This is a genomic window from Xenorhabdus indica, assembly GCF_014467235.1.
Taxonomy (GTDB): Bacteria; Pseudomonadota; Gammaproteobacteria; order Enterobacterales; family Enterobacteriaceae; genus Xenorhabdus; species Xenorhabdus indica.
This window is the reverse complement of record NZ_NKHP01000012.1, coordinates 32,115-89,785: the sequence shown is the minus strand read 5'-3', so window position 1 is coordinate 89,785 and position 57,671 is coordinate 32,115. Positions and strand designations below refer to the sequence as shown.

51 protein-coding genes and 3 pseudogenes are annotated in these 57,671 nt (G+C 40.4%); 21 read left to right on the top strand and 33 right to left on the bottom strand.

Annotated features, from left to right (window positions below; genetic code table 11):
* Positions 1 to 58: 58 nt before the first annotated feature.
* From Xind_RS25220 to Xind_RS25195, 6 genes and pseudogenes are all read left to right on the top strand, one after another.
* Positions 59 to 301: pseudogene (locus tag Xind_RS25220) on the top strand (glycosyltransferase family 9 protein); the annotation flags it as partial.
* Positions 298 to 1,428, top strand: coding sequence for a glycosyltransferase family 4 protein (locus Xind_RS25215; RefSeq protein ID WP_187650021.1), 1,131 nt, complete (start codon positions 298 to 300; stop codon positions 1,426 to 1,428). The pseudogene Xind_RS25220 and the gene Xind_RS25215, both read left to right, overlap by 4 nt.
* The gene (locus tag Xind_RS25210) at positions 1,425 to 2,528 is read left to right on the top strand and encodes a glycosyltransferase (RefSeq protein WP_187650020.1); all 1,104 of its coding nucleotides are present in this window, start codon (positions 1,425 to 1,427) and stop codon (positions 2,526 to 2,528) included. The genes Xind_RS25215 and Xind_RS25210 overlap by 4 nt, the downstream gene beginning before the upstream one ends.
* Before the next feature lie 31 nt (positions 2,529 to 2,559).
* Positions 2,560 to 3,660, top strand: a complete 1,101-nt coding sequence (locus Xind_RS25205; protein WP_246432508.1) for a glycosyltransferase family 9 protein — start codon at positions 2,560 to 2,562, stop codon at positions 3,658 to 3,660.
* 36 nt (positions 3,661 to 3,696) lie between these two features.
* Positions 3,697 to 4,662 carry a polysaccharide deacetylase family protein gene (locus tag Xind_RS25200; protein WP_187650019.1) on the top strand — a complete coding sequence of 322 codons (966 nt, stop codon included), beginning with the start codon at positions 3,697 to 3,699 and terminating at the stop codon, positions 4,660 to 4,662.
* Between the two features lie 97 nt (positions 4,663 to 4,759).
* Positions 4,760 to 5,650 (top strand): GNAT family N-acetyltransferase, encoded by an 891-nt coding sequence (locus tag Xind_RS25195; RefSeq protein WP_187650018.1) that lies wholly within the window; start codon positions 4,760 to 4,762, stop codon positions 5,648 to 5,650.
* Here Xind_RS25195 and rfaC read toward each other — a convergent pair.
* The 3 genes from rfaC to rfaD are packed head-to-tail and all read right to left on the bottom strand — an operon-like array spanning position 5,630 to position 8,607.
* Positions 5,630 to 6,607 carry a lipopolysaccharide heptosyltransferase RfaC gene (gene rfaC, locus Xind_RS25190; protein ID WP_187650017.1) on the bottom strand — a complete coding sequence of 326 codons (978 nt, stop codon included), beginning with the start codon at positions 6,605 to 6,607 and terminating at the stop codon, positions 5,630 to 5,632. The two genes, Xind_RS25195 and rfaC, sit on opposite strands and share 21 nt — an antisense overlap.
* Positions 6,607 to 7,659: an ADP-heptose--LPS heptosyltransferase RfaF gene (gene rfaF, locus Xind_RS25185; protein ID WP_187650016.1), complete on the bottom strand. Its 1,053-nt coding sequence runs from the start codon at positions 7,657 to 7,659 to the stop codon at positions 6,607 to 6,609. The genes rfaC and rfaF overlap by 1 nt, the downstream gene beginning before the upstream one ends.
* Before the next feature lie 9 nt (positions 7,660 to 7,668).
* On the bottom strand, positions 7,669 to 8,607 hold the full coding sequence (gene rfaD, locus Xind_RS25180) for an ADP-glyceromanno-heptose 6-epimerase (protein ID WP_187650015.1): 939 nt from the start codon (positions 8,605 to 8,607) through the stop codon (positions 7,669 to 7,671).
* Between the two features lie 237 nt (positions 8,608 to 8,844).
* Between rfaD and kbl the strand changes: the two genes are divergently transcribed.
* Both kbl and tdh read left to right on the top strand, forming a co-directional pair.
* Positions 8,845 to 10,041, top strand: a complete 1,197-nt coding sequence (gene kbl / locus Xind_RS25175; RefSeq protein WP_187650014.1) for a glycine C-acetyltransferase — start codon at positions 8,845 to 8,847, stop codon at positions 10,039 to 10,041.
* Positions 10,042 to 10,050: 9 nt separating this feature from the next.
* The gene (gene tdh, locus Xind_RS25170) at positions 10,051 to 11,076 is read left to right on the top strand and encodes an L-threonine 3-dehydrogenase (RefSeq protein ID WP_187650013.1); all 1,026 of its coding nucleotides are present in this window, start codon (positions 10,051 to 10,053) and stop codon (positions 11,074 to 11,076) included.
* 44 nt (positions 11,077 to 11,120) lie between these two features.
* On the opposite strand, the gene Xind_RS25165 is transcribed toward tdh, so the two are convergent.
* Both Xind_RS25165 and envC read right to left on the bottom strand, forming a co-directional pair.
* The gene (locus Xind_RS25165; protein WP_338114347.1) at positions 11,121 to 12,104 is read right to left on the bottom strand and encodes a divergent polysaccharide deacetylase family protein; all 984 of its coding nucleotides are present in this window, start codon (positions 12,102 to 12,104) and stop codon (positions 11,121 to 11,123) included.
* Between the two features lie 117 nt (positions 12,105 to 12,221).
* Positions 12,222 to 13,523 (bottom strand): murein hydrolase activator EnvC, encoded by a 1,302-nt coding sequence (gene envC / locus Xind_RS25160; RefSeq protein WP_187650012.1) that lies wholly within the window; start codon positions 13,521 to 13,523, stop codon positions 12,222 to 12,224.
* 390 nt (positions 13,524 to 13,913) lie between these two features.
* Between envC and Xind_RS25155 the strand changes: the two genes are divergently transcribed.
* The 4 genes from Xind_RS25155 to cysE all read left to right on the top strand — a co-directional run bounded on the left by Xind_RS25155 (position 13,914) and on the right by cysE (position 16,994).
* Entirely contained in the window at positions 13,914 to 14,351 is a 438-nt protein-coding gene (locus Xind_RS25155; RefSeq protein ID WP_047682729.1) for a rhodanese-like domain-containing protein, read from the top strand.
* Between the two features lie 197 nt (positions 14,352 to 14,548).
* A complete protein-coding gene (gene secB / locus Xind_RS25150) occupies positions 14,549 to 15,019 on the top strand; it encodes a protein-export chaperone SecB (RefSeq protein WP_187650011.1) in 471 nt (156 codons plus the stop codon).
* Complete coding sequence (gpsA, locus tag Xind_RS25145; protein ID WP_187650010.1) at positions 15,019 to 16,038, top strand: NAD(P)H-dependent glycerol-3-phosphate dehydrogenase; 1,020 nt, start codon at positions 15,019 to 15,021, stop codon at positions 16,036 to 16,038. The genes secB and gpsA overlap by 1 nt, the downstream gene beginning before the upstream one ends.
* A gap of 134 nt (positions 16,039 to 16,172) precedes the next feature.
* Complete coding sequence (gene cysE / locus Xind_RS25140; protein ID WP_099136550.1) at positions 16,173 to 16,994, top strand: serine O-acetyltransferase; 822 nt, start codon at positions 16,173 to 16,175, stop codon at positions 16,992 to 16,994.
* A gap of 176 nt (positions 16,995 to 17,170) precedes the next feature.
* Here cysE and Xind_RS25135 read toward each other — a convergent pair whose 3' ends face one another.
* The 12 genes and pseudogenes from Xind_RS25135 to Xind_RS25080 form a co-directional block, all read right to left on the bottom strand.
* Positions 17,171 to 18,655, bottom strand: a complete 1,485-nt coding sequence (locus tag Xind_RS25135; protein WP_187650009.1) for a hypothetical protein — start codon at positions 18,653 to 18,655, stop codon at positions 17,171 to 17,173.
* 32 nt (positions 18,656 to 18,687) lie between these two features.
* The gene (locus Xind_RS25130; protein ID WP_187650056.1) at positions 18,688 to 19,602 is read right to left on the bottom strand and encodes a glycosyltransferase family 2 protein; all 915 of its coding nucleotides are present in this window, start codon (positions 19,600 to 19,602) and stop codon (positions 18,688 to 18,690) included.
* Complete coding sequence (locus Xind_RS25125) at positions 19,602 to 19,964, bottom strand: GtrA family protein (protein ID WP_187650008.1); 363 nt, start codon at positions 19,962 to 19,964, stop codon at positions 19,602 to 19,604. Before Xind_RS25125 ends, Xind_RS25130 begins: the two co-directional genes overlap by 1 nt.
* Positions 19,965 to 20,110: 146 nt before the next feature.
* Positions 20,111 to 20,705 (bottom strand): annotated as a pseudogene (locus Xind_RS25120) (IS5 family transposase); the annotation flags it as partial.
* Positions 20,706 to 20,980: 275 nt separating this feature from the next.
* On the bottom strand, positions 20,981 to 22,054 hold the full coding sequence (locus Xind_RS25115; protein ID WP_187650055.1) for an IS110 family RNA-guided transposase: 1,074 nt from the start codon (positions 22,052 to 22,054) through the stop codon (positions 20,981 to 20,983).
* Positions 22,055 to 22,622: 568 nt separating this feature from the next.
* Positions 22,623 to 23,126, bottom strand: coding sequence for a tRNA (uridine(34)/cytosine(34)/5-carboxymethylaminomethyluridine(34)-2'-O)-methyltransferase TrmL (gene trmL, locus Xind_RS25110; protein ID WP_187650007.1), 504 nt, complete (start codon positions 23,124 to 23,126; stop codon positions 22,623 to 22,625).
* Positions 23,127 to 23,235: 109 nt separating this feature from the next.
* Positions 23,236 to 24,708 (bottom strand): undecaprenyl-phosphate galactose phosphotransferase WbaP, encoded by a 1,473-nt coding sequence (wbaP, locus tag Xind_RS25105; protein WP_081989057.1) that lies wholly within the window; start codon positions 24,706 to 24,708, stop codon positions 23,236 to 23,238.
* A gap of 67 nt (positions 24,709 to 24,775) precedes the next feature.
* On the bottom strand, positions 24,776 to 26,209 hold the full coding sequence (locus tag Xind_RS25100; protein WP_187650006.1) for a phosphomannomutase: 1,434 nt from the start codon (positions 26,207 to 26,209) through the stop codon (positions 24,776 to 24,778).
* A complete protein-coding gene (locus tag Xind_RS25095; RefSeq protein WP_187650005.1) occupies positions 26,202 to 27,638 on the bottom strand; it encodes a mannose-1-phosphate guanylyltransferase/mannose-6-phosphate isomerase in 1,437 nt (478 codons plus the stop codon). The genes Xind_RS25100 and Xind_RS25095 overlap by 8 nt, the downstream gene beginning before the upstream one ends.
* A 16-nt stretch (positions 27,639 to 27,654) precedes the next feature.
* A complete protein-coding gene (locus tag Xind_RS25090; protein WP_187650004.1) occupies positions 27,655 to 28,821 on the bottom strand; it encodes a glycosyltransferase family 4 protein in 1,167 nt (388 codons plus the stop codon).
* Positions 28,805 to 29,815: a glycosyltransferase family 4 protein gene (locus Xind_RS25085; RefSeq protein WP_187650003.1), complete on the bottom strand. Its 1,011-nt coding sequence runs from the start codon at positions 29,813 to 29,815 to the stop codon at positions 28,805 to 28,807. The genes Xind_RS25090 and Xind_RS25085 overlap by 17 nt, the downstream gene beginning before the upstream one ends.
* Positions 29,816 to 29,894: 79 nt before the next feature.
* A complete protein-coding gene (locus tag Xind_RS25080) occupies positions 29,895 to 30,932 on the bottom strand; it encodes an IS630 family transposase (RefSeq protein WP_187650002.1) in 1,038 nt (345 codons plus the stop codon).
* 102 nt (positions 30,933 to 31,034) lie between these two features.
* On the opposite strand from Xind_RS25080, the gene Xind_RS25075 reads away from it, so the two are divergent.
* Positions 31,035 to 31,798, top strand: a protein-coding gene (locus Xind_RS25075) for an IS1 family transposase (protein ID WP_476756467.1) whose coding sequence is annotated in 2 segments (ribosomal slippage) — positions 31,035 to 31,278 and positions 31,278 to 31,798 — 765 coding nt in all. Because the reading frame shifts where the segments join, the coding sequence is not laid out codon by codon here.
* Positions 31,799 to 31,992: 194 nt separating this feature from the next.
* On the opposite strand, the gene Xind_RS25070 is transcribed toward Xind_RS25075, so the two are convergent.
* The 11 genes and pseudogenes from Xind_RS25070 to cpxR all read right to left on the bottom strand — a co-directional run bounded on the left by Xind_RS25070 (position 31,993) and on the right by cpxR (position 44,624).
* Positions 31,993 to 33,222: an O-antigen ligase family protein gene (locus Xind_RS25070; RefSeq protein ID WP_187650001.1), complete on the bottom strand. Its 1,230-nt coding sequence runs from the start codon at positions 33,220 to 33,222 to the stop codon at positions 31,993 to 31,995.
* A 525-nt stretch (positions 33,223 to 33,747) separates the two neighbouring features.
* Positions 33,748 to 34,017 (bottom strand): annotated as a pseudogene (locus tag Xind_RS25065) (DUF4277 domain-containing protein); the annotation flags it as partial.
* A gap of 412 nt (positions 34,018 to 34,429) precedes the next feature.
* Positions 34,430 to 35,431, bottom strand: coding sequence for a glycosyltransferase family 2 protein (locus Xind_RS25060; RefSeq protein ID WP_187650000.1), 1,002 nt, complete (start codon positions 35,429 to 35,431; stop codon positions 34,430 to 34,432).
* Positions 35,428 to 36,717, bottom strand: coding sequence for an MATE family efflux transporter (locus Xind_RS25055; protein ID WP_187649999.1), 1,290 nt, complete (start codon positions 36,715 to 36,717; stop codon positions 35,428 to 35,430). Before Xind_RS25055 ends, Xind_RS25060 begins: the two co-directional genes overlap by 4 nt.
* Positions 36,718 to 36,768: 51 nt before the next feature.
* Complete coding sequence (locus tag Xind_RS25050; protein WP_187649998.1) at positions 36,769 to 37,662, bottom strand: SDR family oxidoreductase; 894 nt, start codon at positions 37,660 to 37,662, stop codon at positions 36,769 to 36,771.
* Positions 37,663 to 37,685: 23 nt separating this feature from the next.
* Complete coding sequence (gene rfbH / locus Xind_RS25045; protein WP_187649997.1) at positions 37,686 to 38,999, bottom strand: lipopolysaccharide biosynthesis protein RfbH; 1,314 nt, start codon at positions 38,997 to 38,999, stop codon at positions 37,686 to 37,688.
* 141 nt (positions 39,000 to 39,140) lie between these two features.
* Complete coding sequence (gene rfbG / locus Xind_RS25040) at positions 39,141 to 40,214, bottom strand: CDP-glucose 4,6-dehydratase (RefSeq protein ID WP_187649996.1); 1,074 nt, start codon at positions 40,212 to 40,214, stop codon at positions 39,141 to 39,143.
* Positions 40,215 to 40,219: 5 nt separating this feature from the next.
* Positions 40,220 to 40,993, bottom strand: coding sequence for a glucose-1-phosphate cytidylyltransferase (gene rfbF / locus Xind_RS25035; RefSeq protein WP_187649995.1), 774 nt, complete (start codon positions 40,991 to 40,993; stop codon positions 40,220 to 40,222).
* Between the two features lie 11 nt (positions 40,994 to 41,004).
* The gene (locus Xind_RS25030; protein WP_187649994.1) at positions 41,005 to 41,982 is read right to left on the bottom strand and encodes an FAD-binding oxidoreductase; all 978 of its coding nucleotides are present in this window, start codon (positions 41,980 to 41,982) and stop codon (positions 41,005 to 41,007) included.
* Positions 41,983 to 42,564: 582 nt separating this feature from the next.
* A complete protein-coding gene (cpxA, locus tag Xind_RS25025) occupies positions 42,565 to 43,935 on the bottom strand; it encodes an envelope stress sensor histidine kinase CpxA (RefSeq protein WP_187649993.1) in 1,371 nt (456 codons plus the stop codon).
* Positions 43,932 to 44,624, bottom strand: a complete 693-nt coding sequence (gene cpxR, locus Xind_RS25020; RefSeq protein WP_047682683.1) for an envelope stress response regulator transcription factor CpxR — start codon at positions 44,622 to 44,624, stop codon at positions 43,932 to 43,934. Before cpxR ends, cpxA begins: the two co-directional genes overlap by 4 nt.
* A 153-nt stretch (positions 44,625 to 44,777) precedes the next feature.
* On the opposite strand from cpxR, the gene Xind_RS25015 reads away from it, so the two are divergent.
* The 5 genes from Xind_RS25015 to Xind_RS24995 all read left to right on the top strand — a co-directional run bounded on the left by Xind_RS25015 (position 44,778) and on the right by Xind_RS24995 (position 49,856).
* On the top strand, positions 44,778 to 45,263 hold the full coding sequence (locus tag Xind_RS25015; RefSeq protein ID WP_187649992.1) for a Spy/CpxP family protein refolding chaperone: 486 nt from the start codon (positions 44,778 to 44,780) through the stop codon (positions 45,261 to 45,263).
* A gap of 361 nt (positions 45,264 to 45,624) precedes the next feature.
* Positions 45,625 to 46,266, top strand: a complete 642-nt coding sequence (locus tag Xind_RS25010) for a lysophospholipid acyltransferase family protein (protein ID WP_047682679.1) — start codon at positions 45,625 to 45,627, stop codon at positions 46,264 to 46,266.
* A complete protein-coding gene (locus Xind_RS25005) occupies positions 46,263 to 47,207 on the top strand; it encodes a phosphatidate cytidylyltransferase (protein WP_187649991.1) in 945 nt (314 codons plus the stop codon). The genes Xind_RS25010 and Xind_RS25005 overlap by 4 nt, the downstream gene beginning before the upstream one ends.
* Positions 47,208 to 47,626: 419 nt before the next feature.
* A complete protein-coding gene (gene pfkA, locus Xind_RS25000) occupies positions 47,627 to 48,604 on the top strand; it encodes a 6-phosphofructokinase (RefSeq protein WP_187649990.1) in 978 nt (325 codons plus the stop codon).
* A gap of 268 nt (positions 48,605 to 48,872) precedes the next feature.
* Positions 48,873 to 49,856, top strand: a complete 984-nt coding sequence (locus Xind_RS24995) for a sulfate ABC transporter substrate-binding protein (protein WP_187650054.1) — start codon at positions 48,873 to 48,875, stop codon at positions 49,854 to 49,856.
* Between the two features lie 84 nt (positions 49,857 to 49,940).
* On the opposite strand, the gene tpiA is transcribed toward Xind_RS24995, so the two are convergent.
* On the bottom strand, positions 49,941 to 50,708 hold the full coding sequence (gene tpiA, locus Xind_RS24990) for a triose-phosphate isomerase (RefSeq protein ID WP_047682669.1): 768 nt from the start codon (positions 50,706 to 50,708) through the stop codon (positions 49,941 to 49,943).
* Between the two features lie 132 nt (positions 50,709 to 50,840).
* Positions 50,841 to 51,461, bottom strand: a complete 621-nt coding sequence (locus Xind_RS24985; protein WP_047682667.1) for a DUF1454 family protein — start codon at positions 51,459 to 51,461, stop codon at positions 50,841 to 50,843.
* A 79-nt stretch (positions 51,462 to 51,540) separates the two neighbouring features.
* Here Xind_RS24985 and Xind_RS24980 point away from each other — a divergent pair, with 79 nt between their 5' ends.
* Complete coding sequence (locus Xind_RS24980) at positions 51,541 to 51,987, top strand: DUF805 domain-containing protein (RefSeq protein WP_047682665.1); 447 nt, start codon at positions 51,541 to 51,543, stop codon at positions 51,985 to 51,987.
* A gap of 123 nt (positions 51,988 to 52,110) precedes the next feature.
* Here the strand turns inward: Xind_RS24980 and fpr are convergent, their stop codons facing one another.
* Positions 52,111 to 52,857 carry a ferredoxin--NADP(+) reductase gene (gene fpr, locus Xind_RS24975; protein ID WP_047682662.1) on the bottom strand — a complete coding sequence of 249 codons (747 nt, stop codon included), beginning with the start codon at positions 52,855 to 52,857 and terminating at the stop codon, positions 52,111 to 52,113.
* A gap of 393 nt (positions 52,858 to 53,250) precedes the next feature.
* Between fpr and emrD the strand changes: the two genes are divergently transcribed.
* Complete coding sequence (gene emrD, locus Xind_RS24970; protein WP_187649989.1) at positions 53,251 to 54,438, top strand: multidrug efflux MFS transporter EmrD; 1,188 nt, start codon at positions 53,251 to 53,253, stop codon at positions 54,436 to 54,438.
* 138 nt (positions 54,439 to 54,576) lie between these two features.
* Here the strand turns inward: emrD and glpK are convergent, their stop codons facing one another.
* The gene (glpK, locus tag Xind_RS24965) at positions 54,577 to 56,100 is read right to left on the bottom strand and encodes a glycerol kinase GlpK (protein ID WP_187649988.1); all 1,524 of its coding nucleotides are present in this window, start codon (positions 56,098 to 56,100) and stop codon (positions 54,577 to 54,579) included.
* A 70-nt stretch (positions 56,101 to 56,170) separates the two neighbouring features.
* Positions 56,171 to 56,968 (bottom strand): MIP/aquaporin family protein, encoded by a 798-nt coding sequence (locus Xind_RS24960; RefSeq protein WP_187649987.1) that lies wholly within the window; start codon positions 56,966 to 56,968, stop codon positions 56,171 to 56,173.
* A 323-nt stretch (positions 56,969 to 57,291) separates the two neighbouring features.
* Here Xind_RS24960 and zapB point away from each other — a divergent pair, with 323 nt between their 5' ends.
* The gene (gene zapB / locus Xind_RS24955) at positions 57,292 to 57,534 is read left to right on the top strand and encodes a cell division protein ZapB (RefSeq protein WP_047682650.1); all 243 of its coding nucleotides are present in this window, start codon (positions 57,292 to 57,294) and stop codon (positions 57,532 to 57,534) included.
* Positions 57,535 to 57,671 lie beyond the last annotated feature (137 nt).

Sequence of the window (57,671 nt, the reverse complement as noted above, 5' to 3'; positions counted from 1 at the left end):
TATTTACAGATTCTGTTACAGGTTCTGTACAACTTATAGGATTGGATTCCCTAAAATTATTGGCGTTGATTCTGTTCCTGTGCCTATGGCTGCTGCATTAAAAACACTTTGTATTGCGTTAATGGGGCCATCTAAGATGATCTTTTGGCGCCCATGTCAGGGCAATGGGGAAGTGATCTGGGCAGGAAATTACGGTAAATTACCGGACCCTGATGAAATTGATATTAAAACAGATAATCGCTATTTAAGTTTGATCCCGACAGATGTTGTGATTAAAACGGCTCGGAGATATTTATCATGAAACCTGTTCGTCTTGCCATTGTTCGGCAAAAATATCGCCCTGATGGTGGTGCTGAACGTTTCATTTCCAGAGCTTTAGAAGCATTGGGTAATGAAAATCTACAATTAAATGTTATTACCCGCTCTTGGCAGGGAAGCATAAATCCAAACTGGCATGTGCACTTGGCCAATCCGTTGAAATGGGGACGCATTAGCCGTGAGAAGGGGTTTGCTGATGCATCCAGAACTCTTTGGCAAAAGGAACAATTCGATATCGTCCAAAGTCATGAACGAATAGCGGGATGTGATATTTATCGGGCTGGTGATGGCGTACATCAGCGGTGGTTGCAGCAAAGATCAAGAATCCTGCCAGCTTGGAAAAGTAAACTGCTTTTTGTCAGCCGTTACCATCGTTATGTCATGGATGCGGAGAAGAGAATGTATTTGTCTCCAGAGTTGAAGAAAGTTATCTGTAACTCTGAGATGGTCAAACAGGAAGTTATGGAAGATTTTGAGCTACCAGAAGAGAAAATTTCTGTGATTTATAATGCTATTGACCAGTCACAGTTTTTTCCTGCCGGAGAAGAGGAACGAATTGTGTTGCGACAGCAATATGCCATCCCAGCACGAGCTAAATGTCTGGTATATGTTGGGTCAGGTTTTGAAAGAAAAGGGCTGAAAGCCGCAATTAAAGCAATTAGTAAGACGGAAGCGTATCTATTGGTGATCGGGCAGGACAAGGAAGAAAATAAATATAAACAACTTGCTCATTCTCTTGGTTGCTATACTCGCATTAGGTTTCTAGGTGTACAAAAAAAGACGCTGCCATTTTATCAAATGGCTGATGGTTTATTACTACCGACATTATATGATCCTTTCCCGAATGTCATACTGGAAGCAATGGCATGTCGCTTACCAGTTATAACCAGTAAAACCTGTGGAGGAGCTGAGTTCATTGATTCGGGAGTAAATGGCTTTGTCTGTGATGCTTTGGATATAACGGGATTATCTGAAAGAATTTCCTTAATACCTTCGGATCATTTGACCAGTAAGATCGCTATGTCAGCAAAAGAAAAGATAACGGGTTATACTCCGGCTTATTTATCTCAGCAGCTTACTGAACTGTATAGCAAGGTGCTTTCTTTATGAAAGGGCATATCCTGTTTATCATTGATGGATTGCCGGGTGGTGGTGCTGAAAATGTCGTAGTTCGCCTGTGCCGTGGATTGCAACAGAGGGGCTTTGATATCACATTATTATCATTGTCTGATAAATGCGAATATTCGATTCCTGAACATGTTGATTTGGTTATTGATGCTGATAAGTATGCAGGTCCTTTTAGAAGACAGACTGAAATTTTTCGTAGAGCGAAATCAATGGATAAGGTTTTGGAAAAAATCTTGCGGCAAAAAGGAATTCCTGCGCTGGTAATATCCAATTTACACAAAACCGATCGTATAGTTGCAAGGTCTAAAGTATTAGAAAATTTGAATGTATGGTTTTGTATTCATGGTGTATTTTCTAAATCTTACCTCGAAAATAAAACAGGTCTGGCACGTTGGCTTAAAAAGCATAAAATCCAGCGTGTTTATCAGAATCGTAATTTAATTTGTGTTTCTGATGCAGTTGGCTTGGATTTACAGGAAAATCTATCTGTTGCTGCCAGAAGAATGGTCACTATTTACAACCCATTCAACATAACTGAAATTAAATTGAATTCCTTAGAAAACAATCCATATTCAGGTCAAAATTATATTCTCCATCTTGGACGATTTCACGAGGTGAAACGTCATGATCGCTTGTTAGAAGCATTTGCCATGGCTGCTATTCCTTGCAACTTATTAATTGCTGGTCATGGCGATGAAGAAATGACTGATAAAATTAAACAGAAAATTGTGGAACTTGGTTTACAATCCAGAGTTAAGCTAATTGGGTTTTTAACAAATCCTTTACCCGTAATACGTGAAGCTAAAGCTGTTGTTCTGAGTTCAGATAGTGAAGGATTAGGTAATGTATTAATTGAGGCGTTGATCTGTCAGACTCCAGTTGTCAGCACAGATTGTCCTGGTGGAATCAGTGAAATTATGGTGGGGGAATTAGAACAATATAAATCAGAACTTACTTCAGAATCATTGGCAGAAAAAATGCGTTTGGTTTATCAGAATCCCCCTTTAATTACGGAAAAAATGTATAAGAAATTTGATTTGGATATTGTACTTGATGAGTATTTTTCCTTGATAAAGCAGTAAAATTTTTGATGTTATCCTTTGAGATGTTCTAATGACTGAAAAAAAATTTAAAAAATTACGTGAAATAAATAGAAGAAAAAATTATTTTTTCAAAAAAATAAGGTTTAGTATAGGTAAAATATTTATTGATAAATGGAAAAAAAGAGAATTTTCTCTTATAGGTGTCAAAAAGGTTCTTTTTTTACGAGATGATAATAAAATTGGTGACATGATTGTATCCACACCAGTTTTAAAAGCATTGTCTCAGCAAGGTTATGAATTACATGTATTATCAGGCCGAACTAATTATTGTGTGATAGAAAATAATCCACATATAGATAAGGTATATTTCTATCCTGATAAAAATACAGATATACTTAAGTTAGGATTGAAATTGAAACAGGAAAAGTATGATCTTATTATTGATATGGGTGATCAAATTCCTGTTATCTATCTTTTGTTTATAAGACTAATTAATTCTAATCATGTAATTGGGTTTAATAAAGATAAAATAAATATTTATAACAAAAACATAACTTATTTAGGTTATAATTTACATATTACAGAAAGATATAAATCTTTGATGAATCATATGGAGATTTATAATTATAATATGCAGTATGACATATATGTTCCTGATGGTATCAAGGATAAAGTGCGTGATTTTTACTCTCGTTTGCCAGGAGCGGTAACTGTTGTCATTAATCCCTTTGCTGCTGATGAAAGGAGAAATATTTCTAAAGAACAATTGATTGGAATAACTTCTCATATTGGTTATTCATATCAGTCAGTCAATATTATATTGATTGGTAGTCCTGAAAAAATAAGTATGATTTCATATTTAGATAACTGTATTTTCAACCCATTTTGCGATTTTCTCAGTGCTGTAGAAATAATAAAATATGCTGATTTGATTATTTCGCCAGATACCTCAATTGTACATGTTGCTGCTGCATATGAGAAAAATACAATCGCACTATATGGTAATGATAAGCATGGAAATTATATCAATAATGATGTATGGGGACCGGGAAATAAAAACGCTATCCAATTAGTTCAGAAAAATATTAATAGCAAAATCAGTGAAATGCCTCTAGAGGTTATCTTAGAAAAGATAGATGTCTTTTTGTCCTTGTATACTTTTACTGAGTAATAATATTTCATATTTCTGTAATAAGGTATCTTTCTTATGACCAAACCAGCATTCATCATCACAATTGATACTGAAGGTGATAACCTTTGGCAAAATAGCGATAAAATTTCTACCGAAAATACTCAATATCTGCCCAGGTTCCAAAGCCTTTGTGAACGTTTTGGATTCAAACCCGTCTGGCTAACAAACTATGAAATGGCGATAGATGATAGCTATATCGAATTTGCTAAGGATGTCATTGCCAGAAACACAGGTGAAATCGGTATGCATTTGCATGCCTGGAACAATCCACCTATTATTCCTCTGACTGATGATGATATGTGCTATAAGCCTTATCTGATTGAATATCCTAAAAATCAGATAAAGGCAAAAATTGATTTAATGACAAATCTTCTTGAAGAAAAACTTCAGACTAAGATGCTGAGTCACCGTGCTGGACGCTGGGCATTTAACGAATATTATGCGCAATTATTGGTCGAGTATGGTTATCAGGTAGATTGTTCTGTTACTCCGAAAGTTAACTGGCGTTTTACCAAGGGAGATCCGAATGGAAATGGCGGAACAGATTATAGCCGTTTTCCATCTCATGCTTATTTTATGAATTTGCAGAATATTGCTAAAGAAGGCAACTCTTCTTTATTACAAGTGCCAATGAGTATTCAGCATAAGCATTCTCCGATCATGAATTTTATTAAACAAAAATATGATCATTTGCGAGGCAAGCAACGTTCTCCATCGGTTAATTGGTTACGCCCAAAAGGTGGGAATTTGAAACAAATGAAAGCTGTCGTTCGGCAAACTTTGGCATCTGGTAATGATTATGTTGAATTTATGCTGCATTCATCCGAGTTTATGCCGGGAGGAAGCCCGACTTTTCAGACGGAAGAAAAAATTGAGTTGCTTTATCAAGACTTAGAAGAATTGTTTGAATTCTTGAAACCACGGGTTCATGGTATGACATTGTCGGAATTTTATGACTATAAAAATAATGCATTTTTATAATTAACGGTCATAACTATTATTGGAAATAAAAAATATTTTTTTATAAAGTTGTAAAAAAATTAACTTAATATTAAAAAGCCATTTTATGGAATAGGATATGGAAAAAGTAAAATCATTTTTTTGGGGATGGAAAAAATGTAATTTCGAACAATATAAAGAAGTTCACGCTCTTTTTGGCGGTTGTGTATTAACACATCCCAACATCGTCTCTTTTTTAAATAGGCATATTGAAGGTAACCCGCTCTCCTTCTATTTTAAAGAAAAAGGCACTGCCGTTAAGGGAGCTTGCTTCTTTGTTAAAAACCAAAAATTAGTAGAAAAAATCCAGGGCACCTATCCACTGCCTTATGATGAAGTGATTTTCCCTATCGCAGCCGATGCGAAGTTATTTTTACCTATAAAATCAAAGAGATTATCTCCTATTCATAAAAATAATTTTATAAATGCCAGCTATAAGCCTCCTTTTAGTAAGCGTCAAATCTGCCTGATTAAAGAGAATTTCTCCTACAAAACCCGCCGCAACCGCAAGAATGAGATAAACAAATTCACTCGCGCAGGCGGAGAAATTCGTCTTTCAAGTGAATTCAGCGCTGAAGAATTGGTTGATATTTACATCAATTTATACCAAAAGCGTTGGAATTATCGTCATTCGCCAAAAGAACGTCAGCGTTTGCTTGAGATATACACAGAGCTTCGAGAGCATATATTTGGTTACGTGTTACTTATTAATGGTTCACCTTGTGCGTATGATTTTGTATTACGTGCCGATAGTCCTAAATGGATTTCATTTGATGCTATTAATGGAGGATATGATCCTGAGTATGCACATCTCAGTGTTGGTAGCATTTTGATGTGGGTTAATATCCAGTCAGCAAAAGCATTATGTCAGGCAGCAGATAAGACTATGCGTTATTCGTTGGGTAATCCTACTCTTGAATATAAAAGCCGCTGGTGTGAGACCTTCCCACTAGGCAAGGTTCTTATTTAATATCTTTTGCAAGAACAGCATGACTTCTGCCGGAGTAATACTCTGCATCGTATTATCCACTGATTTTAAGGTATGCTGTTCTTTTCCATACCCGCCAATCAAGCCAGGATCTGTCGGGCCAAACAGCGTAATATTTGGACGATCCAGGGCGGCAGTGAGATGGCTTAATCCTGTATCAACAGATACCACCGCTTTTGTGCCAGCAAGAACTTGTGCGACTTCTGCTAATGTTAATTTTGGTAACACATCAACATGAGGAAAACCATCTGCCAGCCGTAATGCCCGCTGATATTCATATTCAGTTCCCCAGGGGAGCTTGATGCGCATACCCGTTGGTTGAATCTCTGCGATCAGTTGGCGCCAATGGTTTTCTGGCCAATGTTTCTCATCACGAGTGGTGGCATGCAGGAATACCAGATAATCATTTCCATTTTCTGATTGTTGGTTCAGAAAGTGGCGGGCGATAGAATAATCACCTGTTTCTGTAGGCTTTTGATAACCAAGACTCTCTGCAAACAATGCACGAATTCGTTCTACAGCATGTTGCTGTTTGCTCACAGAATGGTGTTGATCGTAGAAAAAGCTGGCGAGTGGCTCACGAATGCTTTTTTTGTCATAGCCATGTTTTGGACCATGGGCTAGGCGTGTCACTAAAAAAGCACTTTTTAACAGCCCTTGAGCATCAATAATTACATCATATTTTCGTTGCTGTAACTGTTCCCTGAAACGTGCGCGTTCTTCACGGATATCTTTCCTGAACCAATTTTTTCTCCAGCGACGAATGGCAACAGGGATAACATTTTCAACTGCACTGTGCCATGTGGGTATTTGGGCGAATCCCTCTTCAACGACCCAATCAAATTGAATAACCGGTATGTACTGCATGGCATCTGTCAGTGCAGGTAGAGTATGTAACACATCGCCCATTGAAGACGTTTTTACCAGTAAAACACGCATTAACTCTGGTTCTCCGTCTGTAAAAGTTTTTCCAATGAGGCTAAAACCTGTTCTGGTTGAATATCAATAAGACTCTGATGATAACCACCTGCGCTGTCACCTTTCCTGATTTTATGAAAACCCGTAATCAGACGGATTACTTCGGCTTTGTCCGATAGTGGAGGAGTGAAGTCAGGGCTACTTGGCCCATATAATGCCACCAGAGGGCGGTTCAGAGCTGCTGCGATATGCATCAAACCTGAGTCATTTGTAACAATGGCATCACACGCTGCGATAATATTGACTGCCTGTTCAAGGGAAGTTTGTCCTGCGAGATTAAGACAGTTTTCCCGTGCATCTTCACTTAGAAGTGCACGGATATCTTCACCAGCTTCATTATCCTTAGCTGAACCAAATAACAATATTTGATAACCCTTTTGAGTAATTAACTGTTCAGCCAATGCGGCGTAATGATAATGTGGCCAACGTTTAGCCGGGCCAAACTCCGCACCGGGGCAAAAACCGATAATCGGGCGATGATCGGCGATGTTAAAGGCTGTTGTTGATTCAGCAATGTCTTCGTCACTGACAGCTAACTGAGGCCATAGCAGGGGTTGGGAAAGATCTTCAGCACTGTGTACAGTTTTCCTGTCATAGGCGAGAGCAACATAGCGCTGAACCATGAGTGGAAAGGCACTTTTATTCAGGACGCGGATATCATTCAGGAAACCATAGCGCATTTCACCACGCCAGCCTGTACGCAGAGGGATATTGGCAAAGAAAGGCACCAAAGCAGATTTGAAGGAGTTGGGGAGTACGTAAGCGTGATCATATTCACTTTCACGCAGTGCCAGTCCTAAACGACGACGTTCACCAAGCGCAAGCGCTCCGTGTCCCAGCGGCATTGCCAGCGCCTGATTAACTTCCGGCATCTTTGCCAGTAACGGGCGGCACCACGCTGGTGCCATCACATCAATTTCTGCATTTGGGTACAAAACCTTCAAGGTGCGGTAGAGGCTTTGCGACATCATCATGTCACCCACCCACGATGGGCCGATCACCAATATCTTCATAGAAGTCGATTAATTATCCTGATTGAGCCATTGCATATATTCAGTAACGCCTTCAGCAACGGTTTTGAATGCGTTGTCATAACCTGCTGCGCGAAGTTTTGTCAGATCAGCCTGAGTAAAGCTCTGATAGCGACCTTTTAGCTTTTCTGGAAATTCAATGTATTCTACAGCAGGAGATTTTTCCTTATGGAATTCAGTAACAGCGTCAGCAACCGCCTGGAAAGATTCAGCTCGGCCTGTACCACAGTTAAAAATGCCGGAAACACTATTTTTCCAGAACCACAGGTTTACTGCTGCAACGTCGCCAACATAAATAAAATCGCGTTGGAAATGTTCGCTGCCTGCAAATAATTTCGGGTTCTGGCCTTGGTGGATCTGGGTGTTTAAATGGTAGGCGACACTGGCCATACTGCCTTTATGTCCTTCACGTGGCCCGTATACATTGAAATAACGGAAGCCGCAAATTTGAGAATCGGCATGTGGCAAAATATCGCGAACATACTGATCAAAAAGAAATTTTGAGTAGCCGTAAACATTGAGAGGTTTCTCATACTGGCGTTCTTCAATGAAATTATCACTGCGCCCACCATAAGTTGCGGCAGAAGAGGCGTATAGGAATGGGATCTGACGATCGAGGCAGTAATGCAATACATCTTTAGAGTACTGATAGTTATTGTCCATCATATACTTGCCATCCCATTCGGTTGTGGATGAACAAGCACCTTCATGGAAAATGGCATCAATATCGCCCAAATCATCACCTGCAACGATACTGGCAATGAAATCTTCCTTATCCATATAATCGCTGATATCTAAATCAACCAGATTAACGAACTTTGTACCGTCTTTCAGATTATCAACAACCAGAATATCCTTATAACCTTCGTCATTCAGTGCCTTGACAATATTGCTGCCAATAAACCCTGCGCCGCCAGTGACAATAATCATTTGGCCCACCTCTAACTAGTCAGTTCACTTTATTTTAATGCGTATCATATCACTTAACCCTACTAACGACAGCAGGTGAAATAGGGGAATATCCTGAAATCCTGCTGCATCGCAGTCTCAAGGCCGTGATCAGCTTTACAAAGTTGATATTATCTTTCTGGCTGTGTCGTCACTGTCAGGATCTATAAGTAAAATACACCATACCTTTCACTTATCCAGGTAATCAGGAGAGAAATAATGTCAGCGTCGTTTTATCAGAAAATTAATGATCAGTTGGAACAAACCCGTGCGGAAGGGCTATTCAAAAGTGAACGTATTATTACTTCTGCGCAAAATGCCGATATTGCTGTTGCGGATGGCAACAACGTCATTAATTTCTGTGCCAATAACTACTTAGGGTTGGCTAATCACCCTGACCTGATCGCTGCCGCAAAAGCAGGAATGGATAGTCATGGATTTGGTATGGCATCCGTACGTTTTATTTGTGGTACGCAAGACACCCATAAAGAATTAGAAAATAAAATAGCTGAATTTTTGGGCATGGAAGATGCTATTCTGTATTCCTCATGTTTTGATGCTAATGGGGGGCTGTTTGAAACATTATTCGGTCCAGAAGACGCCATTATTTCAGATGCACTGAACCACGCTTCTATTATTGATGGTATTCGCCTATGTAAAGCAAAACGTTATCGTTATGCCAATAATGACATGCAAGAATTAAGAGCACAGTTGGAGAAAGCGAAAGCAGGAGATGCTCAGAATATCCTGATCGCAACTGATGGTGTGTTCTCAATGGATGGTGTCATTGCGGATCTGAAATCTATCTGTGATTTGGCGGATGAATTTGGTGCTATGGTCATGGTTGATGATTCTCATGCGGTAGGGTTTGTTGGCAAGCACGGCCGTGGTACTCATGAATATTGTGATGTCATGGGGCGTGTTGATATCATCACTGGCACACTCGGTAAAGCGTTAGGTGGGGCGTCCGGTGGTTATACCGCCGCACGTAAAGAAGTTGTGGAATGGTTGCGTCAGCGTTCACGCCCTTACCTATTTTCCAATTCTTTGGCTCCGGCTATTGTTGCGGCCTCCATCAAGGTATTGGATATGTTGAAAGATGGAGACGAATTGCGTGAACGTCTCTGGAAAAATGCCAACTTGTTCCGTGAAAAAATGACGGCAGCGGGTTTTACACTAGTGGGTGCAGATCACGCCATTATTCCGGTTATGTTGGGGGATGCGAAGCTGGCGCAGGAATTTGCCTCTGAGCTGCTGAAAGAAGGCATTTATGTGATTGGCTTCTTCTACCCTGTAGTCCCTAAAGGTCAAGCACGTATTCGTACCCAAATCTCTGCTGCTCATACCGAAGAACAAATTGAACGTGTTGTGGCTGCATTTACACGTATCGGTAAGCAGTTGAATATCATTACATAAGGTATCACTATGAAAGCGTTGTCAAAATTAAAGCCAGAAGAAGGTATTTGGATGACGGATGTGCCTACACCGGAACTGGGGCATAATGATGTGATGATTAAAATCCGTAAGACGGCAATTTGTGGAACGGATGTGCACATTTACAACTGGGATGATTGGTCTCAGAAGACTATTCCTGTGCCGATGGTAGTAGGGCATGAATACGTGGGAGAAGTGGTCGCAATTGGTCAGGAAGTCAAAGGATTCAAAATTGGCGATCGTGTATCTGGTGAAGGTCATATTACCTGTGGTTATTGCCGCAATTGTCGTGGTGGACGCACACATTTGTGCCGTAACACAACAGGAATTGGGGTAAACCGGGCTGGCTCATTTGCTGAGTATTTAGTTATTCCGGCATTCAATGCTTTTAAAATTCCAGACAATATTTCGGACGAACTGGCTGCGATTTTTGACCCATTTGGCAACGCTGTTCATACTGCACTCTCCTTTGATTTAGTTGGAGAAGATGTACTGGTATCGGGTGCCGGTCCTATCGGTATCATGGCTGCGGCTGTGTGTAAGCATGTCGGTGCACGTCATGTTGTGATCACCGATGTAAATGAATACCGTCTTGATTTAGCACGTAAAATTGGCGTTACTCGTGCTGTGAATGTCAGTAAGGAGAACCTGACGGATGTTATGTCAGAATTGGGCATGACTGAAGGCTTTGATATTGGTTTGGAGATGTCTGGTGCTCCGCCTGCATTCCGTACCTTATTGAACACGATGAATCATGGCGGGCGTATCGCTTTATTGGGTATACCTCCTTCAGATATGGCGATCGATTGGAGTCAGGTCATTTTTAAGGGACTGTTTATCAAAGGCATTTACGGACGTGAAATGTTTGAAACATGGTACAAAATGGCGACACTTATTCAGTCCGGTTTGGATTTAACTCCAATTATTACTCACCAATTCCCGATAGATGACTATCAGAAAGGCTTTGATATCATGCGCTCAGGGCAATCTGGTAAAGTTATTCTGAATTGGGATTAATTGAATTTCTGACAAAATTTTAAGCAAGCTGTCAAAATAGATTGCTAAAAATCAGGGCAGACGCTCATCTTTTTATGAGCGTCTGTTTTATTTTCCCGTATCTTATCTTTTTGTGGTCTCAAATGGCCCGTGCTATGCCGTTTCTCTTGTTTTGATGTGGAGTTCTGTAATTTTTCAAGCCCCTGATTTAAGACATCGACAATGACACTGGGAACCAATGTTTCCCCAACTATCCTGAAATAATCCAATTTGGATTCTAATACCGTTACCGATTTGATTTCAGCGGATTTCATGCATTTTTGTTTGGTGAGCGGGCTGATTTGTGAGTTGTTTTGTTTACTGGTTAGAGAATGATTGAGCAGCATACTGGGTGTTACCAGTTCAATATCATCTGGCAACGTTGCTAACCCTTGCTGTAATGCCCGAATAGTAGTTGGGTAAGGATGCCCGATGGCGATGGCAGAGCCTTGTTTGCGAGCCAGAGTAATAGCCCGGTTGAGTTGGTGCAGCACTTCTGCTTCTGTTTGTACATCGTCCAAGAAGATATTCCGGCGGAGTACTTGTACAGGTGTTCCCATTGAGGCTTTAGCGACCTGAGTATTACCGATAGTTACGCTGTCCAGAAAATAGAGACGATATTGAGATAATGCATTCATCACTTTTTTCATACCAGCGAGATTGGAGGTCATCGCGCTACCCATATGGTTGTTCACACCAATCGCATGAGGAACTTTTTTTATGGCATCGTGAATAATGTTTTCAACTTCCTTACTGCTCATGGCAGGATGCAGGGTATTTTTTTCTAATGGTTGTTTACTCATTGGTGCCATTGGCAGATGGATCAAGACCTCTCTACCTTGCTTATAGGCTTTTTGCGCCATTTCTCTGCCATATGGAGAATCAGGAAGTACGGCGATGGAAATTGCAGCAGGCATCTGCAATATCTTATTTTCATTGTAGACACGATAGCCAAAGTCATCAATGACAATGGCTAAGCGTGCGGCACGGGCATTCAGAGTAAATAACAAGAGAGTGATAAACAGCAGAACCCAAAACTTTGGTATCCGAAAGCGCAATATCCCAAATAATAGAGTGAATGAGTGAACGCACTTTATTAATAGATATTGCACAATTATGTCCTTCTCTTATTTTCCTAACCACGGTAATGGATTGACGGTACGCCCCTGACGGCGGATCTCAAAGTATAATGAAGGGTGCTGTTGCCCGCCGCTGCTACCAACCAGAGCTATCGGCTGACCTGCCCGGACTTGCTGGCCAACACTAACCAACAGGCTTTGGTTATAGCCATAAATACTCATATCTCCTTTACCGTGTTCAAGCACGACAACCAGACCATAGCCTTGTAACCAGTCTGCCAGTAATACCCGGCCATCTGAAATTGCTTTAACTTCCGTGCCTTCGGCTGCGGAGATAACCATGCCTTTCCAGCGTAACTCGCCTTGTATTGTTTCCCCAAAGCTGTGAATAACCCGCCCACGCACAGGCCAGATTGCTTGCCCGGCAGGGCGACCAAGCCCACCTGTTCGCGCCATAAGTGCGCGTTCATCTTCTGTAGGTTTATAGCTGGAGCCTTTTTGTTGAGCCTGTTTCTGCTTGGCTGCTATTTGCGCACGGACACGTGCAGCCTCACGCGCTTCACGCTCAGCGCGGGCTTTGGCTTCCCGTTCTGCTTTAGCAATTTTATTACGCAGACGAGTTTCGTTTTGCCGAAGCTCAGCCAGGCTTTGTTGATCTTTCTTCAATGAAGATTCAAGTACAGTCAGTGTTTTTTTCCGGGCAGAACGGGCAACTTCCATTTTTTGCTTTTGTTGCTTTTGGTTGCTGAGTACCGTTTGCTGTTCATTCAGTTTTTCTTGTTGCAGCTTTTTTTGTTGGTTAAGTTTGTCAGTTGTTTTTTGCAATTTAGTGATAGTTTCCTGACGAGCCTGATTCAGATAGCTGTAATAAGCCAGTATACGTTCTTTACGCTGTGTTTCTGGGCCATTAAACAATAATTCTAAACCCTGATGATTCCCTTGCCGGAATGCGGCATCTAATTGGCTGGCAAGTAGCTTACGCTGCTCTTTTTGCTGTATTTGCAGATGGTTAATACCTTTCGTCAATGACGAAATTTCATTTCCCAGTTTATTCAGGTGGACTTGTGTACTGTGGAGGGAACGCCCGACTTCTGAAATCGTCCCCTCTTGTTCCTTGAGTTGCTTGAGGAGCTCTGTACGTTGTTTTTGTTGTTGTTTGACGCTTTTCTCTTTCTCGGCAATATTCTGTTGAATATCTTTAAGTTGGTTTTTATTTTCTGAAATTTGATTGGCAAAGGCTCCCGTGCAGAAAAAAGCAAACAGTAGGGCACAGAACAGTAATACACTGTTTCTTGGTTGCCACTGTTTCTGCTGGTGAGGACAGCTTTTGGAATCCTTATTATCAGCCATTTGATTCAATACCTTGCCACGCTCTACTATATGTATAGTGCTTGATTTATAGCGCTTGCCTACATCCATCTGTCTGTCGCGCCCGATTATTTCATGTGAAATTGCCTCTGACCAGAGAATGGTCTATTTTTTTATCTTTTTGAACCACAATATAAATTTTAGTTAACTTAGCTCATTTATTATCGAAGATCCCGTATATGTCCAGTTTGACATGAAATATTTTAATGATGTATGACAATCAAGTGATTAATGAGGATTTTTTATTTTTTCTCGAAACTCTCCGCAAAATCTGCATTAGGTTGATGCTAATTGGCTGTAATTGACACAACACACAGGTATACTCTGTTACCTTAGATTTTTGTTATTAACTAATGGGAGTTGTTGCCCTCCATGCTGCAAGAAATCATGCAATTTATTAGTCGGAACACGATCCTGAGCCTTGTTTGGATTGCCCTGTTGGTGGCTGTCATTGTCCTGACAGTAAAAAGTGTATTCTCCAAGAGTAAAGATATCACTCGCGCACAGGTGATCCATTTAATCAATAAGGAAGATGCTATCGTCGTTGATTTACGCTCTCGTGACGATTTCCGCAGAGGGCATATCATTGGTTCTGTTAACCTGACACCCTCTGAGATTAAAGAGAATAATCTGGGTGAATTGGAAAAACATAAAAAGCAGCCTGTGATCATAGTCTCAGCGAATGGACTGGAATCTAAAACACCGGCAGAGAATCTGGTGAAGGCAGGCTTTGAACAAGTTTATACCCTGAAAGAGGGAATTGCCGGGTGGACGGGTGAAAACCTACCATTATCCCGAGGCAAGAAATAACGAATGCAGATGTAAGCAGTATATACCCAATACATTTCCAGATGCAGTGCGACGGCAAGGGAGTGAATCTCTGGGAGCATAGATAACGATGTGACTAGGCTGAATGAGCATAGCCAACAAAGCTGCAACTTGAAAGATGAAGGGTATACTTACATTATCAAGGTTTAATAAGGACGTATCAAAAGGTAAAAATTATTATGTCAGAACAAAACAACACCGAAATGGCTTTCCAGATCCAACGTGTATATACGAAAGACATTTCTTTCGAATCACCTAAGGCACCTCAAATTTTCCAACAAGAATGGCAGCCAGAGGTTAAATTAGATCTGGATACCGCTTCCAATGAATTAGTTCAGGGAGTCTATGAAGTTGTTCTGCGTGTCACTGTCACGGCGACACTAGGAGAAGAAACCGCATTCTTGTGCGAAGTTCAGCAGGCTGGTATTTTCTCTATTGATGGTATTGAAGGTACTCAACTGGCGCACTGCTTAGGTGCATATTGCCCGAACATTTTGTTCCCATATGCCCGTGAGTGCATCACTAACTTGGTGGGTCGTGGTACTTTCCCACAATTGAACCTGGCACCAGTTAATTTTGATGCTTTGTTCATGAATTACTTGCAACAGCAGTCTGATTCTCAGTCTGATGAGGCAATACAGGAAGCCTAATGAATACCGCTTCTATGACAGTAATCGGTGCCGGTTCATACGGCACCGCTTTAGCCATTACACTAGCCCGTAATGGACATGATGTTGTCCTTTGGGGCCATAACCCCGCACATATTCATGCCTTGCAGCAAGCCCGTTGTAATCAGGTATTTTTACCGGATGTTTCTTTCCCTGATGGCTTACAGCTTGAAGCCGATCTAAAAAGTGCTGTTTCAGCCAGCCTTAATATTCTGATTGTGGTTCCTAGCCATGTTTTTGGCGATGTCTTACAGCAGATAAAACCGCATTTACAACCAGATTCTCGTATTGTTTGGGCTACTAAAGGCCTCGAAGCGGAAACGGGTCGTTTATTGCAGGAGGTGGCGCGTGAGATATTAGGTCATGAAATCCCATTGGCGGTAGTCTCTGGCCCGACATTTGCGAAAGAACTGGCAGCGGGTTTACCGACAGCGATTGCCGTATCAGCGACAACACCTGAATTTGGTGAAGAACTCCAGCAGCTTTTCCATTGCGGCAAAAGCTTCCGGGTATACAAAAACCCTGATTTTATTGGCGTGCAACTTGGTGGGGCGATCAAGAACGTTATTGCCATTGGTGCAGGGATTTCGGATGGCATGGGGTTCGGTGCTAATGCTCGCACTGCATTGATTACCCGTGGATTAGCGGAAATGAGTCGCCTTGGTGCTGCTTTGGGGGCTGACCCATCCACATTTATGGGAATGGCAGGATTGGGTGATTTAGTGTTGACATGTACTGATAATCAATCCCGTAACCGTCGTTTTGGTATGAGGTTAGGGCAAGGAGTCAATGTTGACGCTGCACAGCGTGAGATTGGACAGGTTGTTGAAGGATATCGTAATACAAAAGAAGTCCGGGCATTAGCCAAGCGGGTTGGAGTTGAAATGCCTATCACGGAGCAAATTTACCAGATATTATATCGCAATAAAAATGTAATCGAAGCAGCTCAGGCATTATTGGGAAGAGCTACAAGGGATGAAGGAGAAAGTTCCCGCGCTTAATTAGATTAAAATCATCATAAATATTTTTTCCGGCATATGTCCAATAAACTCCAAGATGAAAGGCATAGTTCTGGGATAAATCAGGTGCGAATCCATTCGCGATGGTGAAAAACAATCACATGAGAATGATTGATATGTCTCAAGAAGAACTGAATGAAGTTTGGAAAAATATAAAAAATGAGGCGAGAGCGCTGGCAGATTGTGAGCCTATGTTAGCCAGTTTTTTTCACGCGACATTACTTAAACATGAAAACCTGGGCAGTGCTTTGAGCTATATGCTCGCAAACAAATTGGCGACCCCGATTATGCCGGCGATTGCGGTCAGGGAAGTTGTTGAAGACGCTTACAGCAGTGAGCCAAAGATGATCGAATCGGCCGCTCGTGATATTAAAGCTGTCCGGTTACGGGACCCTGCTGTCGACAAATACTCCACTCCTCTGCTTTATCTGAAAGGTTTTCATGCGCTACAAGCGTATCGCATCGCACATTGGCTGTGGAAACAAGATCGCAAAGCATTAGCGATTTACATGCAAAACCAGATTTCTGTTTCTTTTGGCGTAGATATCCATCCTGCGGCGAAAATTGGCTGTGGCATCATGCTTGACCACGCAACAGGAATTGTCATCGGTGAAACCGCAGTAGTTGAGAATGATGTTTCTATTCTGCAATCCGTAACACTCGGTGGTACAGGTAAAGCGTGTGGAGATCGGCACCCGAAAGTGCGTGAAGGAGTAATGATTGGCGCGGGTTCAAAAATTCTCGGCAACATAGAAATTGGCCGTGGTGCGAAGATTGGTGCGGGTTCAGTCGTATTAAGACCTGTTCCGCCGCATACCACTGTGGCAGGAGTACCCGCACGGATTGTTGGTAAACCGGAAAGTGATAAGCCGTCTCTGGATATGAACCAGCATTTTAACGGAATGAATAATGGATTCGAGAATGGGGATGGGATTTAAGATTCCTCTCTTTTTGAAATATAGAATTTAAAAAGACATTCAGCACGGTTAGGTGCTGAATGTCTACGTATCAATCCTGCAATTGCGTATCAATTAAATACAAAGTGGAATCCCATCCTGAATCTTCAATGACTATGGGGATAAAACAAAGGAGCACATATTATTCACCCGTATTTTTAACTAAATGGTATTCCTAATTTATGATTCAATGATTCATCTGGAATAACTGTTATATCAATATCATTCCTAATTATTCCATAAATCTTTAGAACTCGATTAATAGAAGGGCCTTCATATATAGGGAATGGCCAGTTATCATTATTATCACCCTTTGGTACAATTAGGTTTATTTTCCTTATGTTATTTTTATCTGCATATACAACCTGGTCTATAATGTTTTGACTTATGGCTAGGGCTATATTGTATTTTAAGTCAAGGTTATTTGATTCTTTCAGTGATGTATCTTGTGATATTGTTTTATTAATCAGCGAGATAATAATTATGGGCATGACATAATTTATTATTTTATAATTTGTTATCAGATATCCCATAGAGATGAGCGCAGATATAATGATGTACATAAATACCCCCCACATTACCACAGGTCTAGATGTATAATAACCACCAGCTCTTGCACATATCAAAATCAAAGCAACAAAAGTTATAGCGCAAGAAACTGTACAAACCAGAAATGCATACTTAAAATCATTATTTTCTTTTCTTTCTTTTTCTTTGTAAAAAAAGAAAGCACCAAGCAAAAGGAAAGTTAAAATAAAAACAATAAATAAAGGTTGACTTTTTTCAATTAGAGAGATAAAAAAATTGACAGCTCCATTTACATCAAGATCAGAGCTACCTATAGATTGCGCTCTACCGCCATTTATTTCATAGACAACAGAAACAAGCCAGAGCAGTAAAATAAATGTATGAAATGGTTTTTCTTTTAATGTTTTAATTAGAGAATACGAATTTTTAATAAAACTAGTCAGTATCGATACTCCGCAATATACTGCAAAAAAAACATTTGCGAACAGACTGGAAAATATACAAATATATGAAGCAAGAATCAACCAGCCAACATATATGTATCCTCTCTTTTTTAAATCATCATATGATAAAGATCCCTCATTCCTCATAAAATATAAAACAAGTGAGGAATTTATAAGGGCTGGAGTTATATAGTGATAAAAGCATGTTATATTTACCTCCCATAGCAGGTATAAACTTTGATTGTCGCTTGATGTTCTTAATGCACCAAATATACAAAGGTAATATACTGAAACCATTAATAAACTATTATACAATCCAACTTTTAGTTTATCTCTCATTAAAAGAAATAACTGCAAAAGAAACAGAGATACAAGAAATGATATGAAAATCGCAGTTGTATGTGATATGGCCTCAAGAAATCCAAATCCAAATGGCATTATGAGGTAAGTGGATATCATACCAATCCATGGAAACAATAGCTCTGGAGTTACCTTTATTGGATTAGCTGCTCCCCATTGCGGATATGCCTCTCTGTTTAGCGATAAATTGCCCCAGTCATCTCCAGATATTATTGTGACTGGATGAATTGTCATGAAGAACATAACCGTTGCAATAAACAATAATGCAAAAAACAAATAAATTGTAATTTTTTCTTTTTTATGGAAATTCATTAAACTACTCCCCATATTCAATAGTATTAATTTTATTTATGCTTTAAAATATATCTAGGACGATTTTTGGTTTCTATATATATCCTTCCTATATATTCTCCAAGCGCGCCAATCCCAATCAACTGAATTCCACCCAAAAACAGAATTGAAACAAGTAAAGATGGGTATCCTCGAACAGCGTTACCCCATACCAACTTATCTATAATCATCCATGCTCCGTAGAAAAATGAAAGAGCAGCTACCGAAAATCCAAGATATGTCCAAATCCGCAAAGGGAATGTCGAGAAGCTTGTTATCCCCTCAAGTGCTAGATTCCATAACTTCCATCCATTGAATTTAGAATCTCCAGCCACACGCTCGGCTCTGGTGTATTCAACAATATCGGTAAGTCCGCCAACCCAACTCAATACTCCTTTCATAAACAGGTTTTTTTCTGGCATGAGTTTTATGTTATCTACAACATTGCGAGACATCAGGCGGAAATCTCCAACATTATCTTCAATCTTTGGCGTACTGATTTTATTATGCAGTTTGTAAAACCATTCTGCGGTCTTTCGCTTCATGCGGCTATCGGTGGAACGGTCAGAGCGTTTAGCCAGAACCATATCCGTACCAGCCTGCCATTTCTCAATCAGGAGTGGAATCACTTCGATTGGATCCTGCAAATCAACGTCAATTGGGATTACAGCATCACCAGTTGCATGGTCAAGGCCAGCGAATAGAGCTGGCTCTTTGCCAAAGTTTCGGGTAAACGATAATGGGATGACAAGAGAGTCAGAAACTGCCAGTGCATTGATAATAGATTCTGTAGCATCTTTACTGCCGTCATTGATGAAGACAATTTCAACCTCGTACTGCTTTAATTCCCCAAATTCCCGTACCGTTTTATAAAAAATCGGTATCGCATCCTCTTCGTTAAAGACCGGAACAACCAATGATATTTTCATCATTCCTTTCCTCTGAATATTAAAAATTTTGAGTACATAAAACCTAATATCAAACTGGTTGCAGAGAACGAAACCAATGTTACGATAGGTTGCATATCCATTGCATCAGCTAGGCTTCCTGTCATATAGCTCATTAACCCCATAAACGAAATAAACGCAGAATATCTCCATCCAGTAGCTTTTTTCTGGAAAGTGATTTTAGCGTTTGCATAAAAAGAGAATGTCACAGCAGCAAGAAAACCAACCAAATTACTAATTGCTTGACTCGCGCCAAAAAAGTACAGCACTGCTGTAAACAATACCCAATGGATAGCGGTATTAATAACCCCTATTGAGAGATATTTTGTAAACAAAGCTAACATATTAATAAAACTATATAAAAATAATAGTGACGAATAATATCACCCAAGTAACCATTGGTCATTCATTAAATATGATCAACATGACTTTCTTTCTAGGGCGTGTTGACGTTTTGTATTCATCATTTATTCGACCCACATGGGTAGCCAGATAACGCATTTTCGACTAAATGACGATAACGATATAAACCCTTATCCCTCTTTTTATCCGAGTTTCGGTTATTTTTTCGGTAGGGAATAACCGACGTTGCCCCTTGTTCTTCGATATCATTTCTGAATGCCTGACTATCATACCCCTTGTCAGCGATGACAAAGTCCGGGGGCGGTGATTGCGCCACCAAACTTTTTGCATGCACAATGTCGTGAGTTTGCCCCTCGGATAATTCAAAATGAACAGGCAAACCATAACTGTCTACGGCCAAATGGATTTTAGTCGAGTCCTCCCCGGCTTTTCCCAATCGCTTCATTCTCCTTTGAAGCCGCGCCTGAACTGTGCTGATGAGCACGGACAATCCTGTCATCAATGAACAACCATTCAGTATCAGAATCTTTAGCTAATTCCTTGAATAATGAATCAAAAACACCTTTGTTTGACCGCGCATTAAAACGCTTAAAAACGGTATTCCATTTCCCATATTCAACAGGCAGTTCCCGCCAAGGGCTCCCGGTTCTCATTCGAAAAAGGATACCTGCCAGAATTAGGCGATGCGTTTTTTTATGGTAGACAAGCCGGTTTTGTTGCATGAATACAAATAGCTTATCTCACACAGGGTCTGATAACATGGGTCTTGGCATGATAGTTCTGGTTACGAGTTTTTTGGCGAAAATAAGGATACCAAATTATCATGCCATTCAAATCCCCTCGTTCAAACGTCAATACGCCCTAATACTACGGAAATAATTTATTTTTAATCAAAAGGTTACTCCAGAAATTTTCCCAGCGGCTCAGACTTTGTTTGATACCATAATGCCACAATAATTTACTAGTATAGTGACTACCTTGGATGCCCTTCTAAGTGTCAAGTCATTATTTGTATGCTATTGATCTGACGATTGCGGTTACGCAATAGCGTAAAGACCTCCCTTGATATATAGTGTTTTAAGCAACGTATTGCCTCAAGTTTTGAATGACCTTCCCCGATCCGCTTGGCAACATATTCCTGCGTTTTGGTATCTGTACGTAACCGACCAATCGCTATGATGTGAAGCGCACTGTGTGCTGCACGATCGCCACCACGATTGAGTCGGTGACGCTGATTTTTTCCTGAGGATACCGGTACCGGACTCACTCCGCATAACGCAGCAAAACCGGATTCTGAGTGTAGACGCTCTGGATTGTCTCCCGCCGTGATGAGCAGTTGGGAGGCACATTCATACCCCACTGCTTTGCATTTGAGCAGTTCCGGTGCAAGGTCATCAACGATAGCCGCTATCATGACGTCCAGCTCACCAATCTCATCCTGTAATTCCAGGTAGCGTCGGGCCAGTGATTTCAACGCAATACAGTAAGCCCCCTCAATATGACGATAGCGGGTCATATCCGGTTTTGATGCGGCCAGTGTGCGGATAAGCTGCATCCGGGTGAGTTTTCTGAGTTGATCCCGTAATTCTTCGGGGGCAGAGACGATTGTCATTTGGAGCATTTGTAGCGCTATGCGTCGTGCTGCCACGGCCGTTTTTCGGCATACCTTCAGGGTTCGAAGAGACTCAATCATGCCACTTCGTGTTTTAGGCGTGACTGTCCGGATGAGTGAAAATGCCGCATGAGCGGCACATTCAGCATCAATCGTATCGCTTTTTCCCCGTTTCCGGCGTTCCATTCTGTCGGGAGCTGTGACCTCCAGGACTTCAATCCCCGCAGCCTGGAGATATCGCAATAAACCCGCGCCGTAAGATCCTGTACATTCAATTCCCACCCTGATTAATGGCCCAAATGATTTCATCCAAGATAACATCTGGCGGTATCCTTGCCGGGTTGCTGGAAAAAATTCGTTCCCTACAACACAGTTATTGTGATCAACGACTGCCGCAACGTGTAGGTCTTTATGTGTATCAACCCCACCGATGACGCCTGCTGATAAGTTTTGCTGCATTTTAGCCATGGGATGAATTCTCAGTCAGAAGATACAAATAGTTTCCCCTGACAGATATCCCGGACAGGACAGTAAAGAGACAAGCCGTCAGGCCCTTCTTGAGTCACGCATATCAGCGAGGAGAAACCTCTCATGGAATTTTTCCTGTTACCGACAGATCCAGGGGAGGACACAAGAAGGTCGATCACTGTGTGGGTCAGGAAACAGAAAAAACGCCATACATCAGAAGAATAGATTGAAAAGCCTTCTATCTATAGAATCTGACAAGGGTATTCTTACTATCACTGTGAAACATCACACCTTGTGGCTTCTCTCTTGATTCAAAATCCATTTCTAATGCTTTCTTTGTTGACTCAGAGACTATTCAGTATCTTTTCTATGCAAAAGTAGGGCTAAGAATACCAAGTTGAAGAACTGAAGGCTGGTATTCAGATACCACTACATAAGTCTAATAGATCAAAACCGAAAAACGCCGTCAATCACATCAGCATAGGGAGTGTGAAGAACATGATAAATATCATACTATTTTAAAATCAGGAACGCGGTGCGGAATGACGGCTGCAATAGGTTAGTCTCGTAATAGCGCACCGGGATAACCGAGTTGCCGCCACGCTTCAAACACGACCACTGATACAGAATTAGAAAGATTCATGCTACGACTATCCGGTAGCATAGGAATTCTTATTTTCTGTTCAGGGGGCATGTTATCCAGCACATAAGATGGCAAGCCACGGGTTTCTGGGCCAAACATCAGATAATCCCCATCACGATAACTTACATTACTGTGCGCCGGAGTACCTTTTGTTGTTAGTGCAAATAGGCGTGCTCCAGAAGGGGATTGTGAATTGGTTGGACTAAGCCCTTCACTTTCCAAGAATGCATTGTAGTCGTGGTGTTGTTTGATATTGGCAAACTCATGGTAATCCAGCCCTGCACGACGCAGGCGTTTGTCATCCCATGTGAAACCCAATGGTTGGATGAGATGAAGCTGACAACCTGTATTGGCACACAGGCGGATAATATTACCCGTATTAGGCGGGATTTCTGGTTCGAATAGGACGATGTTTAGCATGTTTTAACGCCTTCATTACAATAATATTAACTGAATGAAGAGAGTTCATAAAAATTGGATTAGAAATATAAAAACTGTTTACAATCAGTAAAGTATTTTTATTCAAAGACTAATAAGCACCATCTCTTTTAAGTACTACATTAATTGTCTTAAATAAAATCGTAATATCATTCCAAAGCGCCCAGTTCTTTACATACCAGCTATCAAGATATACACGTGTTGCATAATCCACATCATTACGTCCACTTACTTGCCAGAGACCTGTCATTCCAGGTTTTGCCATGAGGTAATACGATTTGTCATCTCCATAACGTTCAAGTTCTTCTTGAACTATGGGTCTTGGACCAACAAGACTCATCTCTCCTTTAAACACATTTATCAACTGTGGAAGTTCATCAAGACTAGTTTTACGTAAAAAATGGCCGATAGGCGTGATTCTCGGATCATTTTTGAGTTTGAAATCTTTCTGCCATTCAGCTAAAGCATTCTGATCTGTTTTTAGTAAATTTTCCAAAACTTCCGCTGAGTTGCTAATCATAGAGCGAAATTTCAGACACTTGAATCGGTGTTCTCCTTGCCCTATGCGTTCATGCCCATAAAAAGGGGATGCTCCATCACGGGAAACTTTCCAACCGATGAAAAGAAACAGAGGAGAAAGAAGAATTAGTAAGAGAGAAGAAACGACAATATCAAATGTACGCTTAAGAATTATGGATGAACGCTTAGCTAGATTATTTTTAACTCTAAGCATTAAAAGTTCATGACTAAAGAAGTGGGACATATTTGTGCTATAGAGAGGAACACCACGTAATGTTGGGACTATCGATATATTTCGAACTCCATGAGCGGAGAGATAGCGCAACCATTCATCTTGCAATTCGTGTTGTTCATATTCAAGAGCGATAAAGATTTTATGCTGATGATATTTTTCCAGTAACTGCTCTGGAGTGATATGGAATAGAGGAAGTGTACTGACTGGACTGGTAGAACAATTATCGTTTGGAGCTACAAAACCAATGACTCCAAATCCAAGTAATTGTTCGCTGCATATAGCTAAGTAAGCGTCGCGAGCATTATTTCCGTTGCCAATGATGATAGTAGGCATACTCCAATATTTGAGTTTAATTAATAACTTCTTTGTCAGCCATCGAAATAATGGCAGGGTAAATATGGTAATCAGCCAAAACATTGCCCATTGATGGCGAGAGAAATTCCACTTAGAGATAGCAACTATTGCCAAATCAGCTATAGCTAGCCCGATTAGCATTAGGAGTGTTTCTTTCAGTTCATTCCAGAATGGCTTGCGGTAAGTGTAATGTCGTAAATGTCCCCAGGACCAAAAACATGTGACTAAGACAATGATCAGAAAACTCCAAGCTCTGGCTATATCTGATCCACTTTTGAAAACTAGAGAAAATGGAACATTTGTGCGAGTACTTTCAACCCACCATGAAAAAATAAAAGCGCCTGCCATAGCCAATAAATCGCTTGCCATCAGAGAGAAGCGATTAACAGATGCTGAATAGTTTCTATATTCAAGATGTTCTTCTTTTGAATGCTGGAACATTTCCGTTAATGCCATAATATTTACCTAAATTTAAAAGGGTGTTCGATAGAGCACTGAAGTGATTCCTCTACCGAAGTTGTTATTATTTTTGCGTCGCAAGTGTATATAAGCAAGTTTTAACAATTTCTTTTGCTTTGTTTATATCATCAGCCTCAACATAGCAACGTAGCTCAGGTGCATTACCGGATGGTCTCAGATGAACAATGGTGTTGTTACTAAGAGTCATCCTTAAACCATCAGTGAGATTAATATGAAGAATTTGATGGTTACCTAACCCTAATAAAGTCAATAGCTGTTTCGGATCCTTAATCCCCTTATTTAAAAGTTCCTTACTTAATATCGTTGGAAATTCTTTAAGTCTGTCAGAATGGGTATAACGTGAAGGTAGTGCATTTACTAGTGAAGAAATTCCTTTATCTTTACTTGAATTCAATACGATAAGTGCGGGTAAAAGCGCATCACGAGTGGGTAAAGCGGTCAATTTACTGCCTTCTACATCAATATCACTACCGAGTAAGAAGCCACCATTAGCCTCAAAACCAGCAATACGTTTAAATTGATGTGAAAGGGAGGCAAATTCGGCAATAACATAGGGGGAGCCGATTTTAGTTGAGACAACATCAATGAAGCGACCACAACTCTGTACTACGCTGTTGCAGCTCACAGGAACAGCCAGGGCTTCAATATCTAATGCATCAGCACATAGTAATCCAAGTATGTCACCCCTCAGCCATTCTCCGTGTTCATCTGCCAGTAGTGGGCGATCTCCATCACCGTCGGTAGAGAAGATAGCGTCCAGATCAAATTCTTCTGACCAGTTTTTAGCTTTGAGCCTATCTTCTTCTGTTACAGCTTCTGTATCAATAGGAACAAATTCATCGGTACGTTCAAGCGAAATAACTTCTGCTCCTAGTGATTTGAAGAGAGGAACATAAAGATCACGCCCAGCACTGGAGTGTTCATAAATACCTATACGTTTCCCTGTCAGCCGATTTGCGGAAAACAGAGAATGATAGCGATTTATATAGGCTTCTGCTGCATCTGGTAAGACGGACAGAGTTGTCATTTCAGTAAGTGGTTCAAAAATAACCTCGGCTGATAGGATAGCCATTTCATCGTCCTTAGAAATTTCTCCATCAGGCCGATAAAACTTGAGTCCATTACGGTCAAAAGGAATATGGCTACCAGTAACCATGATGCACGGCATTCCATCTTGCATTGCTTTATAGGCAAGTGCAGGTGTAGGGACCACACCATAATAAATGGGCTCAACGCCAGCTTGTCGGAGGGCAGTTGCACAAGCTACCGCTATGTCAGGACTGCTCGGACGATTATCGATCGCTAGTGCAATCTGAGAAGTTGCGTATCGCTTTTGCATTACGGATATAAAAGCATGAGTAAAAGCCGCACATGCATCTGGAATGAAATCAACAACCAGGCCACGGGCTCCGCTAGTACCAAACGCGATACCACTACCAGAAATAACTTCTCGACTATTTAGCTTCTTATTATTCATTTTCTTCTATTTCTACTCTGCCATAACGATCACTGAGACGAACGATATCATCTCCTCCAAGGTAAGCGCCCGATTGGATTTCTATTACTTCCAGCGGAACCTTACCAGGATTTTCCAGAGTATGTACAACCCCTACTGGTATATAGGTAGATTCATTCTCGGTAACCAAATAGGAGTTATTTCCTTGAGTCACCCGCGCTGTTCCTGCCACAACAATCCAATGTTCAGCACGGTGGTGATGCATTTGGGTAGATAAGCTTTCACCTGGCCTAACAGTAATTCGTTTAACTTGATAACGTTTCCCTTTATCTATGGAGTCGTATTTACCCCAAGGGCGATAAACCTCCCGATGCAAACGATGTTCGGAACGATCAGCTTTTTTCAGACTCTCAACAATCTTTTTAACATGTTGAACCTGAGTTTTATCTACAACCAGAATGGCATCTTTGGTCTGAACCACGACCAGATTTTTTACACCAACAAGACTGACAAGGCTGTTTTCAGAATAAACGTAATTATCGTTGCTATTGTGTTGTAGAACATCACCTTTAAATACATTGCCATCGTCGTCTTTTTCCGAGATATCCCACAAAGACGACCATGAACCGACATCAGACCAGCCAGCAGAAAGTGGAATAACTATTGCGTCATCAGTTTTTTCCATCACGGCATAGTCAACTGATTCGCTCGGACAGACAAGAAATGCTGATTTGTCTACCCGGACAAAGTCGAGATCGGGATTGATGGTTCCTACTGCGGTTACACAGGCTGAATAAATATCAGGGCGGAACGTTTTAAGTTCTTGAAGAAAGCGACTGGCGCGAAACAGAAACATGCCACTGTTCCAGTAATATTCACCACTTTGTAAATACTGTTCTGCGGTAATAGCATCTGGTTTTTCAACAAATTGAGCTACGGTAAAAGCGTCTTCTTGCTTAACTCCACGCTGAATATATCCATATCCAGTTTCTGCATGGGTAGGTACTATGCCGAAAGTGACCAATTTACCTGCGGTTGCATAGGGAATTGCTTGCTGTACTACCTTTGTAAAAGCTTCTTCATCCCGAATTATATGATCTGCTGCCAGAACTAATAACAGAGGATCTTCATCATTGTTCACGGTTTGAAGCGCTGTGAGTGCTGCCAAAGCAATTGCTGGAGCTGTATTACGTCCTGTTGGTTCAAGGATGATATTGTGGGCTAGTTTATCTAAATGTCTCAATTGTTCGGCGACCAGAAAACGATGATCTTCGTTACAAATGACTAAAGGGGATTCTGTCGATAGACACCTTAAGCGCTGCACAGTTGTTTGCAGCATGGTGAGCTCACCATCAAGTTTAAGAAATTGTTTTGGATATAACTCACGAGAAAGTGGCCATAACCGACTGCCGGAACCACCAGCCATGATGACGGGAACAACTGAATTCATAAAATATCTCAAGTAATTAATAATGAATTTGCTTTTTGGTTTGAAATTCTTGCCACTTATCTTCGACAAAGGAAGCAAATTCCTGAGCAAACCTTGCTTCTGAAAAACGTTCAGCATTTTTACGGCAGAATTGGGGATGGAACTGCTTAATATTACTTTCAAAGTGTTCTATTGTTGAGCAAAGTGATTCCACGTCCTGTTTTTCAAAAAATAACCCCGTTGGTTCTCGACTCCCTAATGGGCGAACTGTTTCGAGAGCGCCCCCTTTACCAAAAGCGATGATAGGGGTTCCACAAGCTTGTGCTTCAACAGGTGTGATCCCAAAGTCTTCTTCCGCAGCGAAGACAAATGCCTTGGCTCGTTGCATATGAGATTTAAGTTTTTCAAACGGCTGATAACCTAGTAAAGTAATATTGGAGTGTCCATCAGCTAATGTAGCAATCCGTTTATATTCACTGCCATCACCTATCACAATAAGCTTTTTATCCGGCATCTTGGCGAAGGCTTCAACGATCAGATCCATCTTCTTATAAGGCACCATGCGTGAAGCCGTGAAATAGAAATCTTCTTTTTGTTCAACACAGGGGAAATTTTCTACAGCAACAGGTGGATAGATAACAGTTGCATCACGACCATAAACTTTTTTGATTCTTCTAGCGATAAAATGAGAATTCGCAACAAAATGGTCAACACCATTGGCTGTACGATAATCCCACAGCCGTAATTTATGTAACAGCCATTTAGTCATCCATCCCTTGAGTCCTTTATTGAGACCTGACTCTCTTAAATATTGGTGTTGTAGATCCCAAGCATAACGCATTGGGGAGTGGACATAGCTAATATGTAGTTGATCAGGGCCTGTTAATACTCCTTTAGCAACTGCATGGGAGCTTGAAATCACTATATCGTCATGAGAAACATCAAGTTGTTCGATTGCCAAGGGCATTAGTGGTAAATATTTCTGATAATGCTTCTTTGCGCCTGGGAGTTTTTGAATAAAAGTAGTTGTTGGGTGAATATTATTAAAATGACCACGTTGAGAATCAGTTAAAAAGTCAACAACAGAATACATATTAGCAGTAGGATATAAGTTTAATATGGCTGAAGATACCTGCTCAGAGCCTGCATAACTTTGTAGCCATTCATGAACCAAGGCTATTTTTTTTTCATTTAACTTGTTCATTAGCTACTTGCTCCAAAACTTGTTGAACCCGTTCCGCAACTTTATCCCATGTAAACATCTTTGCCCTAGATAGACCTCGTTCAATCAATATACTTCTTAAATCCTTATCTGTGACTAACTGATTAATTCCATCAGCCATATCATCAAGTGAGTAGGGATCAACCAACAATGCAGCATCACCAGCAACTTCAGGTAAAGAGGTAACATTTGAGGTTAATACTGGTGTTCCACATGCCATTGCTTCTAGGATTGGAAGGCCAAATCCTTCATAAAGGGAAGGAAATAAGAGTCCTAATGCCCCTCGATAAAAGGAAGGTAGATCTTTATCATCGACAAAACCGTGGAAAACGATTCTTTCTGATAGATTGAATTCATAAATCAAACTTATTAATTCGTTAGTGGGATTACCTGTAAATAATAATTTGATTTCTGGATTAATATTACTTTTGGAGAAGGACTTAATAAGTGCTGATTCGTTTTTATGAAGTTTTCTGTTGCTGACACATAGCAGGTAGGGACCCCCTAGGTTAAATGGTTCTACTTCTATATTAAAAGATTTATCAACACCATTTCCGACGTTAATAACTTTATTTTCTGGTACACCGCTCCATTCTATGATTCTCTTTTTAGAATACTCTGATACTGTTAGTATCTTATTGCTATTAAAACATCCTCTTTTAATTATTAGATTATAAAATGCCTTTTTTAAAAAACTGCTATTTTCTTCACGATCCAAATGATTCAGATCATGGATAGTAAAAACAAAATTACATTTTGAGAATAACGGGGGAATATATCCTGGGCAAAAGGCGATATCATTTTTAGAAAACCCCATAAACTTAATAGATAGTAGCAGAGATGAGAGAGGGCTTGAAGGTTTACATTTGATACTATAAATTCCATCCCATTTTTTTATTTTATATATTTCTTCTGAAAATCGACCTATTCCCCCCATTGTGAGCCATGATTGGTCGAAAAATATTTTTTTATGCATTAGGTGTTACCATCACATGTGAATATTTATTCTTCATTTTTAATGAGGAATCTGATAGGGAAAGAGCTACTATACGCAATTAACTTGAAGATGCGGGTTTTAAAATCTGGAAGTTATCAGTCAACCGAGTGGTGAGTTCTTTCGCTTTTTCTGGCAATGTGACATGAAAAAAGTGACGCAGCGTTTCACGGAATGTTTTGGTATCCGGGAAATAGACATTGTTTCGTACCTGCTCATTCACATACTTCCATAATCGCTCAATCGGGTTGAGGTTAGGGCTGTAAGGCGGCAAGTAGTGCAACTCAATATTCAAAACCTCAGCAAAAAATTGAACGACTTCGGAACGGTGATAACCCGCACCAGCCAGAATAATGTGGATTTTTTGCGAAAGTGGGTAGGTTTCCCGGATTGAGCCGAAAAAAAGGACGACATTTTTCGCGTTAATCGTCGGATATTCACGAACAATAGTCTCTTCAATCCGTTGTAAATTAAGGGCACCCATGATGTTGAGTCGAATACGACTGCCCGTGGTTTTAACCACTTTGACGTGCTTCCGCCCGCTCTTCATCCAGCCATCACTTAATTTTGTGGACTGGGTCGGGTGAACCGCATCAATAAACAAAATAGGCGCATTCTGGCCACATTCTTCTTTCAGCGCGTTGTAGGTCTCAATAAACTGTTGCTGTTTATCCGCCTCAAATTTGTGCGGAGCACCCATTGGCTTCTTGTCGCTGATACCCTGACGGTGAAGCCATTTCGTCATTCCTGCGACAGTGAAAGTCACCTGCCATCGTACCCGAATATAGGCCACAATTTGTGCGGTAGTGTGCATCAAATTTGCCATCAGATACGCAACTAATTCTGTCGTTTGTTCGGCAGACAAACGGCTTTCAGAGCCCCCATTTTCAGGGGCGAGTTTTTCCTCAGAGAAGTAATCTTTCAGATGGCGACTCACCGTACTTTCATGGATCCGCAAAGCCTGAGCAATCAGCTGGGCCGTCCAGCCTTCTGAGGCCAAAAGCACGGCCTTGATGCGGTCACGTACTCGTCCATCGCGAGTCGTATCATGCATCAATTTGAGGGCTTCTTTTTGGGCATCTGTCAGATTAATTTTCATGGGCGCGATCCTGCTCTGATATGAATGAAAAATCAAGTATCTTCGGTCGTGGCTCTAAAGCGTGAATTTGATATTCTTGTGTTTTTTTAGTGGAACCCACATGTGACTGTCAAGATAGAAGTTGTTTGCCGATATTGCGGTCAAACCGAACCTGTACGTAAACACGGGACAGGTAAAGCAGGCTTCCCGCGCTATTATTGCAAGGATTGCCGGAAAACCTTTCAACTTAACTATCGTTACAATGGCCATAAACCTGACATGAAAGAGAAAATTGTTGATATGGCAATGAATGGCTCTGGTGTGAGAGACACTGGCCGCGTTTTAGGTGTCGGTATCAATACGGTAATACGCACTTTAAAAAACTCTCGCCAAAACAAGTAACAACGAGACAGGCCGTTTACGAAGATGTGACTCTCATCTGTGAATTAGATGAACAATGGTCTTTTGTGGGCAACAAAAAACAACGCCATTGGCTTTGGTATGCGTTTGATACAAAAAGAAAACAGGTCATAGCCCATGTATTCGGTCCGCGAACCGATGCAACCTGCCGCAAATTGCTCGACTTACTGACCCCTTTTAGCATTCGTTTCATCACGACGGATGACTGGGGGAGTTACACCCGAGAAATTGAGTCTGAAAAGCATTTAGTGGGAAAAATTTTTACTCAACGCATTGAGCGGCATAATCTCAATCTGCGTATTCATATCAAACGATTGGCAAGAAAAACAATTTGTTATTCACGTTCGATAGAAGTCCACGAAAAGCTGATTGGTGCATATATTGAAAAAACATCATTACAACGCTTTGGAGTCATGACCGTATCTTCAATGACGGCGGGTATACAATCCAAAAATATGGCTTCGTGATACATTATTCAAAATTCAGTATGAAAATTATTGCAAGTAACAAATATATAGTTTTAGTATTGTGAGTCTTAAGAGAACAACTAAATACACAATTGTCATCAGTTAAATAATTTATAGTGGGAAAATAATTTGTGTTTAAATACACTCACTCGCGGGAGTAGTTATCAGTGCTATCGATGTTTTAATATAATTATTTATTGTTTTATCAGTGATGGATTTTTATTTACATTATCTTTATATTTTATTGTCATGTAAAACCCGAGATAAACCCAAGGATAAAACATATATAATTGAGCACCTAAAATGAATGGAATAAAAAATAAAGCAATAAATATAACACCAATAATATCAAATCTAAACAGCCTAGCTATTATGAAGATAAATCCTAAAAAACCAAAAATTCCATTTTCTATCAGAAGAGTTAACATCCCTCCCAAACCTGTCAAATCCCATCCTTCAACTTCTGGAAATTCACTGCGATATTTTGCGTCATTTCTTACTAACGAATAAGCTCCTAAGCCAACTCCTATTATTGGATTATCCGCAAAAATCTTAGGTCCTATATATGATGCAGCTATTCTTCCCATGACAAAACTATTGTCATCATGTCTTTCTTTTAATATTTCTCTATAATTATTTATGTCTGCTATATAATTGTAAGCTACTTTATAAATTGTATATGATGATACTAACAAGCTAAATACTATAAAAAAAGAAAATTTTATAAAGTTTCTTGGTATTAAAAAGCTTCTAAGAATTTTGTTTTTCATCATGAAATAAACAGTTAAGAAAACTGAAAGAGATACTATTCCAGATTTTGATTGTGCTAATCCCATAATTAATGAGAATGTTAGTATATATATAATCCTCCTGTTTCCAATCAGCTCTAAAAAAAACAATGTACTTATGAAAAGACCATAAGGACCACCTTCTACATAAAAGCCCTTCAGTCTATGCATTGTCCCATAACTAACAAAGTCAGTACCTATGGCTATGTCAACACAAAAGATAATAAGTATTAATAATGATAAGTAAAAGTTATAACTGATGAATTTTGATATAAGTGAGCGTCCACTTTCCTTTTTATTCGTAACTAAATTCATTATTACTATTGCACTTGAAATGCAAAGCATTATTTCTATAAATCTAGCTAATGATATAATATACTTTGATTTTAATCCGCTATAATTTGAATATGCAGATGTTGGATAAAATGCAGCAATAAAAGAAAGGGATAATAGGAAAGTAAAAAATACTATCAGTGGAATGAACTCCTTATGGGATTTACGTATTATCAATGGAAAAATAAATAAAATGAGTAACTCCCATAATTTCAAAACCCCAATAGTAACATCTGTAAATTGACTTCCAATTGCATAAATAAAAATTACAAATGATGAGTATTTAATAGAGAGTACACTCATTTCAGATAATCCTGTAAATTTATTAGGTAGCTGTTCACTAGCACCCTTTTGATAAACTATATTTTTACTATTAACCAAGTAGGGAAATATATCGACTAAGCTGCATATTTGATAAGCATCGAGTTGAAATAACTGATGACTCGTTCTGGTCGGTGTTGTAACTTTCACATACAAGAACGTATCCGTTTTTTCGTTTTTTTATATTCAGCATTGCTGAGCTTCTGCGTATCATTCCTTTTACATCTCAGTTCTGGTATTCAATTGAGGATTATCTTTTTAAATGAGCACGATTATCTGAAATTACATCTGATTGCTTATATTCATTTAGCATGAATCTTTGTTGGTGTATTGAGCTTAAAAAAGCAAAATATTTACACAAAGAAACATATTTATTAGGACCAAGCAGTCGTTGTATAATCCTCATTAGGAAATTTATTTTTCTTGCTTTCTTAGATTCGCATAATAATTTCCCCAATATGTCCAGAAGTTCATGGTGGTACGATTGCATCCCTGTGACCATCCTATGTTATTGAAATTCAAAAATACTATGCCTGGACCAATTAAACGGCCAAGTGGTTTATGCTTGAAAAAGCCGGAAAACATGTGGAGCGTTCGGCTGTGAAAACCTAACCCGTTGAGGAGCCTTGCCAGAAAAACATCACCATGGGAGACGGCATGGCCAGAATATTTGGGTATCATGGCATCAATCATACGGGGTAAACCGATTTCATGGCAAAAAGCCGCAATAAGACTAAGGTGATCAAGGCGTTTGATGACGGGCTCAGGCATAGACATGTTTATTTTCCGGTAAATAAAAATAATAGATCAAAACTTGAGATCACTGTCAATCTCATCAATAGAACAAGTGTTAAAAAAAGATGAAGATCACACTCTTTTTAAATTAGAAATTGGGTGCGGAATGAGGGTTATATTATTGCATTGATATTAAATGCATTTTATTTTTCTGTGTGTAATTTAAATACATGTATAAAGACACCATATTAATATCTATAAGGCTCCATTGTCTGAAGTATATTTTCTTTTCTAAAGAGAAAGGCAGTGTTTTCAAATGATAGAATAATAAAATAAGAGAAAAAATAGCCTCATAATATTTTACGTTATTATTCCCGACGCTATGTCAATACTAATAAAAAATTATTTTGTCTATTAGCTAAATTATTTTAATAAACGGGAATCACTATAATATTTATAATTTAATCTTTCGTATAAAGGACTTGAGTTTGCCAGAATTTTTTAAATATCTAGCAAGCCCTCCCCAAAGAAATATAAATTCTGTCAAAAATTTACTATATCCCATTTCTTCATAATAATATAATAAATGTCGTTTATCTTCTTGATTACCATAACAAGCCATTGCTAATGATGTATATAACCAAGGTCTTTCTCTTAGTAATACACCATGCAACGCTTGAGTTATCGAGCAGGATTCTGTATAAAGATCATTAGATAATTTCAAATAACCTATAAAATCTATTTTAATTCTTTTTGCCATACCTGAACTTACAAAAAAATCATTATCACCTCTGCACAAAACTAGGGGAGAAGATATATATTTTAATATAGTTCCTTTATGATTAAGAATTCTAAGAAGAATATAAACATGTGAATATGCTGTACCTACATAGCTTTCGTCGAATTTAATTGCATTCCATCTGTTTCTCTTCACTATAATAGAGCTCAAATAGCTAAAAACTCCACCAATAGATTGGCAATGGTTAAAATAATTTACTAATTCATCATCTCCATTAATCACAAATGTAGAGGTATCACATAACAACCACTTTCGATGAGGATTTCTAACAACTTTCATAGAAATATCCATCTCTTTCCGATCGCAAAGGTAAATGTCATATCCTTTTGAAAGCAATACTTGTATCGAGGAAAGCGCCTCATTCGCAAGAATATCATCACTTCCGAATATCCAGCAATAATCGCCAGTTCCCATATTTACAGCTGAAAGAAAGTTTCTATCTGGTCCAATATTTTCATGGTGACGGTGATAATGTATTGGTATATTAAATTTTTTTCGCCAATTCGTAATCATCTTATCGGTCCCATCAGTAGATGCATTATCTGAGATGCATATCTCTATGTCTAAAGAATGATTTAATTGATTTGCTATACTTTCTATCAATGGCTCTAAATATTCCGCTCTGTTATAAGTCGGAATGCAGAATGATACTTTCATGCGTTTTTTACCTGTTTTATTTTATTTTTGTAAGCTAAAGGAAGTCCCCAAAAGACAGTAAGCAGAAACGAAAAAATTAATCCTAGTAAGATTCCATTTATACCTAAATTTTTGGATAAATACCATTGAGATAATATGCTAATTCCGGCTTGAAATGGAACAAAAAACCATAATATTTTAAGATGATTCATGCTTTGAAGGAGCATTGCGTAGGTATCAGTCCATACTCTAATACAAAAATATATTGCTAGTAATATTAATACTTCGAAGCTTAGAGCATAATTAATTTCTTTTGCTATAAGGTTGAATATTTTGGCTTTGAATAAATAAATAAACGTTGTGCTTAAGCATATAAATATAATACCGAAAACAATATTTATAATTATTATTTTATTTAGTCGTTTCCATTCGCATTTTACTCTTAGTTCAGCACATACTGGCCATAATGCCTGTAACACAGCACTATAAATAAAAAAAACAAGAGAAAATATTTTCATCATTATCGTATATTTGACAATGTCAGATGGACTTAATCTCTGTGATATGACAATATAGTCTACTTGTAATACTAGCATTGATAAAAATGCAAAAAAAAGAAACCCAATGGATCTCTTAGTAATTATAACGTAATATTTTACGTCAACTTTAACATGAGATATTTTAGCATATCTATATATAAGATAACACAGGGAGATAGCTCCTACGGGAGCATAAAGAGCCATTAAAGCTCCACTAACATTTGTATATATACCATATTTTAGGATAAATACGACACTTAATAGTCCTAGAATATATGAAATTGCATTATATATATTTGCTTTCCATCCTAAGAATTCAGAAAATAATATTTTGTAAGAAACAGTTCCTATACCAATTATACTAAATATTACACTTGCTATAAAAAAAGAATTTCTATTTTCATGATCTATTATAGTACCAAATGAAGATAAATAAAGTGAAGACAGAAAATCTGATGAGATATAAAAAAATAGTATAAAAAATATTAGAGATAAGACAACAAGTTGTATTGATGCTTTAATGAGTCCATCATAGCTCTCTTTATTTACCCTTGATTCTGATATATAATTCTGGAGGCTATTTCCAACGCCAAGATCAACAAGAGTACACCATGCTAATAGTCCAGTAAGTAGACTAAATACAGCATATTTATCTTCACCTAATAAGGGTATCAAATAAGAAATGCTAATGATTTGAACGCCGGCGATAATTATTTTAGAAAGCCATGAGGAGCTTGCTACAATAAGATGGTTTGGTATTTTTAGCAATTTTAAAGCCTGTTTAATTTAGAATAATATTTTTCTGTTAATAACTAATAGTCATACTATGCCAACCATAGCCTTTATGCCTTTTTTATAATCAAACTTAGGATGCCAACCTAATGCAGATAATGAAGAGATATCTGCAAATGAATCCATTATTTCATTATCACGATGAGGTAATACACCATATTTTATTTGAGTATTAGTATAAGGAAAACACTCTTTCATACATTCTATGAAATCTTTCATAAAAACAGAGTATCCTAATCCTACTTGATATTCAGAGTATATAGGCAAACATTTTGATTCTAATATTGTGATAAAAGCATCAACAACATCGGATACATAAATAAAATCTCGCCGTTGCATTCCATCAGTGCATTTTATTTCTTTATGATTTTTCTTAAAGGCATCTAAAATAAATGGAATAAATTTTCCTTGACTATCTCCAGGGCCATAAATATGTTCTAGCCTCATATTAATAAATGAAAATCCATATTTATTAGATAATAATTTACCCCATTCATTTAAATGTTGTTTGGTTATTATATAAGGACGCATATATTGATAATTAAAATGCGGCTTTGAAAAATAGCTATCAGTATTAATGAATAAAGGTATGTTATTTTTAATTATAACTTCAAGTAATTGAAGAGGTTTTATTACATTTCCATTCTCAATTTCAATAAAATTATCTAGCTCACGCCCATATACAGTTGCTAAATGGATTACAGCCAAAAAGTCGGAATTTTTTTTGTGGTATTTAATAACATCCTCAATTTCTTGCCATTCACACCAAATTAGTTGTGAGCTTCTGCATAATGGTTTGTTAATTTTAGAACGAGTAATTGCAATGACAGAAATATTTTGATTTAATAAAGAGTTAATTAAATGAGAGCCTATAAATCCACTACCTCCACTTAATATAACTGTTTTTGATTTTTCTACCATTGCGATTTACCTATAATGATTAATTAAAAACTAACCCCAAAGAACTCTTCAAACTTAGTAATGACATGATCCAAGTGGTCTTTAGTCAAGCCAGGATAAATACCAATCCAGAATGTTTGATGCATGATACGGTCGGTATTAGTCAACTCACCAACCACACGATACTCGCGGTTAGCAAAATAAGGTTGGCGAGTCAGATTTCCGGCAAACAGCAAACGTGTACCGATTTTGGCTTCGTCCAAGAACTTGAGAAGTTCAACACGGTTAATTCCACTGGTTTCTTTTAATGTGATAGGGAAACCAAACCAAGAAGGTTCTGAATTTTCGGTTGCTTCAGGTAATTCAAGGAACTCGGTGCAGTTTGCCAGCCCTGCTTTCAGATAGGCAAAGTTAGCCTTACGCTGTTCAACAAATTCTTCAACGCGCTCCAATTGAGCCAGCCCACAGGCAGCCTGCATGTCGGTGATCTTCAAGTTGTAACCGAGATGAGAATAGGTGTACTTGTGATCATAACCATGAGGCAATGATCCCAGTTGCTGACCAAAACGTTTGCCACAGGTATTATCGCAGCCGGGTGCACAATAACAATCGCGTCCCCAATCACGGAAAGATTCAATAATCGTTTTTAGTTTAGCTGACTTAGTGAACACAGCACCACCTTCACCCATAGTAATATGGTGCGCAGGATAGAAGCTAACGGTGCCAATATCACCGAATGTTCCAACCATTTTTCCATCATAACGAGTGCCGAGAGCATCACAGCAGTCTTCAATAAGCCATAATTTGTATTTATCAGCTATGCGGCGTACTTCAGCCAAATTAAATGGGTTACCCAATGTGTGGGCGACCATGATAGCTTTAGTTTTTTCAGTGACGGCAGCTTCAATTAGTGTTGAGTCAATGTTGTAAGTTGGAATATCTACATCGACAAAGACAGGAATAAGACCATTTTGAATAGATGGGTTAACAGTCGTTGGAAAGCCGGCTGCTACAGTGATGACTTCATCCCCTGGTTTCAGCGCACGTTCTCCCAATTTGTGAGATGTCAAAGCCGTTAAGGCTAACAGGTTAGCAGATGAACCTGATGTTGTGGTTAGCACATGGGGTACGCCAATATACTCACCTAGTTTTTTCTCAAAGGCATCATTAAAACGCCCGGTAGTCAGCCAACCATCTAGTGATGCTTCAACCATTAGTTGCAGTTCTCGGGAGCCGATTACTTTACCAGAAGGTGGTACTACGCTAGTACCTGCTACAAAAGGTTTAGGCGCCATTGCCTCCTCTGCATACTGAGCAACCAGTGAGGAGATCTGTTCACGCAATGCTTGAGCACTCATTAATTCATTTCCTGTCAATCGATTGTATTACTTGTTCTTGTCAGCAATATAAAAGGGGGAAATATGTTACGGCTATATAGGTTAAAAGCCATATATACCCTATCTCCTGAAATCTGTAGGTATAACCGTAACAAAGTTACCTTATTGTGCCGCCATATAATCGCGGATTTCACGAAGTGAAACTTCACGCATATCTTCACCGGACAACCATGCTTTATGCCAGTTAACGATACGTTCTAGCGTATTAACTAAATCCCAGCGCGGATGCCAATTCATTCTTACTTTAGCTTTGGAGCAATCTAGCTTGAGGTAATGAGCTTCATGTGGATGTTCTGTACCATCAAGTTGCCAAGTAGCACTTTCTCCCCATAATTGGATCATGGTTTCAACGATAAACTGAACGGGTTTGGCATCATTGTCATTGGGGCCAAAGTTCCATCCCTCGGCAAAGTTACAGCCATCTTTATAAAGATGTTGAGCTAGCAGTAGATAGCCGGAAAGTGGTTCTAGAACGTGTTGCCATGGACGAATCGAGTATGGATTGCGAATAACTACAGGTTCGTTATTCTGGAAAGAACGTAAAATATCTGGGATCAGTCGATCTTTAGCCCAATCACCACCGCCGATAACATTACCAGCACGAACTGAGGCCAAAGCAACTCCATGATGTGCGTAATCTTTGGGACTAAAGAAAGAGCTACGGTAGGCCGAAGCTACTAGTTCTGCACATCCTTTACTATTGGAGTAAGGATCGTAGCCACCCATTGCTTCATTTTCACGATATCCCCAAACCCATTCTTTATTTTCGTAGCATTTATCACTGGTGATATTTACAACAGCTTTAACTCCCTCAATCTGTTTGATGGTTTCTAGTAGATAGACAGTACCCATTACATTGGTGGAATAGGTTTCAACTGGGTTATCGTAGGAGAGCCTTACTAAAGGCTGAGCAGCCATATGAAAGACTATTTCGGGTTTGAAGTCAGCCATGGCTTGACGTAGATGGAAGAAATCGCGGATATCTCCCTCTTCAGAAAGTAATCCTTTGTAAACACTTGCTGTTTCAAATAGGCTGGGCTCAGTTGGGGCAGGGAGTGAATAGCCACGAACAGTTGCCCCCATCTCTTCAAGCCAGAGGGAAAGCCAACCACCTTTAAAACCAGTATGACCAGTAAGGAAAACACGCTTTCCGCTCCAGAAGTTCACATCAATCACAGTGTTTACTCCCAAATTTTCCAGGGGGCCTGTTCTTTTAACCATAACTCTTCAAGATGATGCTTGTCGCGTAGAGTATCCATCGGTTGCCAGAATCCTGTATGTTCATATGCCATCAATTCCCCTTGTTCTGCCAAGGTCATCAAAGGTTCCTGTTCCCAGATAGTGGCATCGTTATTGATAAGATTAATTACCTTAGGATTGAGTACAAAGAAACCGCCATTGATCATGGCCCCATCTCCTTTGGGTTTCTCTTTGAAGGAACGGATCTGTTTATTTTGGATATCAAGTGCTCCAAATCGTCCAGGAGGGAAAGTTGCGGTAAGGGTAGCTAATTTCCCATGGCTACGATGAAAATCTATAGTACCCTGGATATCTACGTCGGCAACACCATCTCCATAGGTAAATAGAAAAGCATCATCGTTTTTTACATATTCTGCTACTCGTTTTAGACGACCACCAGTCATAGAGGCATCTCCGGTATCAACTAACGTTACATTCCAAGGCTCTGCTCGTTTTTCGTGAACTTCCATTCGATTTTCTGTCATACGGAATGTTACGTCAGACATATGCAGGAAATAGTTGGCAAAATATTCCTTGATAACATATCCCTTGTAGCCACAGCAGATAATAAAGTCATTGATGCCATGAGCAGAATACATTTTCATGATATGCCACAAGATAGGCTTGCCACCAATTTCTACCATTGGTTTCGGTTTTACGATAGTTTCTTCGCTTAGGCGAGTACCCAGCCCACCGGCAAGAATTACAGCCTTCATTATTTCCTCATTTATTTAGATACGGTAAATGCATCAGAGAAGAAGTGTTTGCCAGACAGTTCTTTTTTTACAAAATCAGCTCTTGCAGCTTCAATCATCATTGGGGAACCACAAGCATACACGGCAAATGTTGAGAGGCTATGAAAATCCTCTATTACTGCTTTATGTACGAATCCTTTTCTTCCTGACCATTGAGAATCTTCACCAGATATGACTGGTACATAACGTATATTTTCGTGTTTATCTGCCCATTCTATTGGGAGATTCGAGTAGAAATCAGAGCTATTGTTCATTCCCCAATAGATGTGAATATCGCGTTTGGAATCTTGTTGAATAAGTTTTTCAACCATAGACTTAACTGGAGCAAATCCTGTGCCGCCAGCAAGAAAAATAATGGGGCGTACATCGTCTCTGACAAAGAAAGTTCCTATTGGCCCTTCTAACCTCAATAAGGTATTTATAGCCAAGTTATTAAACAAGAGGCCACTCATAGCACCATTATTGACTCGGCGAATATGTAACTCAATTCCATCTTGAATATTAGCGTTAGCGATGGAGTAACTACGTACTATCCCTTGATAATGTAGATTGATGTATTGACCAGGTAGGAATGCAAAAGATGCAGTGGGTGGCAGCCTAAATTTAATGATTATATATTCATCCGCTATTATATTAGTTGAACTAACTTTGCAGGGAACAATCTTTTGTGTTATCTCAGCAAGTTCCGGGTAATATTCAGCTTCTATAGTAACCTCGTCAGAGGTAGGCTTGCATTGACAAGTTAGAAAACGATCGCCAGTTTTGTAGACATTCTCTTGTTTATCGGATACTTCCCCAGCAATCAAAACGGATTCACACATACCACACGAACCATTCTTGCAGCTATACTCTAGTACCACGCCAGATTCTAGAGCGGACTCCAGAACTGTCTTACTTTTTATTGCCCTGAATGTGATTTGAGAAGGAGATAGTTTAACTGTTGTGGTCATATTTACTCAATATATTGTATTTTTTAATGCAGAGGCAGTTTGGTCTTTAGCTGAAAGTTGAAGAGTTATTTCTAAAACCAGTCAATTACAAGCTTTTCATTATTTCATATTGTCAGATTTTAACTTATTGAATTTTATATTTTCTTGTAAATGAATAAAAATCGGCATGGTGTCTAGGAATGAAATTTCAAGAAGATAGTATAAGCTCAAATGATTTTGATGGAATCAATGCAGAGAACACAGAGCCTATGAAACCAGCTCCATCAGTAACCAGAATTTTCATTTTTAAATTTTTCGGCTGATTTTAAGATGATGCAGAATTGGAAAGGGAATATATATTTCTATATCTGATTAAAGCTACCGCACTAGGTTACGGCTCCCAGAGTGCCTATCACTAATCGTGGATTGGTTATCTGTTTGATATAAAAATGTTTTTCTCTAAATATAAATCACTATATGAGTAATTTTCATTAATACGCGACGAGAGTAGACTCTCAATGCCTCAAGGTCAAGCATAATAGTCTTTTTTTTTAAATTATTACATACTGTTATTAACTAAATTTCGGTCAGGGCGCCATCCACCTACCGCCCATGCAACGGTAACCAAATCACCAACCGTAGCCCCCCTAAAGGGCTATCTTCTGCTTTAACCCAACCTCGATGCTGTTCTACCGCAGTTTGTACTATCGCTAACCCCAATCCAGTTCCGCCTGATTCTCTATCCCTCGCTTCGTCTGTCCGGTAAAACGGGCGGAAGATATGTTCACGGTCTTCAGGGTTGACCCCAGGGCCATCATCATCAACTGTAATCGTCACGCCATGATTATCAGCTTTAAATGCAACAGCGATATGGCTGCTGGAATAGCGAAGGGCGTTGCGGACGATGTTTTCTAGCGCACTGCCAAGTACTGCCGGGTTGCAGTAAATAGTCCATGAACCAGGGGGAGAAACGATATCCAGCGTTTTGTTCATCTGTTCGACTTCAAATTTGGCATTTTCCAATATGTCATTCCATATCTCACTGGCTTTGACATTTTCACGCAGTAACTCGTTCTTATGTTGGTTGCGGGAAAGTATTAAAAGGTCATTAATCATGCCATCCAGACGCTGAGTTTCTGTTTCAATGCGCTCCAGTTCTTTGCTTTCTCCGTGGCGGCGGCGTAGCAATGCTGTTGCAAGTTGTAAGCGGGTAAGGGGAGTGCGTAATTCGTGCGAAATATCGGATATCAGCCGTTGTTGGGCGGTTACCATTCTTTCTAATGCACTGATCATTTGGTTGAAACTGCTGCCAGCAGCCAGAAATTCTTGTGGGCCTGATTCCAGTTCGGGATGTTGTCTTAGATTACCTTTTGCTACTTCATCTGCCGCGTTTTTTAACTTACGGGCAGGTTTTGCTAAACTCCATGCCAGCCATAGGAGTAGTGGTGCACTGATTAACATGGTTGCCGCAGGCAGCAGGAAAGGGCGATCAAACATCAAATTAATAAAATCTGATTGTGGGCTGCCTGCTGGCCGAAGCTGGTAGAGATGATAGTAATCTCCACCATCACGTATTGAAAATGGCCCAAGTATTTCTATGCGACCATATTTTTTCTTTTTAGGGTGGTCTGTATTGTCAGATTGGCCGAGGAAATTGCGAACAACCTGCATAAAATTTTTCTCATGACCAACGACACGCCCTTCAGTAGTAGCAAGATATAAGAATTGATCTGGTGGTGCCCATTGGGCAATGGCACGATCTAGCCTGAGCCACCAGAATAGATCATTGGGTGGATAACGAGTTAATTCTTCTCCAATATGTTTGGCTATCTGGTTGCCTTGCTGATATTCACTGTCTAATAGTGGGGTTAATTGCCTTGAGTCCAGTTTGGGCGCCATTAGCGCGACCATCAAAACGAGCGCCAGCGTTAGCCAGAAAATGGCAAATATGCGGGCTGTTAGGCTATTGATCATTTCGCTGAAACCATTAAATATCCGCGTCCACGTAACGTTTTAAACCAGGGTAATTCATCAGTCCGGTTGGGTAATTTACGACGAAGGTTAGAAATATGCATGTCTATGGCTCTGTCAAAAGGTGTGAGTCGTTTTCCTAATACTTCTTGACTTAAATGTTCACGGGAAACCACTTGCCCCAAATGTTGAGCCAATAAGTAGAGAAGTGTGAATTCTGTTCCAGTTAAATCCAGAATATTGCCATCAAAGCTGGCTTCCTGGCGCCCTGGGTTGAGTTGCAGTTTATCGACTTCGAGCACAGGTGTACCGTTGTCAGCTTGTTGTTCGTTCCAGTTGGAACGACGTAAAATCGCGCGTATACGGGCTACCAGTTCACGATCGTTAAAAGGCTTAGGTAAGTAATCATCTGCCCCCAGTTCTAGCCCCAGAACGCGGTCTAAATCGCTTCCTCGAGCCGTTAACATAATAACGGGAGTTTGGTGGTATTGACGTAGCTCCTTCAATGTCTCGATGCCGTTTTTACGTGGCATCATGATATCCAGTAGTAACAAGTCAATTGAAGAATCGATAAATTGTAATGCCTGCTCACCATCATGGGCGATCACTACACTGAATCCTTCCATTTCTAGTAATTCTTTTAATAAAGATGTTAGTTCGCGGTCATCATCAACTAATAATATCTTATGCATTCATTCTTCCTCCAAGAGCAAAATACGATAACAAATTTTGCTATTCCATGACTTTACGTACTTTTACATGCTCTGACGCTAGTTTGCAGCCACAAGGCTATATTACCTGCACTGAATCGAATAGTGCTATTCGATAAAGCGAGGGATTATTAAATGCGTAAAATAGCAACATTAGCTTTAGCGTCAATGTCTGTGTTTGGAACGGCAATGGCCTTAGCTGAAATTGCTGATGCGTATAATGCCTCCGAGGCTGATTCCTCACTGTTTTGTCTGCCATACGACAAGGGTGATTCTGGTTATTACCAACGTAACTATAACTATAGTTGTGTCTTTGGGGGAATTACATTAACTGAACAGCAACGACAGCAGATGTGGGATTTAGTGAAAAAACGGCATCTGCATGAGCAAGTAAGGGCGGATATACAGGCAGAACGTTGGAAGATGTATAATCTTCTGACTGCAAAGAATTTTGATGAAGCTGCGGTAAGATCGCAGCTTGAAAAAGTAGCAAAGCAGAATATTGATCTCAGTGTAGAGATAGCGCGTATTCGTCATCAAATGTATCAATTGCTGACATTGGAGCAAGAACAACAGCTCCGAAAGTGTTATAAGGCGCGAATTATTCGGGAATTGAACTGATTCTGCTATACCTATATGACGTGAAGTAATATCAATAACGATTTTCCTTGCCATAGACACCATCCCTGTCTTTCAGCCCCCTTGAGGGGCTTTTTTTTGTCCTCACATAGGGTATATCATAAGTTGTTTTCCTACTGATAATTTATGAGAAATAGCTTGCGGATTACTGGATTTAATTGAATTTATTAGCTGTTTACACATCATGTATAGGCTATCTGAAGCCTTGTCATATCTGAATAGGCCATAGGCCTGTTGTTATCTCAAACAATCTTGATTATCTTACCTTCTTGCAAGCCCTTAATTAAACAAATCTTATCACTGTTACTCTATATAAAAATAAATAGGGATAGGGATACCCTGTATGAAAAAAACTCATAAAATTAGCTTCCTGTCAAAATGTATGGGGGCGATGTTATCGGGCCTATGTCGTATCTTGACTGGTGTGCGGGTGCGATGGATAGGTTGTCAGCCTTCGACCAAAAGTCGTATTTATTATGCTAATCACACCAGCCACCTTGATGGATTAGTGATTTGGTCTGGGCTCCCTTCTGCGTTGCGTCATCTGGTTCATCCCGTTGCGGCCCGTGATTATTGGGATAAAACCCGTCTACGTCGTTATCTGATGCATAAGATATTTTGTGCGGTTTTAATCGAGCGCCAAGGCGAGAATACTCACAAAGAAGAAGTTCTTGCGCCGTTGACGGGGATTCTGGAGCGAAAAGAATCTTTAATTTTCTTTCCAGAAGGGACTCGCGGAGATGGTGAACAAATCAATCCATTCAAGAGTGGCCTGTATTATTTGGCTCGTAAGTATCCTGATGCTGAACTCATTCCGGTTTATCTGGAAAATTTAAATCGCGTTTTACCAAAGGGAAAGATATTGCTGGTGCCAATTATTTGTTCGGCCAGATTCGGTCAGCCATTGGATAAATTGACTGAGAATGAAAGTAAAGCCGCATTCTTGCAACGTGCCCAGGCTGCATTGGAGGAGTTAGTGCTATGATGGGAGTAGGCCATAATTTGATGCTGCTATTTGGCGGTATATTTGGTGCATTAATTATTGCTAGCGTGATTGGTGGGGTTTTGTCATTTCGTTATGCGGGAGAAAAGCGTAATGCGAGTATCGATAACCTGAATGCCCGTATTCGGGGCTGGTGGATGATGTGCATCGTCTGTGTCCTGGCTGTGGTTGTTGGGCCTGTCGGGTCAGTTATATTATTTGCTGTTATGTCTTTTTTTGCCCTGCGCGAATTTATCACTTTAACGCCGACTCGCCGTGGTGACCATGAGGCTTTATTCTGGTGCTTCTTCTGCTTTATACCTGTGCAGTATGTTTTGGTGGGCATGCAGTGGTATGAGTTGTTTTCGATATTTATTCCTGTTTACGTATTTCTGTTTTTACCTGCCCGCATTGCTTTGGTTGGTGATACTACTCGTTTTCTGGAGCGCACCGCAAAAATTCAGTGGGGTATGTTGGTAACTGTATTTGCCCTTAGTCATGCGCCCGCTTTGTTGATGTTGGATATTCCTGGGTATGAAGGTCAAAATATTGAGTTATTGTTGTTCCTGATGATTGTGGTGCAGATGTCTGATGTTTGGCAGTATGTGTTCGGGAAATTATTTGGTAAACGTTCCATTGTGCCGAAATTAAGCCCCAAAAAAACGGTTGAAGGGTTTTTTGGCGGTATCTTGGCTTCGGTATTGCTAGGGATGTCACTGTATTGGGTGACACCCTTTTCTCCGTGGGAAGCCGGACTGATATCATTGGCTATTACACTGATGGGGTTTATCGGCGGGTTATGTATGTCTGCAATTAAGCGTGACAGCGGAGTGAAAGACTTTGGTGAAATTATTGAAGGTCACGGCGGCATGCTGGATAGAATCGATTCGCTTTGTTTCTCTGCCCCTATCTTTTTCCATCTAACACGCTATTTTTATACCTGAAATAGACCATCCTGAATAATCCTAAGGGCTTTCGCTGATAAACATAAATTTTAATTGATGGTTCAGTATTGTTGCATTGGCTGTGACAGTATTGGGCTGTGTATTGTTGATTGGAAACATTTTTGCGTAATCAGTGTTTCAGTGCCGATATTATTTATTTACCAAGATCCTTGCCTATTGTGCCAGTGGCACGTAAAAATTGTTGGGATTGATGGGAGAATTTATTCATAATCAAAAAATCGTCAAAAAGTAAACAAAATATTAATGCAGACTGAGTATTTTTCCGTATCATGGGCACTGTTGAATCAATTCAGCTAATGAAGTGACAATCAGGTTTGGCAAAATCTGCTGTAAATCTTCCTGTCAGGGAAGGCAGTCAGCAGATTGGCAAATATTACATCTATAAGTCAGAGGTCATCATGATCAACAAGATTAAAAGAATCGGAGTCTTAACGAGTGGCGGAGATGCGCCGGGTATGAACGCCGCTATTCGTGGAGTTGTTCGTGCCGCTTTAACCGAAGGGTTAGAAGTTTATGGTATTTATGATGGCTATCTGGGGTTGTATGAAAACAGGATGAAGAAGCTCGATCGCTTTAGCGTTTCCGATATGATTAATCGTGGTGGAACGTTTTTAGGATCAGCGCGTTTTCCTGAGTTCAGAGATGATAAGGTGCGGGAAATCGCTATTGAAAATATGCGCAAAAGTGAAATTGATGCGCTGGTGGTGATTGGTGGTGATGGCTCTTATCTGGGAGCGAAAAAGCTGACTGAGGCAGGTTTCCCATGTATCGGTCTGCCCGGTACGATCGATAATGATGTGGCGGGAACTGATTATACAATCGGTTATTTTACGGCACTGGAGACGGTTGTTGAAGCGATTGATCGTCTGCGCGATACCTCAACTTCCCACAAACGTATCTCTATTGTTGAAGTAATGGGACGTTATTGTGGTGATCTGACTCTATCCGCAGCGATTGCCGGTGGATGTGAGTTTATTGTCCTGCCTGAACGTGAAATTCCTTTTGATCGTGAAGAACTATTAGCAGAAATTAAAGCTGGTATCCAGAAAGGTAAACGTCATGCCATCGTCGCTATTACTGAACATGTTTGTGAAGTAGATGAGCTGGCAAAATATATTGAAACAGAAACACGCCATGAAACTCGTGCAACGGTATTAGGCCATATTCAGCGTGGCGGTGCGCCGGTGGCTTATGACCGCATTCTGGCATCACGCATGGGGGCTTATTCTGTCCAGTTGCTACTGGAAGGTCATGGTGGCCGCTGTGTTGGTATCCAGAATGAGAAACTTATCCATCATGATATTATTGATGCGGTGCAAAATATGCAGCGTTTCTTTAAGAAAGATTGGTTGGAAACAGCGAAAAAACTCTACTGATTCTGTTCTGGTTACTCCTCTTCCCTACTAGTAAGTTCATTTTTCAGATACAGCCATATGATATATATGGCTGTTCTTTTTTGTTCGTCATATTCCTGTTGTGAATAAGTGGAAATTTTAAATTATTTCTGCGTCAGAACGCTTTCTGTCAGTTTTTATGGAGAAAATCATAAATAATTTAGGAGAGCATTTTACGATGGTTACGCAATGGGAGGTTAAGCAATGGAAGATAATGAACTGGAGCACGACAAGGTATTCTGCTCTGATAATGTTATTCTTGGTCATATTGACAGGAGGAAAGGTATGGGCGAAAGATGTGCAACTCTTGAATGTTTCTTATGATCCGACGCGTGAGTTGTATCAACAATATAATCAGGCATTCAGTCAATATTGGCAGCAGAAAACCGGAGAACGGGTAACGATCCGACAATCGCATGGTGGTTCAGGCAAGCAGGCAACTTCAGTGATTAATGGCCTTCAGGCAGATGTCGTAACATTGGCGTTGGCATATGATGTGGATGCGATTGCAGAGCGTGGTAGTATTGCTAAAAACTGGCTCCAGCGTTTACCGGATAATTCCGCGCCTTATACATCAACGATTGTTTTTCTGGTGAGAAAAGGGAATCCCAAACAGATTAAAGATTGGTCAGATTTGATCCGTCCTGATGTTTCTGTTGTAACACCAAATCCCAAAACATCCGGTGGTGCACGTTGGAACTATCTGGCTGCCTGGGGATATAGTTTGGTGCACAACAACCAGGATCAAGCTAAGGCAAAAGCATTTGTGAAGGCGTTGTATAAAAATGTTGAAGTATTGGATTCTGGTGCTCGTGGGGCAACCAATACTTTTGTTGAACGCGGTATCGGTGATGTACTGATTGCATGGGAAAATGAAGCATTGCTGGCGATTAATGCTCTAGATAAGGAAGGTGAAGGAAAATTCGAAATTATCACTCCAAGCATTTCTATTCTGGCAGAACCAACGGTGGCTGTTGTCGATAAAGTGGTTGATAAACGAGGTACACGCGAATTGGCAACTGAATATCTGAAATACCTTTATTCACCGATTGGGCAGGAAATTGCTGCAAAAAATTATTATCGTCCCCGTGATAAAGCCATTGCAGAAAAGTACCGTGCTATTTTCCCTGAGTTGAAAGTATTTACAATTGATGAGGTATTTGGTGGCTGGAAAAAAGCACAGAAGGAACACTTTTCTACTGGTGGCATATTTGATGAGATTATTCGGCGTTAATAATGGCTAGAAGAAATAAGAATTAGAAAAATAACCGCGACCAGATAACTTGGTGGCGGTTATTTTGTAACTGTTTGAGGTGTCTTAGGCTTTTTTCGCTTCCGCAGCCGCTTTCACGATAACAGCAAAGGCATCAGCTTTCAGTGATGCACCACCAACCAGAGCACCGTCGATATCTGGTTGGGTAAACAATTCAGCCGCATTGCCGGCGTTAACAGAGCCGCCGTATTGGATGATAACTTGCTCAGCAATGGCTGCATCTTGTTTAGCGATGTGGTCACGAATGAATTTATGGACAGCCTGGGCTTGCGCTGGTGTTGCTGATTTGCCGGTGCCGATTGCCCAAACGGGCTCGTAAGCAATGATTGCACCTTCGAAGGCCTCTGCGCCCAATGTGTTAAGAACAGCATCGATTTGGCGTGCACATACTGTTTCTGTCTGGCCCGCTTCGTTTTCTTGTTCGGTTTCACCAATGCATAGAACCGGAATAAGGCCTTGTTCTTTCAGGACAGCAAATTTTTTTGCTATGAATTCATCGCTTTCTTTGTGGTAAGTGCGGCGTTCAGAGTGGCCGATGATAATATATCTTGCGCCCACATCTTTCAGCATTTCTGCGGATGTTTCGCCTGTGAATGCACCAGAAAGGTTAACGCCAACATCTTGTGCACCCAGAGCGATACGGCTGCCGGCCAGTGCACTTTTTGCCAGAGAAACATACACAGTTGGTGGTGCGATAGCGACGTCACAGCCATCAATGTTGCTCAATTCTTTACGCAGGCCTGTGATCAGGTCGTTAACCATGTGGGTACTGCCATTGAGTTTCCAGTTACCCATAACTAATGGATGTCGCATATTTTTCCCTCCAACCAGAAAATAATTAAATTGCGAACTGAATTAATATTCTTCAATGAATGGCTTCATGTCATTTAAGTGGAAGGCCGACAGTATAAAGATCATCGGCCAGAATAGCTCTGCGCTATGTCACTAATTTTCATTTACTGGTACGTCAGATAGCGATAGCTTAATCGGTTCAATAGCGAAGGTCATTATATTTTCGCTGCTGTTTACGATGATATAGCGTATTGCCCCCATTTTTCGGCTGTAAAATGACTGCTTTTCTGCCGTCTTGAGGAGTTTCTCCGTTTTCTCTTTAATTTGTTCTGGGGAAAGTGTTGGTTCAAATTGGCCGATCAAGGCAACGATATACTGTTTGGTCAGCAAAAGGTTCTGTTCTTTTTCCTGCTCATTTTGGGATGGTAATAAAGTAATTTGCAGGCTTTTAATTTTCTCGCTACCTCTCTCCAGCACGGCTGAAGAGTAGATTTTTTCGTTGATTTTACTGGCGGCGCGGATAAAAGGCAGTGAGATATCTTTGCTCGTAATGACTTTATATTCATGCAGAAGAGTTTCAGGGTGTTTTTTGTTGTATTTTTCCCGGAATGTCGGGATGGTATCTTCAAAAGCCGGGGAATCTGGCAAGAGATACATGAGTTGCGGGTGTATACCTGATGTGACAGAAGGCTCACCCGCAGCAGTTGAGAATGGTAAACCGATGCTAAAAGCGATTAATATTGTCACCAGAAGTTTATTTATGTCTGTTTTCATGTTGTTACTCGCCGAGTGTCAAGCGCGGAAATAAAGTGTAAATAGCAGAAAAACAGCATCCACAATTGGAAAAGAGTACATGACATTACAACAATGGGGATTCTCATTCAAAGGTCGCATCGGGCGACGGGAATTTTGGGTCGGAATCGGTATCTGTTTCGCTCTGATTTTTATACTCCTGACTCTGCATGGAATGAATGTTCTCCCCATGAATTATGCAGCGGTAAGTACGGCCTTGATATTGTATCCGACAACAGCAATTTTTTCGAAACGCTTGCATGACCGTAATAAACGTGGTGGCTGGACGTTGCTGCTGGCATTGGCCTGGGTGTTGCTTTCCCTTAATTGGAGCGCAATGGCACCGATATGGCAATGGGGTATTGGTCGTTTTATTCCGACATTGATTTTTGTCATGATTATGCTGGATTGCGGTGTATTTCGTGGAACAGAAGGGCCAAACCGTTTTGGCAAATCGGCAGAAAGGGTTGATCACATTTCTGCTGACAATCCGGTACAAAAACGTTGATTAACTGTATATACCGAATAGATTTATCTACCCAACAGATTTCAAGATACCGCCAATAAAGCGGTGTCTTGAAAGATGAAGATCTTTGAAGAGGTGATAAGAAGTAAAAGTTATGGTTGATCGTTACCAGTATTGTTCGCTGGTAACATGGCCCGGTTTACGGCGCAGGTGTTTTTCCATGCCGCGTTGCTCTTTCAGTAGTTGCCGGGTATCTCTGACCATCTGAGGGTTTCCGCACAGCATCACGTGGCTGTTTTCTGCCTGCATAGGTAAACCGACGGCTGCTTCCATTTCACCATTTTCAATGAGTGCCGGGATCCGCCCCATCAATGAATACTGGCATTTTTCCCGACTGACGATAGTTTGGATCCGCAGTTTTCCCTGAAAAGATTTCTCTAATTGCTGCATGAGTGGTAAATAACTTAAGTCCTGCTCCAGCCTGACGGCATGCACCAGAATGATATTTTCAAATCGTTCCAAATCACTCCCTTGCTGAAGAATAGAAAGGTAAGGCCCGATGGCTGTCCCGGTCGAGAGCATCCACAGGTTTTGGCAGTCAGGAATTTCATCAAGGATAAAAAAACCTGCCGCTTGTTCTGTGACCAGCAATTCATCACCTTTCTGCAAGGCAGCAAGTCGTGGACTGAGCTTTCCTTCCGGCACAGTGACTAAATAAAACTCAAGGTTATCGTTATTGGGAGAATTGACGTAAGAATAAGCTCGTTGGATGCGCTCTCCTTCAACTTCGAGAGCAAGTTTTGCAAATTGTCCAGCAGTGAATTTTTCTATTGGTGCACATAGCTTGATACTGAATAGTGAGTCTGTCCAATTGATTATCTCTGTGACTTTTCCTGTAACCCAGTTTGCCATTGCATTTAGCCTCTCTACACGATACTGAGTGAGTAACAATACGGAGTGAAATAGATGGAGTGAATTGGCGCTCCTTTGACGAGATTTTACGCGATTGAGTGAAATAGCCTTATCAATTACGTGTCACAGTCTCATTGACTATATTTTTGCTATTTTTATGGGGTATATGTACATTTTTATTGACATTTATGGGAAATATGACTGCCATTTTTTCCATGTGTGAAATTGTATACTGCCAAGAAAAAATATAAATTGACCGGGAAAATTCAATCTAATGAAGTCAGTATGTCAGGTTTGTTTATTAATAACCTGGGGGCTTTGTTATTGCTGTTATTCCTTAAATGAAACCGGGTACACGTGTATTTTGTTTAAATAACATTGTATGTGAGTGCGATGAGAAAAATAGTGCATTTTAATTTATTGCTAATGTTAATTGCGTTGGCCGCTGTCGGGCAGATGACCCAGACAATTTATGTTCCAGTTATTGCAGATATGGCGAATTACTTCGGGAAACCTGCGGGTGAAGTACAGCGTGTTATGGCGGCATACTTATTCTCTTATGGACTCTCACAGCTCTTTTATGGACCATTATCGGATAAAATTGGTCGTCGTCCCGTTATTTTGACAGGAATGTCAATTTTTCTGGTTGCCACAACTTGTGCACTGTTTTCCTCCAGTTTATTGATATTAGTAATAGCCAGTGTATTTCAAGGCTTAGGCACGGGGGTCGGAGGAGTAATGGTGCGCACTATGCCAAGAGATTTATACACGGGGACAGAATTGCGTTATGCCAATAGTCTGTTGAATATGGCGATATTGGTCAGCCCTTTATTAGCACCGATGGTAGGCGGTATCGTAGGCCATTATTTTGGTTGGCGTGCTTGCTATTTGTTTTTATTGCTGTTGGGGGCAACTGTAACTTTGTTTTTATTCCGGCATTTACCGGAAACCCGCCCGGAGCAAACAAAGCAGAGCACGATGCTGATCTCTTTTCACCAATTGTTATCCAATGGTGTTTTTGTTTCTTACCTGATTATGTTGGTTGGTAGTCTGGCGGGTGTGGCTGTTTTTGAGGCCAGCTGCGGGGTTTTGATGGGGGCTGTTTTAGGATTGGACAGTTTAACTGTCAGTATTCTGTTTATCCTGCCGATCCCTGCTGCATTTCTGGGCTCATGGTATGCAGGACGTGAAAACAAAACGTTTTATCAATTGATGTGGAATTCCGTCATCTGTTGTTTGTTAGCAGGCACGTTGATGTGGTTGCCAGGATGGTTGGGGATTATTAATATCTGGACGCTGTTGATCCCGGCTGCATTGTTCTTTTTTGGCGCTGGTATGTTGTTCCCGCTGGCAACGACGGGGGCTATGGAGCCATTTCCTTATCTGGCTGGTGCAGCGGGGGCGTTGGTAGGTGGATTACAGAATATAGGGTCAGGCGCGGCTACATGGTTATCGGCGATGTTGCCACAAAATGGCCAGTTCAGTATTGGTATGCTGATGTTTTTTATGGCTCTGCTTATTCTATTGTGCTGGTTGCCAATTTCTCAGCGGATACAACATCAGGAACAGACAGTCGGATAAAGACGGCGAATATTGGTAGTAGGCAAAAATATTGAAGTGAGAAAGCTCTGACAGAGCAGTACTGCCATATAAAAAGTACTGTAATGTCAGAGCATTATGTTTCAATTTGGGGGTTATTTCACCTTAAAGGTTTGTTTTTCAAGCGCGGTCTTCCCATTCTTGAGCACGGGCAACCGCTTTTTTCCAACCGTTGTATCTGTGATTACGTTCTGTAGTTTCAATACTTGGACGGAATTCTTTTTCGATAGTTGCCTTACTTTTCACTTCGTCAAGATCTTTCCAGAAACCGACAGCTAAACCAGCAAGGAAGGCGGCACCTAATGCTGTGCTTTCGCGTATTTCAGGGCGCTCGACACGTGTGCCGAGAATATCAGACTGGAATTGCATCAAGAAATTATTGGCAACCGCACCACCATCTACGCGCAGTGCTTGCAGGCGTGTACCAGAATCGGCTTGCATTGCATCCAATACATCACGGGTTTGGTAAGCGATGGATTCGAGTGTGGCACGAATAATATGGTTACTGTTTGCACCACGAGTCAGGCCGAAAATGGCGCCACGGGCGTAAGGATCCCAATAAGGGGCTCCAAGACCGGTAAAGGCCGGAACAACATAAACGCCATTACTGTCTTTTACTTTTTTGGCGAAGTATTCGGAGTCTGCTGCATCTGCAATAAGTTTCAGTTCATCACGCAGCCACTGAATAGACGCACCACCTACAAATACGGCACCTTCCAGCGCATAGTTGACTTCACCTCGTGGCCCACAGGCGATGGTAGTCAGCAGCCCATGATTGGAACGTACGGCATCAGTTCCCGTATTCATCAGCAGGAAGCAGCCTGTGCCATAAGTGTTTTTTGCCATGCCAGGATGGACACATAACTGACCATAGAGTGCAGCTTGTTGATCCCCTGCAATTCCTGCAATAGGAATACGAGTACCACCTTTACCACCGATGTTGGTTTGACCATAAATTTCAGAAGATGCGGCAACTTTTGGCAACATAACGCGAGGAATACCCAACTCATCAAGGATTTTCTGATCCCAGTCGAGATTATGGATGTTGAATAGCATAGTACGGGAAGCATTGGTGTAATCGGTGACATGCACGCGACCTTGTGTCATTTTCCAAACCAACCAAGTATCAACTGTGCCGAATAACAGTTCGCCATTTTCAGCACGCAGGCGGACACCCTCAATATTGTCCAAGATCCATTTTATTTTTGTGCCGGAAAAATAGGGATCAATCACCAGACCAGTGTTATGACGGATATATTCTTCCAGACCTTCTTTTTTCTTCAGTTTTGTACAAATATCTGCTGTCCGGCGACATTGCCATACAATGGCATTGTAAACAGGTTTACCTGTTTCTTTTTCCCAGATGATAGTTGTTTCTCGTTGATTAGTGATACCAATACTGGCAATTTGATCTGTGCGGATATCTGCTTTTGCCAGCACTTCGACCAATGTTGAGCTTTGGCTGGCCCAGATTTCCATTGGATCGTGCTCCACCCAGCCTGGCTTAGGATATATTTGTGGAAACTCACGTTGTGAAATACAGACAATATTAGCGTCGTGATCAAGTATTACTGCCCGTGAACTGGTTGTCCCTTGATCCAAAGCAACGATATATTTTTTATCCGTCATATTTTCTGTTGTCATAACTATAACCTGGTTTTATTCAAAAATTTTTTTACTTTTTATCTGTTATCATCTGTCAAGGGCAGCAAAACTAAGCTCCATAGGGTAAATGGCGGGTAATCAGTTTGCGATAACCAAATGCCCCCAGAATTGCACCAACAACGGGGGCTACCAACGGAACAAGGAAATAAGGGATGTCCCGACCACCAGTCAGAGCAATATTTCCCCATCCGGCTAAATAAGCAACTAACTTAGGGCCGAAATCACGAGCGGGATTCAGGGCAAATCCGGTCAGGGGGCCAAAAGAACCACCGATAACAGCAATTAAAATACCGATAACCAGTGGTGCCAAAGGACCACGTGGAATGCCATTGCCATCATCTGTTATTGCCAGAATCAGGCAAAGCAAAACAGCCGCGATGATAACTTCAACAATAAATGCATGGAATACGGAAATTTGTGATGCAGGGTAAGTGGAAAATACTCCAGCCGTGAAAAGACTTTCTTGTGATCCACGAACAATGTTGTGAACTTGCTCATAATCAAGGAAAAGGTTGTAATACATCATATAGACGATAGCTGCGGCAACAAAACCGCCTAACATTTGAGCAATGATGTAAGGGAGTACTTTTTTTCTGTCAAAACTGGCAAATAGGCATAGCGCAATGGTTACTGCTGGATTCAGGTGTGCACCAGAAATTCCGGCAGTAAGGTAAACAGCCAGGGCAACACCAAAGCCCCAGATAATGCTGATTTCCCATAGACCCAGTTGTGCTCCTGCAAGACGGGCAGCAGCAACACAGCCTAAGCCGAAGAAAACAAGTAATGCAGTACCCAGAAATTCTGAAATGCATTGACCTGATAATGTTGGAGTGGTGGTCTGACTCATTTCTATATCCTATAAAAAGTACAGAGAGGAGATTAATTATTAGTCCTTTCTTGCTGCGTTCTGGTTACGCAGAGAAAGGCGATGTGAATTTATCGTTAATGAGCGGAAACGAGAAATAGCGAAATTGAAATCTGCGTGTTGCGTCAACAAAATGAGCGAATTCGCATTTAATTGTGGTTTTATTGGTCGCTGAAATGTGATCTTATCTCCATTTAGGATTAGTCACTATATTTCTCGTTATGCCACACATTAGAAGTATGAAACTAGACAGTCGTTAACAGGCTAAATACAATCAAGGCATTGCTTATAAGAGGGGCTAAAGAATGTCATTTGAAGTTTTTGAAAAGCTAGAATCTAAAGTTCAGCAGGCAATTGATACCATCACTTTGCTGCAAATGGAAATTGAAGAATTAAAAGAAAAGAACACAGTGTTATCTCAGGATGTCCAAAATATAACAGATAGCCGTGATTCGCTGGTACGTGAAAATGAACAGCTCAAACAAGAACAATCAGCATGGCAAGATCGCTTACGTACCTTGTTGGGTAAGATGGAAGATGTTCAGTAAGGTATCCGATAGTTTTGCGAAAAAAGGGCGATAACTACCTGTCTCTTGATCACATCTATAGCTCAAGAGACTGTGCAAGCAAGTAACCTTCAAGGATGGTTTGTAATATGAACCATCCTTCCCATAGCCTTTCCCAT

What these genes read in the sequence shown, in the direction of transcription:
- Xind_RS25205 (WP_246432508.1), top strand. Translation starts at nt 2,560, where the DNA reads ATGACTGAAAAAAAATTTAAAAAATTACGTGAAATAAATAGAAGAAAA.
- cpxR (WP_047682683.1), bottom strand. Translation starts at nt 44,624, where the DNA reads ATGCATAAGATATTATTAGTTGATGATGACCGCGAACTAACATCTTTA.
- Xind_RS25010 (WP_047682679.1), top strand. Translation starts at nt 45,625, where the DNA reads ATGAAAAAAACTCATAAAATTAGCTTCCTGTCAAAATGTATGGGGGCG.
- Xind_RS24995 (WP_187650054.1), top strand. Translation starts at nt 48,873, where the DNA reads ATGTTATTCTTGGTCATATTGACAGGAGGAAAGGTATGGGCGAAAGAT.
- Xind_RS25070 (WP_187650001.1), bottom strand. Translation starts at nt 33,222, where the DNA reads ATGAGTGTACTCTCTATTAAATACTCATCATTTGTAATTTTTATTTAT.
- Xind_RS25155 (WP_047682729.1), top strand. Translation starts at nt 13,914, where the DNA reads ATGCTGCAAGAAATCATGCAATTTATTAGTCGGAACACGATCCTGAGC.
- cpxA (WP_187649993.1), bottom strand. Translation starts at nt 43,935, where the DNA reads ATGATCAATAGCCTAACAGCCCGCATATTTGCCATTTTCTGGCTAACG.
- Xind_RS25095 (WP_187650005.1), bottom strand. Translation starts at nt 27,638, where the DNA reads ATGAATTCAGTTGTTCCCGTCATCATGGCTGGTGGTTCCGGCAGTCGG.
- wbaP (WP_081989057.1), bottom strand. Translation starts at nt 24,708, where the DNA reads ATGGCATTAACGGAAATGTTCCAGCATTCAAAAGAAGAACATCTTGAA.
- glpK (WP_187649988.1), bottom strand. Translation starts at nt 56,100, where the DNA reads ATGACAACAGAAAATATGACGGATAAAAAATATATCGTTGCTTTGGAT.
- tdh (WP_187650013.1), top strand. Translation starts at nt 10,051, where the DNA reads ATGAAAGCGTTGTCAAAATTAAAGCCAGAAGAAGGTATTTGGATGACG.
- Xind_RS25210 (WP_187650020.1), top strand. Translation starts at nt 1,425, where the DNA reads ATGAAAGGGCATATCCTGTTTATCATTGATGGATTGCCGGGTGGTGGT.
- fpr (WP_047682662.1), bottom strand. Translation starts at nt 52,857, where the DNA reads ATGGCAAACTGGGTTACAGGAAAAGTCACAGAGATAATCAATTGGACA.
- Xind_RS25030 (WP_187649994.1), bottom strand. Translation starts at nt 41,982, where the DNA reads ATGACCACAACAGTTAAACTATCTCCTTCTCAAATCACATTCAGGGCA.
- Xind_RS25085 (WP_187650003.1), bottom strand. Translation starts at nt 29,815, where the DNA reads ATGCATAAAAAAATATTTTTCGACCAATCATGGCTCACAATGGGGGGA.
- cysE (WP_099136550.1), top strand. Translation starts at nt 16,173, where the DNA reads ATGTCTCAAGAAGAACTGAATGAAGTTTGGAAAAATATAAAAAATGAG.
- Xind_RS24985 (WP_047682667.1), bottom strand. Translation starts at nt 51,461, where the DNA reads ATGAAAACAGACATAAATAAACTTCTGGTGACAATATTAATCGCTTTT.
- Xind_RS25215 (WP_187650021.1), top strand. Translation starts at nt 298, where the DNA reads ATGAAACCTGTTCGTCTTGCCATTGTTCGGCAAAAATATCGCCCTGAT.
- tpiA (WP_047682669.1), bottom strand. Translation starts at nt 50,708, where the DNA reads ATGCGACATCCATTAGTTATGGGTAACTGGAAACTCAATGGCAGTACC.
- Xind_RS25130 (WP_187650056.1), bottom strand. Translation starts at nt 19,602, where the DNA reads ATGAAAATATCATTGGTTGTTCCGGTCTTTAACGAAGAGGATGCGATA.
- rfaD (WP_187650015.1), bottom strand. Translation starts at nt 8,607, where the DNA reads ATGATTATTGTCACTGGCGGCGCAGGGTTTATTGGCAGCAATATTGTC.
- Xind_RS25080 (WP_187650002.1), bottom strand. Translation starts at nt 30,932, where the DNA reads ATGAAAATTAATCTGACAGATGCCCAAAAAGAAGCCCTCAAATTGATG.
- rfbF (WP_187649995.1), bottom strand. Translation starts at nt 40,993, where the DNA reads ATGAAGGCTGTAATTCTTGCCGGTGGGCTGGGTACTCGCCTAAGCGAA.
- gpsA (WP_187650010.1), top strand. Translation starts at nt 15,019, where the DNA reads ATGAATACCGCTTCTATGACAGTAATCGGTGCCGGTTCATACGGCACC.
- Xind_RS25135 (WP_187650009.1), bottom strand. Translation starts at nt 18,655, where the DNA reads ATGAATTTCCATAAAAAAGAAAAAATTACAATTTATTTGTTTTTTGCA.
- Xind_RS25090 (WP_187650004.1), bottom strand. Translation starts at nt 28,821, where the DNA reads ATGAACAAGTTAAATGAAAAAAAAATAGCCTTGGTTCATGAATGGCTA.
- rfaF (WP_187650016.1), bottom strand. Translation starts at nt 7,659, where the DNA reads ATGAAGATATTGGTGATCGGCCCATCGTGGGTGGGTGACATGATGATG.
- Xind_RS25195 (WP_187650018.1), top strand. Translation starts at nt 4,760, where the DNA reads ATGGAAAAAGTAAAATCATTTTTTTGGGGATGGAAAAAATGTAATTTC.
- Xind_RS25100 (WP_187650006.1), bottom strand. Translation starts at nt 26,209, where the DNA reads ATGAATAATAAGAAGCTAAATAGTCGAGAAGTTATTTCTGGTAGTGGT.
- emrD (WP_187649989.1), top strand. Translation starts at nt 53,251, where the DNA reads ATGAGAAAAATAGTGCATTTTAATTTATTGCTAATGTTAATTGCGTTG.
- Xind_RS25005 (WP_187649991.1), top strand. Translation starts at nt 46,263, where the DNA reads ATGATGGGAGTAGGCCATAATTTGATGCTGCTATTTGGCGGTATATTT.
- envC (WP_187650012.1), bottom strand. Translation starts at nt 13,523, where the DNA reads ATGGCTGATAATAAGGATTCCAAAAGCTGTCCTCACCAGCAGAAACAG.
- pfkA (WP_187649990.1), top strand. Translation starts at nt 47,627, where the DNA reads ATGATCAACAAGATTAAAAGAATCGGAGTCTTAACGAGTGGCGGAGAT.
- kbl (WP_187650014.1), top strand. Translation starts at nt 8,845, where the DNA reads ATGTCAGCGTCGTTTTATCAGAAAATTAATGATCAGTTGGAACAAACC.
- Xind_RS24960 (WP_187649987.1), bottom strand. Translation starts at nt 56,968, where the DNA reads ATGAGTCAGACCACCACTCCAACATTATCAGGTCAATGCATTTCAGAA.
- Xind_RS24980 (WP_047682665.1), top strand. Translation starts at nt 51,541, where the DNA reads ATGACATTACAACAATGGGGATTCTCATTCAAAGGTCGCATCGGGCGA.
- Xind_RS25050 (WP_187649998.1), bottom strand. Translation starts at nt 37,662, where the DNA reads ATGGTAGAAAAATCAAAAACAGTTATATTAAGTGGAGGTAGTGGATTT.
- Xind_RS25125 (WP_187650008.1), bottom strand. Translation starts at nt 19,964, where the DNA reads ATGTTAGCTTTGTTTACAAAATATCTCTCAATAGGGGTTATTAATACC.
- trmL (WP_187650007.1), bottom strand. Translation starts at nt 23,126, where the DNA reads ATGCTAAACATCGTCCTATTCGAACCAGAAATCCCGCCTAATACGGGT.
- Xind_RS25200 (WP_187650019.1), top strand. Translation starts at nt 3,697, where the DNA reads ATGACCAAACCAGCATTCATCATCACAATTGATACTGAAGGTGATAAC.
- Xind_RS25015 (WP_187649992.1), top strand. Translation starts at nt 44,778, where the DNA reads ATGCGTAAAATAGCAACATTAGCTTTAGCGTCAATGTCTGTGTTTGGA.
- secB (WP_187650011.1), top strand. Translation starts at nt 14,549, where the DNA reads ATGTCAGAACAAAACAACACCGAAATGGCTTTCCAGATCCAACGTGTA.
- rfbH (WP_187649997.1), bottom strand. Translation starts at nt 38,999, where the DNA reads ATGAGTGCTCAAGCATTGCGTGAACAGATCTCCTCACTGGTTGCTCAG.
- Xind_RS25060 (WP_187650000.1), bottom strand. Translation starts at nt 35,431, where the DNA reads ATGAAAGTATCATTCTGCATTCCGACTTATAACAGAGCGGAATATTTA.
- zapB (WP_047682650.1), top strand. Translation starts at nt 57,292, where the DNA reads ATGTCATTTGAAGTTTTTGAAAAGCTAGAATCTAAAGTTCAGCAGGCA.
- Xind_RS25115 (WP_187650055.1), bottom strand. Translation starts at nt 22,054, where the DNA reads ATGCAGCAAAACTTATCAGCAGGCGTCATCGGTGGGGTTGATACACAT.
- rfaC (WP_187650017.1), bottom strand. Translation starts at nt 6,607, where the DNA reads ATGCGTGTTTTACTGGTAAAAACGTCTTCAATGGGCGATGTGTTACAT.